Consider the following 57,671-nt stretch of genomic DNA (forward strand, 5'->3'; position numbering starts at 1 on the left):
CTGGCTGCTGTTCCGGGTGGAGTTCGGGGCGGGGCTGATCAAGATGCGCGGCGACGAGTGCTGGCGGAAGCTGACCTGCCTGGACCACCACCACGAGACCCAGCCGATGCCGGGCCCGCTGAGCTGGTTCTTCCACCACCTCCCCAGGCCCCTGCACCGCGTCGAGGTCGCCGCGAACCACGTCACGCAGCTGGTGGTGCCCTTCCTCCTGTTCGCCCCGCACCCCGTGTCGACGGCCGCCGCGGCGCTGATGATCGCCACCCAGCTGTGGCTGGTGCTCTCGGGCAACTTCTCCTGGCTCAACTGGGTCACCATCGTGCTGGCCCTGTCGGTGGTCCGCTTCCCGGCCGATGCCCCGTCCGTGGCCGCCGCGCCGCTCTGGTACGAGGTGGTGGTCCTGGCGGTGACGGCGCTGCTGGTGTTCCTGAGCCACCGGCCGGTGCGCAACATGATCTCCCGCCGCCAGGTGATGAACCGCTCCTTCGACTCGCTCCACCTGGTCAACACCTACGGCGCCTTCGGCTCCGTCAGCCGGGTCCGCTACGAGGTGGTGATCGAGGGCACCGCCGACGAGGTGGCCAGGAAGGACGGCGACTGGCGGGAGTACGAGTTCAGGGGCAAACCCGGCGACCCGCGCAGCTGGCCGCGCCAGTTCGCGCCGTACCACCTGCGCCTGGACTGGCTGATGTGGTTCGCCGCGCTGTCGCCCTCGTACGCCGGGTCGTGGTTCGCCACCCTGGTGGAACGGCTGCTGGAGAACGACCGGGCCACGCTGCGGCTGCTGCGCCGCTCCCCGTTCCCGCCCGGCGCGCCGCCCCGCTTCGTGCGCGCCCGGCTGTTCCGCTACCGGTACACGACCTGGCGCGAGCTGCGGGAGACGGGCGCGTGCTGGGAGCGGACGTATGTGCGGGAGTACCTGCCGCCGACCCGGCTCACCGCTCCCCGGTGAGCCGGGCCCGTCGCGGGCAACTGCGCTAGGCGCGCTTCAGCCGCAGGGTCACCAGCTCGAACGGACGCAGGCGTACGGCGATCCGGTCGCCGTCCGGCCGGGGCGCCTCCGTGTCCGCGAGGGGGCGCTCCAGCAGGTCGGTCACCTGCACGTCGGTGATCGCGAACCCGGCCGTCAGGGTGGCGCGGACCCGGCCGCCGTGGGCCTCGTGGAAGCGGACCACGACGTCGCCGCTGCCGTCGTCGGCGAGCTTGACGGCGGTGACGACGACCGCGTCCCGGTCGACCGTGACGAGCGGGGCGACCTGCCGGGTGCCGCCCGTGAGGTGCCGCTCGGGCAGGTTGATCCGCCAGCCCTCGCGCACGGCGTCGCCGATGCCCGCGCCGGGCACCAGCGCGTGCCGGAAGCGGTGCACGCCCTGGTCGGTCTCGGGGTCGGGGAAGCGCGGGGCGCGCAGCAGGGAGAGCCGGACCGTGGTGGTCGTACCCGCGTCGGCGTCGGTGCGGACGGTGCGGGTGACGTCGTGGCCGTACGTCGAGTCGTTGACGAGTGCCACGCCCCAGCCGGGCTCCTCCAGGTGCACGAAGCGGTGGTTGCAGGCCTCGAACTTGGCCGCCTCCCAGCTGGTGTTGGTGTGGGTGGGCCGGTGGAAGTGCCCGAACTGGGTCTCCGACGCGTACCGTTCGGCGTGCACGTCGAGCGGGAAGGCGAGCTTGAGGAACTTCTCCGTCTCGTGCCAGTCCACCTCGGTGTCCACCTCAAGCCGCCGCTCCCCCGGCGCCAGGGTCAGCACCTGCGTGACGCGGGAGGAGCCGAAGGAGCGGACGATCCGCACCGAGGCGCCGTCGTCGCCGGGGACGACCTCGTCGGCGTCGGTGAGGTCGGTGACGGTGTTGCGGTAGAACTCGTCGACGTCCCAGGCGTCCCACATGTTCGGGAAGTCCGGGTGGAGCTGGAGCAGGTTGCCCGCGCCGCCCGGCGCGATCGTCTCGCGGTCGGCGGCGAGGTCGTACGCCGACACCACCAGGCCCCGCTCGTCGATCTCGACCCGCAGCAGGCCGTTGTCCAGGACGTGGCCGCCGCCGGGGCGGGAGCCGAGGTCGGTGCGTCCCTCGGTCGCCGGGGACGTGGCGGCGCCCGCCGGGACCCCGGCCCGCGCGTGCGGGGCGGAGTTGAAGACCAGCGGGGTGTCGCCGTCGCCGGCCAGGGCGCGCTGGGCGGCGTCGATGATGCCGTTCAGCTCCTCGGCGACGCGGTCGTAGGTGGCGCGGGCCTCGCGGTGCACCCAGGCGATGGAGGAGCCGGGCAGGATGTCGTGGAACTGGTGCAGCAGGACCGTCTTCCAGATCCGGTCCAGGTCGTCGTAGGGGTAGGGGAACCCGGCGCGCACGGCGGCCGTGGCCGCCCACAGCTCGGCCTCGCGCAGCAGGTGTTCGCTGCGGCGGTTGCCCTGCTTGGTCCTGGCCTGGCTGGTGAGGGTGGCGCGGTGCAGTTCGAGGTACAGCTCGCCGACCCAGACCGGCGGGGCGGGGTTCTCGGCCTCGGCCTTCTCGAAGAAGGCGTGCGGGGTCTCCCACTCGACCGTCGCCGAGCCTTCGAGGTCGCGCAGCCGGGCCGCCTTGGCGACCATCTCGCGGGTGGTGCCGCCGCCGCCGTCGCCCCAGCCGGTGGGGGCGAGGGAGTGCCGGGCGACGCCCTTGTCCTTGAAGTTCTTCGCCGCGTGGGCGATCTCGCTGCCCTTCATCGAGCAGTTGTAGGTGTCGACGGGCGGGAAGTGGGTGAAGATCCGGGTGCCGTCGATGCCCTCCCAGCGGAAGGTGTGGTGCGGGAACTTGTTCGTCTGGGACCAGGAGATCTTCTGGGTCAGCAGGTACTTGGCGCCGGCCGCCTTGATGATCTGCGGGAGGCCCGCCGCGAAGCCGAAGGTGTCCGGCAGCCACGCCTCGTCGTTCTCGACGCCGAACTCGTCGAGGAAGAACCGCTTGCCGTGCACGAACTGCCGGGCCATCGCCTCCGAGCCGGGCATGTTGGTGTCCGACTCCACCCACATGCCGCCGGCCGGCACGAACCGGCCGTCCGCGACCGCCTTCTTGACCCGTGCCCACACCTCGGGCCGGTGGTCGCGCACCCACGCCCACTGCTGGGCCTGGGACATGGCGAAGACGAAGTCCGGCTCGTCCTCCAGGAGGGCGGTCATGTTGGAGGTGGTACGGGCCACCTTGCGCACGGTCTCGCGCAGCGGCCACAGCCACGCCGAGTCGATGTGCGCGTGTCCGACGGCGCTGACGCGGTGCGCGGAGGGGACGGCGGGAGCGGACAGCACCTCGGTGAGGCGGGAACGGGCCGCTTGCGCCGTTCCGCCCACGTCCTGGAGGTCGATGGCGTCCAGCGCCTTGTCGACGGCGCGCAGGATCTCCCAGCGGCGCGGCGAGTCCACCGGCAGCTCGGCCATCAGCTCGCCGAGGACCTCCAGGTCGAGGACCAGGTTCCACACGGTCTCGTCGAGGACGGCGAGGTCCATGCGGGCGAGCGTGTACTGCGGTTCGCTGCCCGCCGTGTCCTTGTCCCCGAGCTGCGTGGGCACGAAGGGGTGGTAGTCGAGGATCACGGGGTTGGAGGCCGCCTCGACGTGCAGGCGCACCTCCTCGCCGCCCTCGACGGGGGCGCCGATCCGCACCCACTGGTTGCGCGGGTTGAGGCCCTTCACCGGGGTGCCGTCGGGGCGGTAGACCAGGCCCTCGCACTGGAAACCGGGCATGTTCTCGTCGAAGCCGAGGTCGAGGATCGCCTCGACGGTCTTCCCGGCCCACTCCTTCGGCACGGTGCCGGTGACGCGGAACCAGCTGGTGCCCCAGGGCGCGCCCCAGCGGGCGCCGACCTCGATGGGCAGCGGTTCGGCCGCGAGCCCCTCCTCGACGGGGACGGGCTCGCCGGGCGCGTTCCAGACCGCCACGTCCAGCGGTACGGACTCGGGGTAGAGGGCGGGGCGGACACGCTCGTCGAGGACGCGCTTGAGGCGGGCTTCGACCAGGCTGCGGTCGTCATGCATGCGGGTGCTCCGGGGTCGGGGGCGGGTGATTGCCTGGGGTTGGGCGGGCGGTGGCGGGGGGCCGACGTCAGGTACAGCTCCCCAGCGGGACGCGCTTCGAATCGTGCGGCGCCCTCGTTCCGCCGCGCGGGGCGGCGGTCACGGGACGGGTACCTGGTCTGGGGTGACGACCTCGGTGATGCCGCGGGAGGCGAGGTGCCCGGGGTCCGCGGCGCGGGTGTCGAGGACGGTGGTGGGACGGGCGCCGTCGGCGACCAGCCGGAAGAAGGCGTCGAAGACGGCACCGCCGGGGGCGCAGGCCGAGCGGGCGGCGGGGTCCGCCGGGACGGCGAGGGCAGTGGTGCGAGGGGCGGGGGCGGGGCGGGCTCCGTCCCGGGCCGCGCGCGCGGCGCTCGCCAGGACCCGTGCCGTGTCCTTGGGGCGCCGGTCGTTGGTGAGGAGCCCGAGCCCGTACTCCAGCTCCGGGAAGTCGGCCAGCGCCCGGGACACGTCGTGGGAGCACCACCAGGTGATGCCCCACAGGTCCGGGCAGTCCAGGGCGTTCTCGACGGTCGCCTCGGTGAAGGCGGCGGCGTGCTCGGCGGGGACCAGGGGTGCGGGGGCGCCGACCTCCTGGAGCCAGACCGGGCGGTGCGGGTCGTCGGCCCAGGCCTTGCTCAGCTCGATGAGGTAGGCGGCGTGGTGCTCGCTGGGCACGGAGGTGCGGCCGTGGCGCTGGGCGGTGCCGTTGAAGACCCAGGAGTGCACCGCCGTGACGGCGCCCTGCCGGGCGGCCTGGGCGGGGGTGAACGGCTGGTCGTCCTGGTACCAGGTGGCGTCGTACTCGGCGTGCAGGTGCATGCGGCCCGGGGCGCCCTCCTCGCAGGCGGCCAGCATCCGCTCCAGCCAGGCGTCGATCTGGGCGCTGGTGGCGCGGTCCGGGTCGGGGTGGGGCCCGGCGGAGAACTGGTTGACCTCGTTGCCGAGGGTCATGCCGAGGAAGTTGGTCCGTCCGGCCAGCGCGGCGGCGAGGGTGCGCAGGTAGGCGGCCTGGCCGTCGATGGCCTCCGGGTCGGTGAACAGGTTGCGCCGGTGCCAGGTGCGGGTCCAGGCCGGCACGTAGTCGAAGCTGCTCAGATGGCCCTGGAGGCCGTCCACGTTGACGTCGAGGCCGCGTTCAGCGGCCGCGTCGACCAGTGCCACCAGGTGCTCCACCGCGCGCTCGCGGATCAGGGCGCGGTTGGGCTGGAAGTACGGCCACAGCGGGAAGACGCGGACGTGGTCCACGTCCAGCGCGGCGATGGAGTCCAGGTCGGCGCGTACGGAGTCGAGGTCGAAGTCGAGCCAGTGGTGGAACCACCCCACGCTCGGGGTGTAGTTGACGCCGAAGCGCACGGCAGAAGGCATGCGGTGTCCTTGAGAGGGGGAAGCGGGTGGTTCAGCCCTTGACGGCGCCCTCGCCCACGCCGCGGAAGAAGTACCGCTGGAGGCAGGCGAAGAGGGCGATGAGCGGCGCCACGGCGATGATCGTGCCGGCGGCGACCAGGCGTTCGTCGTTGGCGAAGGTGCCGTGCAGGTAGTTCAGGCCGATGGTCAGGGTGAACTTGGACGGGTCGCTGAGCACGATCAGGGGCCACAGGAAGTCGTCCCAGGCGCCCATGAAGGCGAAGATCGCGACGACGGCGAGGGTGCCCTTCACGGCGGGCAGCGCGATCCGGAAGAAGCGCTGCCAGACGTTGGCGCCGTCGACGAAGGCGGCCTCCTCGATCTCGTAGGGGAGGTTGAGGAAGGCGTTGCGCATCAGCAGCACGTTCAGGGCGCTGACGCACCCCGGCAGTACCACGCCGACCAGGGTGTTGTTGAGACCCAGCTCCCGCATGGTGGTGAACTGGGCGATGATGATGCCCTCCACCGGCACGAGCATGGCGAGGATGAACACCAGGGTGGCGACGCGGCGGCCGCGGTAGCGCAGGCGGGCCAGGGCGTAGCCGGCGAGGGCGGCGCCGACGCAGTTGGTGACGACGTTGGCCGCGGCGACCTTCAGCGAGTTCAGGGCGTAGTCCCACACGGGGATGGTCTCGGCGACCCGCTGGTAGTTGTGCAGGGTGGGGTCGGCGGGCAGGAACTTCGGCGGGGAGCTGAAGATGTCCTCGGTGGGGCCCTTGAGCGAGGTCGACAGCTGCCACAGGAACGGCCCGATGGTCAGGGCGAGGACGCCGAGCAGCAGCAGGTAGCTCAGGGCCAGTTCCCAGCCGCGTACGCGGCGGCCGTGCTCGTCGGTGATGCGCGGTTCGCGCTTGCGTTCCCGGGCGGCGGGCCTGGTCCGCTCGGCGGGCCGGGTCTTCTCGGCGGTGCTCACGCGTCCTCCTTCCGGTCGGCGCGCAGGACGAGCAGCATCAGGACGACGGTGACGACGAAGACGACGACGGAGATGGCGGACGCGTAGCCGACCCGGCCGGTGAGGCCGGTGCCGGTGCGCTGGACCAGCATCACCAGGGTGGTGTCCTCGCCGGCCGGCCCGCCGTTCGGGCCCGCCATCAGGTACACCTCGGAGAAGACCTTGAAGGCGGCGACCGAGGAGAGGGCGGCGACCAGGACCATGGTGGAGCGGACGGCGGGCACCGTGACGGTGAGGAAGCGGCGGACCGCGCCCGCGCCGTCCACGGCGGCGGCCTCGTGCAGTTCGCGGGGCACGTTGGCCAGCGCCGCCAGGTAAATGATCATGTAGTAGCCGAGGCCCTTCCAGACCGTGACGCCCATCGCGCTGAGCAGGATCAGCCACTGGTCGCTGAGAAAGCCGACCGGACTGGCGCCGAGCGTCTCCAGCAGGGAGTTGACCAGGCCGCGCTCGTCGAGGAGCCAGACCCAGATCAGCCCGACGACGACGATCGAGGCGACGACCGGGGTGTAGAAGGCCGAGCGGAAGAAGGTGATGCCGGGGATGTTCTTCTGCACCAGCAGCGCGAGCAGCAGCGGCAGCAGGACCAGCGCGGGAACGACCCCGAGGACGTACAGGGAGCTGTTGCGCAGGCCGATCCAGAACATGTCGTCGTGGAGCAGCTCGCGGAAGTTGTCGAGGCCCACGAACTCGCCCGGGACCAGCGTGCGGCGGTCGGTGAAGGAGTTGACCAGGGTGGAGACGAAGGGGTACAGGATGAACGCGCCGGTGATCAGCAGACCCGGTGCGGCGAACAGCCACGGACTGGTGGGCAGTTGGCGCCGCACGCGCCGGACGCCGCCCTTGCGGGCGTCCGGGGTGCCGGTGGTGAGGGTGGGACTCGCCATGATGTCTCAGCCCTGCTGCTGGAGGAGCCGGTCGCACGCCTTGACAGCGTTGTCGAGGGCTTCCTTGGGGCTCTGCTTGCCCTGGAGCGCCTTGGCGACCTCGTTGCGCAGCGCGGTCTTCATCTGCTCGCTGAACAGCACGGGCGTGTAGTTGACGGCCGTCTTCAGCGACTTGGCGGCGGCGACCCGGACGCGGGTCTCGTCGGTGCCGTCCTCCTTGGTGAAGTACGGGTCGTCCAGCGAACCGGCGGTGCTCGGGAAGATGGCGACCTGCTTGGCGAACGACATCTGGTGCGCCGCGTCGGTGACGTAGTGCGCGAAGGCGACCGCCGCGGGCTTGCGGTCGCTCTGCGAGTTCACCATCAGACCCATCACGTACATGTTGACGTGGCCGGTGCTGGTGATCTGGTCGGTGATGCCGATGTTCTTGTACAGGCTGGGTGCCTGCTTCTTGAAGTTGGCGAGGTCGAGCGCGCTGCCCGGGTTCATGGCGACGGCGCCGGTGAGGAACTTCTTCCCGGTGGACTCCGGGGTGGCCGTCAGCGCCTGCGCGTCGAGGGCCTTGGCGTCGAACAGCTCCTTGTAGTGGGTGAGGAGTTCGACGCCCTTGGCGTCGTTGAACGCGAAGGCGGTGCCCTCCTTGTTCATGAGCGACGCGCCGTAGCGGCCGAAGTCCTCGATGGTGGGCACGTTGGCGAGCGTGGCGACCTCGCCGTCGGTCTTGTCGGCGATCTTCAGGGCGGCGTCGAAGAGGTCGTCGTACGTCTTCGGCGGCTGCTCGGGGTCGAGTCCGGCCTTCTCGAAGAGGGACTTGTTGTAGAAGAGCGGGCCGGTGTTGAGGTACCAGGGGAAGGCGTACGTGCCGTCCATGCCCGGTATCCGGTGGCTGGCCCAGGCCCCCTCCAGGTACTCCTTCTCGTACTGGCCGGCGGCCTTGTCCAGGTCGAGCGCCAGGCCCGCCTTGGCGAGCGGGGCGACCAGGTCCGGGGAGACGTTGACGACGTCGGGCAGGGTGCCGCCGGCGGCGTCGGCGCTGATCTTGTCGGCGTAGCCCTCGCCGGGCTGGTCGACCCACTTGACGTGGGTGTCGGGGTACTTCTTCTCGAAGTCGGCGATCAGACCCTCGAAGTAGTCCTTGAAGTTGGCCCGCAGGTTCCAGGTCTGGAAGGTGATGTCGCCCTCGACCTTGCCCGAGGCGTCGGTCGAGGAACCGCCGTCGCCCCCGGAACCGCAGGCGCTGAGCGGCAGGACGAGGGCGGCGACGGCGGCGACGGCGAATGTTCTGCGCGAGGTGGGCACGGTGACACGTCTCCCTGAAGGACGTCGGCGGTGGGATGCCAGCGACCATGCACGGCGATTCCGCGGAAAGTCAATGGATTCACGCCAACTAAAGCAGATGACACAGCATTAGTGCAGGTCAGCGCGTCGTGAGCAGGCTCTTGCCAGAAACTACTAATGCGCTTTAGGATCTTCACACTCAAGCGCTTTAGTTGAGGCGGCTCGCACCGCTCGCACCACTCGCACCGAGGAAAGGAGCGCGCATGCCCGCCAAGCGGCCCGCCGCGCGCCGGCCGACGATGAAGGACATCGCGCGCCGGGCCGGGGTCTCCGAGAGCGCGGTGTCGTTCGCGCTGAACGACCGGCCGGGGGTCTCCGAGATCACCCGGGACCGGGTGCGCCGGGTGGCCGAGCAGCTCGGCTGGCGGCCCAGTACGGCGGCCCGCGCGCTGTCCGGCGAGGGCGCGGCGACGGTCGGCTTCGTGCTGGCCCGGCCCGCGCACACCCTCGGCGTGGACTCCTTCTTCCTGCAACTGGTCTCGGGCATCCAGGAAGTGCTGGCGGAGCGGCACCTGGGGCTGTTGTTCCAGGTGGCGCAGGACGTCGCGGACGAGTGCGCGGTGTACCGGCGCTGGTGGGCCGAACACCGGGTGGACGGCGTCCTCGTGGTGGACCCGCGCACCGACGATCCACGCCCGGACCTGCTCGACGAACTCGGCCTGCCCGCCGTGGTGATCGGCGGGGCCCCGGACGAGCGCCACCCGGGGCTGTCGACGGTGTGGGCGGACGACGCGGGTGCGATGGCCGCGCTGGTGGACGGGCTGTACGCGCTCGGGCACCGGCGGATCGTGCACATCGCCGGGCTGCCGGACCTCGCCCACACCGAACGCCGTATCCGCGCCCTGCGCGCGGAGGCCGGGCGGCGCGGTCTGGGCGAGGTCGAGTCGGTGACCACCGACTACTCGGACGCCGAGGGAGCGGCCGTCACCCGCCGCGTCCTGGAGGCACCCGCTCCCCCGACCGCCCTGATCTACGACAACGACGTGATGGCCGTCGCCGGGGTCGCCGCCGCGGCCGAACTCGGCTTCTCGGTACCGGCGGACGTGTCCGTGGTGGCCTGGGAGGACTCGGCACTGTGCCGCATGGTCAAGCCCTGGCTGTCCGCCCTGTCCCGGGACAGCGTCGAGTTCGGCCGCACGGCGGCCACGGAGCTGACCGCCCTCCTCGACGGCGGTCCGGCCCGGACGGTGCGGGTGCCGGTGCCGCGACTGATCGAGCGGGACAGCACCGGAACGGCCCGGCCGCCGGCCTGAAGGCAGAGGCGGCCCTGCTGGAGCCGGCGCAGCGGATCGAGGCGCTGCGGCCCTGGCGGCGGGCGGCGCCGTTCGGCCGAGGGGGCGGGGAGCCCTACAGGGCGCGGTGCATGATGTGCAGGCCGACCCGCCCGTGCCGCGGGTGGTCGAAGGCGTCCGGCACCGTGCCGAGGATGGTGAAGCCGAGGGAGGTCCACAGCCGGACGGCCGGGTTGGTCTCGACGACGGCGTTGAAGACCATGCCCCGGTACCCGTCGGCCCTGGCGGCGTCCAGGACGTACTCGGCGAGGGCCCGGCCGGCGCCGCGTCCGGCCCGGTCGGGGTCGACCATGAAGCCGGCGTTGGCGATGCGGGCGGCGGGGCCGCCGTAGTTGGGGGTGAGGTAGGCGGAGGCGACGACGGCACCGGTGTCGTCCTCGGCGACGTAGACGCGTTTGGCGGGGCTCGTCCACAGGGCCCGGGCGTCCTCCTCGGAGGTGTCCGGGTCCCAGGCGTAGGTCTCGCCGGCGGCGACGATGCGGTGCCAGAAGGGCCAGATGTGCGGCCAGTCGCCGGCCGTGGCTTCCCTGATCAGCATGGGCGTGAGTGTGGCACGCCCATGCGTGCGTCGGCCTCGGTGGGTGGCGGGCGGGTCAGTCCACGCTCGGCAGGATGTGCGGCTCGGCGAGGTCCTCCTCGTAGCCCGCGAGGCGGATGGGGGCGGAGCGCGCCCACACGTCGAGGCTGCCGATCTCGCCGGGCCGGCGGCCGGACCGCCCGGTGCGTTCCTCGGTGCGTTGCTCTGGGGTCGTCGTCGTTTCCGGTGTCACCGCGCACTCCTTATGTGTCGGGTCACCCTTGGGGGCTGCCGACGCCAGTCTCCTGTCCGGCACCCGGCGCCCGCTCGGGTGTGGGTCGAATGCAGTTCGGACGCGGTGGCGCCGGCAACTCGTGCGGAAGCAGGCCGCTGTGAACCGGCTTGTCCCATGACGGACCTGGGTGTGGGTAGTGCCCTGTACTGCCGCCCGTCCGGACCAGATTAACCAAATGAGCGGGGGTGCGCTCTATGGGGCTCAAAAGATGGGAGAACCATTGCCCTTCGCTCCGCGCCCAGTTGACCCGAGTCTGCCCTGATTTCCCCGCTTCCGCACGGTGTGCAACTCACCCGTTCGGCCTACATCGGGGTCCGCACCTTCGAATGCCGGCGGCGCCGGGGCGGGCAGTTAAGTTGCCGTTGGCTGCGGCGCAAGCTCGCCATGGTCTGCTGCTCGTCGGCAACGGCTGTCTCGTGGGAGGACCGAGGCATGGAACTGCGCAGTGTCGAGGAGCTGATGGACCTGCTGTACGCCTGCCGGGGCGAACGGCCCGCCGGAGGGGCCGGCGGCGGGGCCGGGGATCCGCACGGGCACGCGCTGCGCACAGCGGCGCTGCTGCGTCGGCGCCGCCCGGCGGACAAGGAGCTCCAGGTCGCGGGGCTGGTCTCGCCGGTGGGACGACTGCTGTGGCCCGGCAGCCCGACCGCCAGGACGGCCGCCGCGGTAGGGCCGCTGCTCGGCGCCCGTGTCGCCCGCCTGGTGCGCCGCCGGGCCCACCCGGAGGCCTGGGACCACGACGACGACCTGGTCAGCCTGCGTCAGGCCGAGGAGGAGGCGCGCACCGCCGTCTTCGACGCCGGGGTCCTGGAGGACTGGCGCACGGTGCTGGAGCTGACGGCGGCACGGAACTCGCGGCTGGGCGCGGTCGACTGAGGCACCGTCCGGTGCGGACCGGACGGCACCGGCCGCCCGGAGTGCCGGGGGTGCCGGGAGCACCCGGTCACCACTTGCCGGGCGCGTAGTCCTTGAGGAAGACGCCGTACATGTCCTCGCCCGCCTCGCCGCGCACGATGGGGTCGTAGACGCGGGCGGCGCCGTCGATCAGGTCGAGCGGGGCGTGGAAGCCCTCGTCGGCCAGGCGCAGCTTGTCGTAGTGAGGACGCTCGTCGGTGATCCAGCCGGTGTCGACGGAGGTCATCAGGATCCGGTCGGTGTCGAACATCTCCTGGGCGCTGGTCCGGGTCACCATGTTCATGGCGGCCTTGGCCGCGTTGGTGTTCGGGTGACCGGCACCCTTGTAACCGCGGGCGAACACGCCCTCCATCGCCGAGACGTTGACGACGTAGGCACGCCCCGCGGGCGCCTTGCGCGCGGCCTCGGCCATCGAGGCGCGCAGCGCGCTGATCAGGATGAACGGCGACGTGTAGTTGCACAGCTGGGTCTCCAGCAGTTCCACCGGGGAGATCTGCTCGATGGTCTGGACCCAGGTGTTGGAGTCGACGACGTCGGGCACCAGGCCGCCCGCGTCGATGGCGGTGCCGTCGCGGTGCCGGACCACGCTGGCGTTGCCGGCGACCAGGGCGAGGTCGGCCACCTGCTGCGCGTCGAGCCCCGAGGTGCCCAGCGGCAGCGCGGCCAGGCCGTCCACCGCACCGGAGTTGAAGGCCCCGATGACCTGGTGCGCGGGCAGTTCACCGGCGGGCAGCGGGGCGCTCTCGCCCTCGACCAGCGCGGCGTACGCGGAGGGCAGGCGGCGCACGGTCTGGGTGGCGTTGTTGATCAGGATGTCGAGCGGGCCCTGCTCCGTGATCCGCTCGGCGAGGGCCACGGCCTGGGCGGGGTCGCGCAGGTCGATGCCGACGACGTCCAGGCGGTGCAGCCAGTCCGCGGAGTCGTCCATCGCCTTGAAGCGGCGGATGGCGTCCTTGGGGAAGCGGGTGGTGATCGTGGTGTGCGCACCGTCGCGCAGCAGCCTGAGCGCGATGTACATGCCGATCTTGGCGCGGCCGCCGGTGAGCAGCGCGCGCTTGCCGGTGAGGTCGGCGCGGGCGTCGCGGCGGGCCCGGTTCTCGGCGGCGCAGTCCTGGCAGAGCTGGTGGTAGAAGTAGTCGACCTCGGTGTAGCGCTGCTTGCAGACGTAGCAGGAGCGGGGCCGCTGGAGTATGCCGGCGATCGTGCCCTGCTCGGTGCGCGAGGACGGCAGCAGGCCCTCGGTCTCGTCGTCGATGCGCTCGGCGGACCCGGTGGCGGTGGCCTCGGTGACCGCCTTGTCGTGGGCGGTCTTGGCGGCGCGGCGCTCCTGGCGGCGGCGCTGCTTGACCGTGCGGTAGATGTGCGAGGTGGCCCGGCGGACCCGGATCGCGTCCGGATGGTCGACGTCGAGGGTGTCCAGCTCCTCCAGCACGCTCAGGCAGACGGCGAGCCGCTCGGGGTCGATGCCGGGACCGTAGGCGGCGGCGGTCACCTCTCCCGCGGACACCTCTTGCGTGGCCGCCCGGCCCGCGGCCACCTCGTCCGTGGTCGCCGAGCCGTCCTGTGTCACCGTCATCGCCGCTGCCGTTCCCTGGTCACCGTTGCGGCGCTTTGGGGGCGACCGCTGTCGAACAGCGGATTTTATTCAGCGCGCGGCGTGGATCCAAACCCGCCGGGGTCAGGGACGGCACGCCGTGAGCAACGTCTCCACCTCCTCGGCCACCGCCGCGGCGAGCCGGTCGAGGTCCGGCACCGCCTTCGCGTCGGCGACCAGGCCGTAGTGGACCCGTCCGCGGTACGTCGAGACGGCCACCGCCAGGGAGTGGCCGCGGGCCAGCGGGGCCAGGGGACAGACCTCGGTGAGCGGGTGCCCGCCGAGCCGCAGCCCGAGGCTGGGCAGGGGCACGCTGGTGACCAGGAGGTCGAACCAGAGCCGGGCGGCCCCGGAGACCAGGGGCCCGCCGAGCCGGTGGCCGAGCGCCGGGACGTGGTCGGCGAGCAGGGCGACGGCTCCGGCGCCGCGTCCGGGCCCGGCGTCCTTGTTGCGGTCCATGGCGGCGCGGACCGTGCCGAGGCGGGAGAGCGGGTCGGGGTCGCCGACCGGAAGCCGTATCAGGTACCCGGAGAGCCGGTTGCCCTGCGGGTGGGCACTGCGCGGGCGGCGCTTGGAGACGGGGATGAGGGCGCGGGGTGCGACGCCCTCGCTGCCGTCGCCGCGCTCGTCCAGCCAGCGGCGCAGGGCGCCCGCGACGACCGCGATCAGTACGTCGTTGACGGTGCCGCCGGTGGTCTTGCGGACGTGGTGCACGTCGTCCAGGTCGAGGGACACCCCCGCGGTCCGGCGGGTCCCGGAGGACTCGGCGGTGAGCGCGGGCGAGGAACGCACGTCGAGGGTGGACAGCGCCGCGGCGGCACCGATGTCCAGGGCGCGCCCGGCGTCGGACAGGGCGCCGCGCAGCCGGTCGGGCAGGGCGCGCACGTCCGGCAGGAGTGCGCGCGGCGGCTGCTCGGGGCGGGGCCGGGGTGCCGGCAGGTCCATCGGGTCGAGGACGCCCGCGGCCAGGGTGAGGGCACGCAGACCGTCGGCCAGGGCGTGGTGGAACTTGAACAGCACGGCGAAGGACCCGCCGTCCGCGCCCGGCAGCACGTGTGCCTCCCACGGGGGGCGTCCGCGCTCCAGGGGGTGTTCCATCAGGCGCCCGGCCCGGGCGTGGAAGTCCGTGGTCGGGGCGTGCAGCCGCACGTGGTCGAGCGGGTCGAAGCGGGGGTCGGGCTCGCGGGTCGCGCCGCCGAACGCGAACGGCCGGCGCAGGGCCAGCGGCGGCTGCCAGGTGTCCCGGATCCTCATCCGCAGTCCGGGCACCGCGGGGGCGCGGGCCGCGAGCAGGTCCGCCGCGAGCGCGCCCGCGGTGGGCGAGTCGGCCTCGAAGACGCCGAGCGCGCCCAGGTGCATGGGGTGCTCGGCGGACTCGATGTTCCAGAACGCCAGGTCGAGGGGAGCGAGCGGATCGGGAGTCAAGGGCTTGCCTCGCAAGGACGACGCATGGGCGGCGGATGGGGGCGGATGGGCCGCGGATGGACAACGGGTGGACAAGCAGTCAATCGCTCTCCGACGATTACGGTCAAGTAAGATCAAGTTACGCACAGTTAACAAGAGATTGAAGTCCCGCCCCTGTCGGCAGGGGCGGGACTGCTGTGACGCATGGGGCGCCTGTGCTCGCGTCGGCTCAGGTCAGCGGCGGCGGCACCGCCTCTGCCCCGGTACCCCACCCGGACGGCTGCGGGCCGACCGTGAACGCGAGCGACCGCACGGAGCGCAGGGCGTCCGTCGTCAGCCACGTCCGGGCGTAGGCCGAGCCGTCGGTGCGGGCCGACTGGACGTACCGGTCGGTGTCCGAGGTGCCGGGTGCGGTGATCGTCAGGGCGCCGCGCGGGTAGTAGCGGCGGTCGAGGGTGAGGTCGACGCGGTCGAAGACCGGGGTGGACAGGCCCCAGGTGTCGTAGCCCGGCTGGATCGGGAAGATCCCGATCGAGGACAGCACGTTCCACGCGGACATGGTCCCGAGGTCGTCGTTGCCGGTCATCCCGGTCGGCGTGTCCGTGAACAGGGTGAGCGCCGCGTGCACCACGTCGGTCGTCTTCCAGGGCTGCCCGGTCGACAGGTAGGTGTACGGGGCGATGAGGTCGGGTTCGTTCTGCGGGTTGTACTTGTCGGCGTTGTAGTAGTCGTACGGCCCGTTGACCCACACCTCGCGGGCGGTCTTCGCCGGGTCCGCGAGGAGCTGGTCGTAGGCGAAGAAGGAGTCGAGCCGCTCGTTCGCCGCCTCGGTCCTGCCGATGAGGTCGATCATGCCGGGCAGGTCCTGCGGCACCAGCCACTGGTACTGCCAGGAGGTGCCCTCGTGGAAGCCCTCGCTCTGCGCCGGGTCGGCCGGTCCGGTGAAGGCGCCCTCGGCGTCGCGGGCGCGGAAGAAGCCGGTCGAGGGGTCGAAGACGTTGCGGTAGCTCTGGGCGCGCTCGGCGTACCGCTTGGCGTCCGCGTCGTGGCCGAGATCGCGGGCCATGCGGGAGAGCATGGCGTCGGACAGGGCGTACTCCAGCGTCGCGGAGGCGCCGTGGTCGTAGTCGGAGTCGCCGGGCTTGGCGTGCGGGCGGCCCTTGACGTACGGCGCGAAGCCGTCGGCCAGGTACTCGCGGTTGGCCTCCCGGCCGACGGCCGGCGAGTCGGCGGGCGGGACGCCGTCGGCGTTCTTCCGCAACGCCCGGTAGGCCTTCTCCTCCCAGCCGTGCAGCAGGCCCTGCTGGTAGGCGTTGGTCAGGAACGGGGTCACCGGGTCGCCGGTCATGATGTTGGTCTCGACGGTGCCGTAGCCCCACTTGGGCAGCCAGCCGCTCTCCTCGTCGATCTTGATGACGGAGATCGCCATGTCCCGGGCCTCACGGGGCGCGAGCAGGGCGAGGAGCTGGGACTGGGTGCGGTAGGTGTCCCACAGGGACCAGTTCTGGTAGTACGTGAAGCCCTTGGCGCGGTGGATCTCCTGGTCCCAGCCGGTGTAGCGGCCGTCCACGTCGCTGCCGACGTTGGGCGCGAGGAAGGACCGGTACAGGGACGAGTAGAAGGTGCGGCGCAGGGTGTCGTCGCCGCCCCGGACCCGGACGTCGTCCAGCCGCTTCTCCCAGGTGCGGTCGGCGCCGCGGCGCACGGAGTCGAAGGAGTGCCCGCCCTCGGCGCGCAGGTTGCGCGCGGCGCCGCGCGCGTCCACGTAGGACAGCGCGGTGGTGGCCTCGACGGTACGGTCCTTCGTGGTGTCGAAGCGGACGTAGGCGCCGTCGCCGCCGGTCTTCGAGCCCGCGGTCACGGTGCCGTCGTCCCAGGTGCCGTAGGAGGCGAAGGGGCGGTCGAAGCGGGTGATCGTGTAGACGGTGTACGGCTTCGTGTCCTGGCAGAAGCCGCTGCCGGTGATCGCGGTGCGTACGGTGCGGCTGTCCAGGACCTCGACCTTGGTGGAGATGTTCTTGTGCAGCGACTGGCCGGCGTTGAGCAGGACGTTGGCCTTGTCGGTGGCCGGGAAGGTGTAGCGCTGCACCCCGGTGCGCTCGGTGGCGGTCAGCTCCGCGTCGACGCCGGAGTCGAGGCCGACGCGGTAGTAGCCGGGGCTCGCCTCCTCGTCGTCGTGGCTGAAGGAGGCGGCGTACTTCGCGTAGTCCGTCTCGGTGACGTTCCCGGTGGTCGGCAGCACCGGCAGGTCGCCGCCGAGGCCGCAGCCGACGCCCGAGAGGTGGACCAGGGAGAAGCCGCGGATGTGGGTGTCGGAGTGGTCGTAGCCGGTGTTGTGGCCGGTGTCCGGCGAGAACTGCACCATGCCGAAGGGCACGGCGGCGCCGGGATAGGTGTTGCCCTCGTTCTCCGTTCCGATGAACGGGTTCACGAGGTCGGTCAGGTTCTGGTCGGTCGTCGGGGCGGCCTGCGCCGCCGGGGCGGTGAGCAGCGCGGACGCTGCCACCACCCCGGCCACGCACAGCCGCAGACGCCGGGTGCCTCTCATGTGCGGTGACCTCCGGAAGGTCTGCTGTGTCGTGCGGTCGTTCCCTGGGTGAGGGTGATCAGGCGGTGCAGCCCGCCGGGGTGGGCCGGGACGCGTCGTGGATGAGTGCCTCCTGGGCGGCCCTGACCCGCTCGACGTCCGGCTTGAGCACCTTGCGGTCGTACGTCGTCAGGCCGTTCAGCTCGCCTTCGACGTCCGAGATCTGGGTGTAGACGGCGCCGTTGCTGCCCCGGCAGACCAGGGCGCGCACCTCGTCGAGCTTGGTGAGGTAGTCGTCCGTGTACGTCTGCGGGTCGACGTCGACGTACGACTGCTGCACGGACCAGGCGTGTCCGGGCACCGCGAGGCCGAGGCCGCCGTACTCGCCGGTGACCAGGGCGCGTTCGCCGTCCGGGGACGGTGGCAGGGCGGGGCTCGGGTAGCCGTGCTCGTCCATGATGTCGCCGGCGCCGCCGTCGGCCCCGAGGTTCAGGCCCGACTGGTTGTTGACGAGCCGGGTCGGGTCCCAGGCCTTGGCCTGCGCGGCGACGCGGCCGATGTCGTACTGGCCCCAGCCCTCGTTGAAGGTGACCCACATGATGATCGACGGGTGGCTGACGTGCTCGTCGATCATCTCCTTCATCTCGCGCTCGTACTCGGCTCGGGCGGCGGTGGACGGGTTCTTCCCGGCGGTCATCGCGGGCATGTCCTGCCACACCAGCAGGCCCAGTTTGTCGGCCCAGTAGAACCAGCGGTCGGGCTCGACCTTGATGTGCTTGCGCACCGAGTTGAAGCCGAGCTGCTTGTGCAGCTTGAGGTCGTAGGCGAGGGCCTCGTCGGTGGGCGCGGTGTGCAGGCCGTCCGGCCAGAAGCCCTGGTCGAGGGTGGCCATCAGGAACGTCGGCTTCCCGTTGAGCATGGTGCGCGGGACGCCGTTCACCTTCTCGACGGCGATGGAGCGCATCCCGAAGTAGCTCTCGACCCGGTCGTGTCCCACGGTGACCTTCAGGTCGTACAGGAACGGGTCGTCGGGCGACCACAGACGCGGGTCGCGGATCTTCAGGGTCAGCGGCTCACCGGTGCGGCCGCTGACCGTGGCGACCTTGCGGTGCCCGGCGTACGCCGTGGCCTTCACGCGTACGCCGTCGCGCACGCCCTTGGGCTCGACGGTGAGGGTGCTCGCCGCGCCGTCGACGTTGGGGGTGAGCTTGAGGGAGTCCACGTGGTCCCGGGCGACCGGCTCCATCCAGACGGTCTGCCAGATGCCGGAGCTGGGCGTGTACCAGATGCCGCTCGGGTCGAGGCGCTGCTTGCCGAGCGGCGGGTTCTCGCCGTTCGCCGCGTCGGTCGGGTCGTAGACGCCGACGATCAGTTCCTGGGTGCGGCCGGGCTTCAGCGCGTCGGTGACGTCGGCGCTGAACTTGTCGTAGCCGCCCTTGTGGTCGGCGACCTTGACACCGTTGACGTACACCTCGGACTGCCAGTCGACGGCGCCGAAGTTCAGCTTCAGCCGCTGGGCGGAGCCGATGCGCCAGTCGCGCGGCACGGTGAAGGTGCGGCGGTACCACATGCGGTCCTCGTGCCGCTGGATGCCGGAGAGCTGCGACTCCACCGGGTACGGGACGAGGATGCGCTCCTTCAGGTTCTTGCCGACCGGCGGCTGCTCGCCCGCCTCGGCGGCGGCGAACTGCCAGCGGCCGTTGAGGTTCTGCCAGTCGTCGCGGGTCAGCTGCGGGCGCGGGTACTCCGGGAGGGCGTTGTCCGGCCCGACCTCGTCGGCCCAGTCGGTGCGCAGCTCGTAGGTGGACTCGTTGCCGCCGCTGCTCCAGAAGGCGTTGACAACGTTGCCTTCGGTGTCGGTGAGGCCGCCTTGGCCGTCGTAGCGGACATCGGCGGTGCCGGGGGCGTCGCCGTCCTTGTTGCCGACGACGGGCTGGTCGAGGGCGACGAGCAGGGCACTCGGGTCGGCGGGGTCCAGCTTGGTCTCGCCGAGCGGCCAGGTGGCGCCGCCGATCACCGCTTCGAGGTGGTCGGTGAGACCGGCCGGGGGCGCGGCGAGGGGGCTCGCGAAGTCGAGCTTGAGGGTGCGGCCGGTGGACTGGACGGTGGTCGCCGTCGCGCCGTTGTAGTCGAAGCCGTCGGGCAGGCGGAACGCCGACTGCGGAACGGCCTCCTTGCTGCCGCCCGGCTCGGTCCAGCGCAGGTGGAGGTTGGAGCCGCCGTAGTGCTCGAAGTACTCCAGCTTGATGTCGTAGGACTGGCCGGCCGTCAGCTCGATGGGCTGGGCGGTCTGTTCGCGGTCCCAGTCGTCGACCCAGTGGTCGATGGCGAGCTGCCCGCCGATCCAGAGGCGGAAGCCGTTGTCGCCGGTGATCGAGAAGGTGTGGGCGCCGGTCTCCTCCGGAACGAGCTTGCCGGTCCAGCGGACGCTCACGTCGTCCGACTGCCCGGTGGCGAAGGCGAGTCGGGGCTCAAGGGTGTTGAAGTCGACCTGCTGGTCGAAGCCGGTGGCCTTCAGCTCGTGGAAGTCGAAGGCGCCGGGGGCGGACTGCGTGTAGTACTCGCCCTTCAGGCCGTGGATCTCCGCGGCGTCGTCGGCGTCGGCCGCGTTGGCGGCCGGTACGGCGGCGAGTCCCGCGACGCCGAGCGCGGCGGCCAGCAACAGGGCGAGTTTGTCTCTGAGTCGTTTGGTGCGCACTGACCCTCTCCTCGAGAACGGGTGGTGGCTGATGGCTCAGGACATCGATGTCATACATCGATGTAACGGCAGCGGTGCAGAGGCATGACAACACGGATTCCGCTTGACGTCCAGGGACATGACAACGGCCCCGTGCTCAACGCGCGTATCGGGCCTCCGGGGCCGTCGTCCGTCCGGTCCCGTGTGCGTCAGGGCACCCGCTGTCCCTTGCCCAGCGCGATCACGCCGCCCTTGGAGACGGTGTACAACTCCCCGTCCCGCTGCGGGTTGACGCCGATCGTCGCGCCCGGCGGCACCTGCACGTTCTTGTCGAGGACCGCCCCGCGCACCACCGCGCCCCGGCCGATGTGCACGTTGTCGTGCAGCACCGAGCCCTGCACGACCGCGCCCGGGTCGACCACCACCCCCGGGGAGAGCACGGACCGGGTGACCTGCCCGCGGATCAGGCAGCCCGCGCTGATGATCGACTCGCCGGCGATGCCACCGCCGTTGAAGCGGGCCGGCGAGAGCTGGGTGGAGTGGGTGTAGACCGGCCAGTCCCGGTTGTAGAGGTTGAACGCGGGCCGCTCGGCGATCAGGTCCATGTGGGCGTCGTAGTAGGCGTCCAGCGTGCCCACGTCCCGCCAGTACCCCTGGTCGCGGGTGGTCTCCCCCGGGACGTGGTTGGCGCTGAAGTCGTACAGCGCGGCCTCGCCCCGGTCGGTGAGCCGGGGCAGGATCGAACCGCCCATGTCGTGCACGGAGTTCTCGTCCTCGGCGTCCCGGTGCAGGGCCTCGACGAGGGCCTTGGTGGTGAAGACGTAGTTGCCCATCGAGGCGAAGACGCAACCGGGGTCGTCGGCCAGGCCGGGAGGGTCGGCGGGCTTCTCCAGGAAACCGGTGACGGTCTGCCCGTCCGAGCCCGGCGTGATCACGCCGAAGGACGGCGACTCGGCGCGCGGTACCCGTATCCCGGCGACCGTGACACCCGCCCCGGACTCGATGTGCTGGGCGAGCATCTGGCGCGGGTCCATCCGGTACACGTGGTCGGCGCCGAACACCGCGACGTACTCGGGCTGTTCGTCGTGCACCAGGTTCAGGGACTGCAGGATCGCGTCTGCGCTGCCGAGGAACCAGCGCGGGCCGAGGCGCTGCTGGGCGGGGACCGGGGTGACGTAGTTGCCGAGCAGGCTGGACATCCGCCAGGTGGTGGTGATGTGCCGGTCCAGGGAGTGCGACTTGTACTGCGTGAGGACGCAGATCCGCAGGATGTCGCCGTTGACCAGGTTGGACAGCACGAAGTCGACCAGACGGTAGGTGCCGCCGAAGGTGACCGCGGGTTTGGCGCGGTCCGCGGTCAGGGGCATCAGGCGTTTGCCCTCTCCGCCCGCCAGCACGATGCCGAGCACCGAAGGACCTCCACGACGCATGGCCGCTCCCCTCACCCTCGTTCACCCTCGGCCGCCCCGGGCGGGGCGGCTCAAGCCCGCTTGAGGATCTCCTCGTAGAGCCGGACCGTGCGGCGCGCGACCGCGTCCCAGCCGAACTCCTCCACCGCGCGCTCCCGGCCCGCCTCGCCCATCCGCCGGGCGGCCGCCGGATCGCCGAGGACGGAGTCCAGGGCGCGCGCGAGTCCCGTCTCGAAGGCGTCGTCCGCACCGTCCTCCCTCGGGACGAGTACCCCCGTCACGCCGTCGGCCACCACCTCGGGGATGCCGCCCACCCGGGAGGCCACCACCGGGGTGCCGCAGGCCATCGCCTCCAGGTTGACGATGCCGAGGGGCTCGTAGACGGAGGGGCAGACGAAGACGGCGGCGTGCGTCAGGAGCTGGATCACTTCCGTGCGCGGCAGCATGCGCGGGATCCAGTGCACGCCCTCGCGGGCGCGGCTCAGCCCGGCGAAGAGGTCGCGGAACTCCTGGTCGATCCCGGGGGTGTCCGGGGCACCCGCGCACAGCACGACCTGCGCGGCGGGGTCGATGTCCCGGACCGCGCGCAGCAGATGGGGCACGCCTTTCTGACGGGTGATGCGGCCGACGAACAGGACGTACGGGCGGGAGCGGTCCAGGCCGACCCTGTCCAGCACGTCGGTGCCGTGGTCGGGCCGGTAGAGCCGGGTGTCGATGCCGTTGTGCACGACGTGGACCCGGGAGGCGTCGAGGTCCGGGTAGCAGCCGAGGACGTCCTCGCGCATGGCGCCGGAGACGGCGATCACCGCGTCGGCCGCCTCGAACGCGGTGCGCTCGGCCCAGCCGGACAGGGCGTAGCCCCCGCCGAGCTGCTCGGCCTTCCAGGGGCGCAGGGGCTCCAGGGAGTGGGCGGTCACCACGTGCGGGACGCCGTGCAGGAGCCCCGCGAGGTGGCCGCCGAGGTTGGCGTACCAGGTGTGGGAGTGCACCAGTTGGCGCCCTTCGAGGGCGGCGGTCATGGCGAGGTCCACGGAGAAGGTGCGCAGCGCGTCGTTGGCGCCGTCGAGCGCGGACCAGGGGCGGTGGCGCAGCACGCCGCCGGTGCGGCCCTCGCCCCAGCTGTGCACGTCCAGGTCGACGAGGCGGGCGAGCTCCCGGGCGAGGAACTCGACATGGACTCCGGCGCCGCCGTAGACGTCCGGCGGGAACTCTCGGGTCAGCAGTCCCACGCGCACCCGGAACCTCCCGTCTCGGCGGCTGGTTCCCTCATGGTCACCCAGAGCGGGCGCCTGGGGAAGAGCGCGGAGGACGCGGAGGGGGCGGTGGCCCTCAGGGCTCCGGGGGGCGCGGGAGGCTGCCCGGCTCGGGCGGGCACGGGGAACGGGCGGGCTCGGGCGGGCTCGGCGAACGCACGGGCTCGGGCAGGCTCGGGGAACGCACGGGCTCGGGCAGGCTCGGGGAACGGGCGGGCTCCGGCAGGCTCGGGGAACGCACGGGCTCCGGCAGGCTCGGGGAACGCACGGGCTCCGGCAGGCTCGGGGAACGCACGGGCTCCGGCAGGCTCGGGGAACTGGCGGAACCCGGCGGACTCGGGGAACTGGCGGAACCCGGCGGACTCGGGGAACTGGCGGAACCCGGCGGGCGCGGGGAACTGGGGCGGAACCCGGCGGGCTTGGGAAGCAGCAGTCGCCGCAGACGCCCCCGCCCGGCACCCGGTAGTACAGGCAGCAGCTGCGGCGTCGGAAGGACGTGCCGGTGAGCGTACCGGTGCCGGCGAGCAGGGGGTGGGCCAGCAGGCCGGCGGTGAGCGAGCGGGCGCGGGCGGCGGTGTCCGTACGGCCGTGTCTGCGGGCCCAGCGGTCCAGTTCCCGGCCGGCGCCGGCCAGGGCGGAGGCCGCGTTGCCGCGCAGCAGTCCCCTCGCGACGCCGTAGCGGGTGTGCACAGCCTCGGTGAGGGGGGCCAGGTGGGTGGTGAGGACGACGTCCGCGACGGTGGCGCCATCCCCCGGCCGGGCGCGCACCTCGGTGAGCCACAGGTCGTCGGGTGCGGTGGCCTCGGGGTCCCAGTGCAGCAGACGGGGGTCGAGATCCGGGACGTGTCCGTACAGGACGGCGCAGGCCAGGGTCACCGACCACAGCCGGGCCGCGAGCCCCTGCTGGGCCACGGAGGCGGCGACCCTGGCCTCGGGGGCACCGAGCGCGGTGGCGACCCTGCGGACCCGACGGCCCAGCGGGTCGGAACACTTGAGCGGAACCTGAACGTCCGCCGCCCCCTCTCCGTACTCGGGTGCGTAGACGTGTGCGAGGGGAGCGAGCGCGGCGGGCTGCCGTGACGGCGCGGTCCGCGAGACGCGCAGGACCGAGAAGCCGCCGAGCGGGCGGAGGGCGGCGAGGGCGGGGTCGAGGTCCACGGAGAGCAGTAGTATCAGGGCCCTTAGGGGACTGGGCCAGGGGTCGGGGCCGGAAGTCGCCCACCCTGGGGAGGACGGCGGCGCCGTCGTACTCCATCGGTAGTAGGACCCAAAGAATGCTCAGGGACGACGACGGGAAGACCCTGAGACGGCATCGTGTTGTCCATGGATGACGACCGTTCGCCGCGCCGGGCCCAGCGCCCCCGCCTCACGCAGAGGAGCAGCCGATGAGCGCCCTCGCGTTGTCCGTGCTGCTGTCGCTCGTCTCCGCCGTGGCCTACGCGGGCGGCGCGATCGTGCAGGAGCAGGTCGCGGCGTCGTCCCCGGGTGCCCAGTACGCTCCCTTGCGCCGGCCCGCCTGGTGGGCGGCGGTCTCGCTCAACGGCCTGGGCGGTCTGCTGCACGTGGTCGCCCTGGCGCTCGGTCCGCTGAGTCTGGTGCAGCCGCTGGGAGCGCTCACCATCGTCTTCGCGCTGCCCATGGCGGCGCTCTTCGTGGGCCGCAGGGCGGGTGCGACGGCCTGGCGGGGCGCGCTGATGGCCACGGTGGGTCTCGCCGGTCTGCTGTCCCTGGTCGGTGCCTCCGACGCGCAGTCGCTGGACACGGCGCAGCGGGTCGGGGCGGCGCTGGTCACCGGTGGTGCGATCGTCGCGCTGATGATCGCCGGCCGGGCCGCGCACCGGCACCCGGCGGTCCGCAGCATCGTGCTGGCGACCGCGTCCGGCATAGCGTTCGGAATGTCCTCGGTCTTCACCAAGACGGTCGCGGTCGACTGGAACGGCGGGGTGTCGGCCGGTGATCTGCCGTCGCTGGCCGTGATCGGCGTACTCGCCACGGCCGGCATGGTGCTCTCGCAGGCCTCCTACCGGGGCGCCGGTCTCGCCGCCCCACTGGCCACGCTGACGGTGGTGAACCCGGTGGTGGCCGCCGTCGTCGGCATCACGATGTTCGGCGAGACGTTCCGCTACGGCACGACCGGCACCGTGCTCGCCCTGAGCTGCGGTGTGGTGGCCGCCGGTGGACTGATCATGCTGACGACGGAGCGCATCGCGCGGGAGGGCGCCGGTACCGCCGAGTCCACGGCCCCGGCCGGGGAGCCGGTGGCCCTTGGGGAGGCCGGGGCGGCAGCGGCCGGGTCCGCGGCACCCGAGCCGGTGCGGGCGGCCGAGCTGGTGCAGGCCGCTGGGCCGGTGCAGGCCGCCGGGCCGGTGCAGGCCACCGGGCCGGTCGAGGGCGTCCCGGTCCGGGAGCCGGTGGCTCCGGCGACCGCGGTGGCGCCGACGAGTGCGGTGGCGCCCGGCTCGCCGGTGGCACCGGCACCGCAGGTGGCCCGGCTGTCCGACAAGGTCTTCGTGCCGTCACCGGTGGCACCGCCGGTCCGGGACGCCGCCCCCGCCGAGGAGGCGTACGAAGCCCGGACACCGGAGGAGAGCGACGACCCGACGTTCTTCTACGGCCCCTTCTACGGCGGCCCGTTCGTCCCGTCCGTGCTCGGCCCCCAACGGGTCCGGATCAGATCCTGACGCCGCCGGCCCGCAGGTACGCCACCGGGTCGACGTCCGAACCGAAGCCGGGCCCCGTCCGCACCTCGAAGTGCAGATGCGGGCCCGTGACATTGCCCGTGGAGCCGGAGCGGCCGAGCCGCTGACCGACGCCCACCGACTGCCCGCTCTTCACGGAGATCGCCGAGAGGTGCGCGTACTGGGAGTAGCGGCCGTCCCCGTGCCGGACCACCACCTGGTAGCCGTACGAACCGCCCCAGCCCGCGCTGACGACCCGGCCGGCCGCGACCGACTTGATCGAGGTGCCGGTGGGGACGGGGAAGTCGACGCCGGTGTGGTAGCCCTTGGACCAGGAGGAGCCCGCCTGGTGGTAGGGCGTACCGGTGGCGGCGTCGACGGGGGCCACGACGGCTCGGTGGGCGGTGGCCTTGCCGGCCGCCTTGGCCTTGCCGCTGTCGGCGGACGACTCCTTCGGCGCCTTCTTCTGGTCCTGTTGCTTCTGCTCCTGCCGCTTCTGTTCCTTCGGCTCTTGCTTCCGCTCGTGCTTCGGCTCTTGCTTCTGCTCTTTCCGCTGCTGCTTCTGCTGCTTCTGCCGCTGCTCGTCCTGTTGCGGCTGCTGCTTGTCCTGCCGTCTTCCCGCCTCGGCTCCGGGCGCCTTGGTGGCCCCCTGGCCGCGCAGCGACAGGCGCTGGCCGGGCAGGATCAGGTCGGGGTCGGAGCCGATCGCGCCGCGGTTGGCCTCGTACAGTCGCTGCCAGCCGCCGCGGACCTCATGGGTGTCGGCGATGCCGGAGAGGGTGTCGCCGGTGACCACCGTGTACATCCTGGCCTTGCCCGCGCGGGACTGCGGGGTGGTCTGCGGCTGGACGTCCTTCACCGAGTCCGACGCCTTCTGCGCCGGCGCCGCGGACCCGGCCGGCCGGATGTCGGGCGGGTCGCCGCCCCGGGTCAGTCCGGCCCGCTCCGAGCACACCGGCCAGGCGCCGGGCCCCTGCGTGTCCAGCACCTTCTCGGCGACGGCGATCTGCTGTCCCCTGGTGGCCAGGTCGGCCCGCGGGGCGTACCGCGTGCCGCCGAAGGCCTCCCAGGTGGACTGGGTGAACTGCAGCCCGCCGTAGTAGCCGTTGCCGGTGTTGATGTCCCAGTCGTCGGTGGACTCGCAGGCGGCGACCTTGTCCCAGGTCTCCACGTCGGCCGCGTGGGCCGTGCCGGTGCCGACGAGGGGGAGGGCCAGTCCCGCGCCCCCCGCGGTGACGGTCAGTGAGGCGCGGTTGATCCTGTTCGGCTGATACCGGCGGTGCCGGCCGCGTACGGCCATGGAGGTCCCCCTCGACATTGCGTCAGGAGGGGCAAAAGTAAGCGCCGCGAACAGGCCATGACAAGACGGGTACCGGCCGGTTGGTCACCCCGAGTGGCCGGGAAGGGGCGGCCGTTGGCCGGATGCGAGGTCGCCCCACTGAGGCACCCGGCCCCTTCCGCCCGTACTGAGGTTCCGGAGGAGAACGGAAAGCAGAAAGTGCGACGTGCGTCCCGGCACGTCAGCATGGCCGAGCGGCGAAACCGGCGATACTGGCGGGCACCGGCACCACCTACACAGGGCACCACCTACACAGGGCACCACGGACACCAAGGTCACTAGGAGCCAACCCAATGAGCACTACAGCGCAGATCGGCGTCACGGGTCTCGCGGTCATGGGCCGCAACCTCGCCCGCAACTTCGCCCGCAACGGCTACACGGTCGCGGTGCACAACCGGACCGCGTCGCGCACGCACGCGCTGGTGGAGGAGTTCGGGAGCGAGGGCGACTTCGTGGCGACCGAGACCGCCAAGGAGTTCGTGGCCGCGCTGGAGCGCCCGCGACGTCTGGTGATCATGGTGAAGGCCGGTGACCCGACCGACGCGGTGATCCGGGAGTTCGCCCCGCTCCTCGAGCCCGGGGACATGATCATCGACGGCGGCAACGCGCACTTCGCCGACACCCGGCGCCGGGAGCGCGAACTGCGCGAGCAGGGCATCCATTTCGTGGGCACCGGCATCTCGGGCGGCGAGGAGGGCGCGCTGCACGGGCCCAGCATCATGCCGGGCGGCTCGAAGGAGTCGTACGAATCTCTGGGCCCGATGCTGGAGAAGATCTCGGCGAAGGCCGCGGACGAGGCGCCCTGTGTGACGCACGTCGGTCCCGACGGCGCCGGACACTTCGTCAAGATGGTGCACAACGGCATCGAGTACGCCGACATGCAGTTGATCGGCGAGGCGTACCAACTGCTGCGCGACGTCGCCGGGTACTCCCCCGCGCAGATCGCGGAGATCTTCCGGACCTGGAACACCGGCCGCCTGGACTCGTACCTGATCGAGATCACGGCGGAGGTGCTGTCGCACGTGGACGGAGCGACGGGCAAGCCGTTCGTGGACGTGGTGGTCGACCAGGCGGAGCAGAAGGGCACCGGTCGCTGGACGGTGCAGATCGCGCTGGACCTGGGCGTGCCGGTGTCGGGCATCGCGGAGGCCGTCTTCGCGCGTTCCCTGTCCGGTCACGCGGCGCTGCGTGACGCCTCGCGCGGCCTGGCCGGCCCGAAGGCGTCCCCGCTCGGCGAGTCGGAGGCGGCCGCCTTCGCCGACCGCGTCGAGCAGGCGCTGTACGCCTCGAAGATCGTGTCGTACACGCAGGGCTTCCACGAGATCGCCGCGGGCAGCGAGGAGTACGACTGGGACATCGATCTCGGCGCGGTCTCCGCGATCTGGCGCGGTGGCTGCATCATCCGGGCGGCCTTCCTGGACCGCATCCGGGCCGCCTACGACGCCCGGCCGGACCTGCCTAGCCTGCTGTCGGACGAGACGTTCGCCCAGGAGATCGCCGCCGCGCAGGACGACTGGCGCGAGGTCCTGGTCGCCGCGACCCGGCAGGGCGTGCCGACGCCGGGCTTCGCCGCCGCCCTCGCCTACTACGACGCGCTGCGCGCCGAGCGGCTGCCCGCCGCGCTGACCCAGGGACAGCGGGACTTCTTCGGGGCGCACACGTACCGCAGGACGGACCGGGACGGCGCCTTCCACACCCTGTGGGGCGGTGACCGGTCGGAGGTCACCGCGTAACCCCTTTCCCGGTGCCCTCCCGGGCCGCGGCGCCCCTCGCTCAGGTGAGGGGCGGCCCCGACTCGGGGTTGGGCACGGGCTCGGGCCCCGGCGGGATCGGGGACGGCGCGGGCCCGGGAGGACCGGGCGGGTCGGGCGGTGGCTGCGGGCCGGGGCCGGGAGGCGGCGGGGTCGGCTGCGGGCCGGGGCCCGGAGGCTGGGGCGTGGGCTGCGGGCCGGGCCCCGGGGGCGGCGGCGGAGGGGTCGGCTCCGGACCGGGGGCCGGTGGTGAGGCCGGGTCCGGGTGCGGTTGCGGGGGCTCCGGGTCCGGACCGGGAGAGGGTCCTGGAGTGGGCCCGGGCGGGACGGGATCCGGATACGGGTTCGTCATGGCGCTGTCCTCCGGCCAGTCGGTCGACGTCGGCTCTGTGGACTTGTCCCCCGCCTACCCGACGGCCGCCTCCCCACTCACTCCCCGGTGGGAACCCCGGCGTCCGGGTGGCCCAGCGTGCTCGGCCGGTCCCTGCGTGCCGCCGCCGCCCCGGCGGCCAGTCCGGGCTCGGGACTGGCCAGCACGGGAACACGGGCCCTCGTCGTCTCCTTCGCGGGTGCCATGGACGCCTGGGCCAGGACGATCACGTCGGCGCCGGTCGCGGAGTCGGCCGCCTCGGTGACCCGGCGCAGGTAGCCCTCGCCGTCACCGGCCTCGAACCGCGGCCAGGCGCCCTCCACCAGCCGGGTCCGCACCTCCACAGGCCGGTCCGCGCGGCGCGCCTCCTCCGCGATGAGTGCCGCCGTCGGCGCGAGCGTGCTCTCCAGGGCGGCGAGGACGAGGACACGCGGACCGGCGGCCACCGCGGCGGCGGCCATGGGCCGGTCGACGCGCAGTACCGGCACGCCGGCCCCGGCGGCGGCCGCCTCGGCGACACCCCCGATGGTCGAGCAGGTGCACAGTACGGCGCGTGCCCCTTCGGCCACCGCCCGCCTCAGCACGGCGGCGACGGCGTCGGCCACCGCTTCGGGTCCTTCGCGCCGCGCCCGCTCCAGCAGCCCGGCGTCGACGTGATGGCGCAGTTCAAGGTCCGGATGGCCCGCGTCACGCAGCGCGTCGAAGACCGGAACGTGAACGGCCGAGGTGTGCAGGAGCGCCAGCACGCCGCCCCCTCCGCTTCTCTTCACCTCGTCCGGGATCAGAACAGCCCGGGATGCGCCACGAGCCACTCCTTGGCCGCACGCAGCAGCTCCGGGTCGGCGGCGGGCGCCTCGTCCGGATGCCGCTCGGCCCACTTCACGACGTACGGGCACAGCGGGGCGACGGTGACGCCCTCCCGTCGTGCGATCCCGTACAGCTCACGCGCCAGGGAACCGGCGATGCCCCGGCCCTCGTGGGCCGGTTCGACGATCGTGTGGACGGGGACGAGGGCCCTCGCGGGAGCCTCCAGGACGAAGTACTCGATGCGCCCGACGACCTCTCCGGCCGCGACCGCCTCCAGCCGTCCCGCGGCCCGGTCGTCACGGATCTCGATGTCACTCACGGCCACACGCTCCTCGTCCCCGCGGGGTCAGCAGGTCAGTACACCGGTACGTCAGGCCGACACGGCCTGAGGGCTGCGCTCCTGGTCCGAGCCCGGTACCGGCTCCGACGCGTCGGCGCCCAGGCCGACGATACGGTTGTCCCCGTCCACGTGCACGACCCGGGGCCGCAGCGACCGCGCCTCGGCGTCGGTGACCTGGGCGTAGCTGATGAGGATCACCAGGTCACCGGGGTGCACGAGGTGCGCCGCGGCCCCGTTGATCCCGATCACCCCCGACCCGCGCTCCCCCTCGATGACGTACGTCTCGAGCCGGGCCCCGTTGGTGATGTCCACGATGTGCACCAGCTCACCGGGCAGCAGATCGGCGGCGTCCAGCAACTCGGCGTCGATGGTCACCGAGCCGACGTAGTGCAGGTCGGCCTGGGTGACGGTGGCACGGTGGATCTTGGACTTGAACATGGTGCGCAGCATGTCGGACTCCTGGAAGACGGCTCCCCGCCAGCTTTCTGCTGGTCAGGGGCATCGTTCACTGTACACCGGCGCTCCTCGGACCCGAAGATCCCGGGGAACATCGACCCACTCGGGCAGGAAGGCTCGTCACCTGCGCTCAGGCGAAGAAGAAGGCTGTTTCGCCATCGCCGGCCAAGCGCCTGTCCCGGAGTGTGCGAAGACTCGTGCTGACCGGACGCTGACTCACCTGACGACGCGGCTGACCAAGCCGCGCTCGCCCCGCCACCACGAGCATGCCCGCACCGGCCCGTCACCCGCCGAAGCGGGACGCGTCCGCGGGGAATGTCCTGGCCTCGCGCACCGAGTCCCGCACCCGGCGGTTGAGCACCCGGTCGAGGTTGGTCTCCTCCGCGGCGGGCGCGCCGGCGCACAGATGTACACGGTGCCGTCGGACCGGAGGATGACGTCGCCCTGCCGTCGGCCCCGGATCCGCCGCATCTTGGTCACCGCTTCGAAGGCGCTCATCTGAGGGCTCTCCCCGCCGCTCGCCTCGGCGTCGTAGGTCTCGAAGAGACTCTCCTCGGCCACGTCGAGTCCGGCCGCTTCAATGGCCTGGAACAGGGCCTTGTGGTGGGCGCAGTGCTGGACGGCGAGTTCCTCGACCCGCGGGTCGTGGGGGTCGACGGTGTCGTCGAGGGCGGCGTCGGCCGCGTCGAGGCGGTCTGCCTCGGCCCGTAGGTCGGGGCGGGTCGCCAGGGTGATGAACACGCCGGCCTGAATCGCGGCGCCCAGCGGCCCGAAGATCCGTTCCGTGACCAGCAGGGCGTCCAGGTCGGAGGGGCGCAGAGCGCCAGAAGGCAGGTGGCCGAGGCGGTCCGTGACCAACGGGGAGAGCAGGCCCAGCGGGCTGCCCACGGCCCGCAGTCGCCGCACTGCCGCGCGCTGACCCTTGATGTCGGCCTCCTGGGCGGCGAGGGTCTCCTCCAGCCGGCCTAGGACGTCCTCGACGTCCCGGGCTTCGTCGAAGGCGGCCCGCATGTCGTCCAGCCTGATGCCGGCCTCGGACATCTTGCGGATCCACAGCAGGCGGATCATGTCGTCGTAGCCGTAGCGGCGGCGTCCGTCTCCGCCTCGCTCGGGCTCCGGCAGCAGACCGATCTGGTGGTAGTGGCGAACGGCACGCGGGGGGGGCCGGCGAACGCGGCGGCATCGCCGATCTTGCCGGCGCCCGCAGCGCGGTCGGTCTCACGTTGCGCGTCCGGACGGCCCGCGGCTCGGCCGAAGCCGCGGGCCCCGTCTCGCGGGTACGGATGCCGCTCAGGGCGTCGGCTCCAAGGTGCGGCCGGGAAACTCCTCTCGGGTCAGAGAGAGCAACGGGCGGGCCTTCACCGCGGTCTCCTCGAACTCGTCGGCCGCGTCGGAAAGGGCGATGACGGCGCCGCCGACTCCGTAGCGGACCCGGTCGGGGGAGGCCACGAGCGTACGGATGACGATGCTCAGGTCGGCCGCGCCGGAGAGGGAGAAGTAGCCGAGGGCGCCGGAGTACAGGCCGCGCGGGCCCTGTTCGAGGTCGTCGATGAGCTCCATGGTGCGCAGTTTCGGGGCGCCGGTCATGGAGCCGCCGGGGAAGGCGGCGCGCACGCAGTCGACCGCGCTCGCGTCCTCGCGCAGCCGGGCCCTGACGGTGCTGACCAGTTGGTGGACGGTGGTGTAGCTCTCGATCTGGAAGATCTCGTCGGCGGTGACCGTACCGGCGCGGGCGGTGCGGGCGAGATCGTTGCGGACGAGGTCCACGATCATGAGGTTCTCCGCACGGTCCTTCTCACTGCCGCGCAGGTCGGCGATGAGCGACCGGTCCTCGGCCTCGCTGGTGCCGCGCGGCCGGGTGCCCTTGATCGGCCGGGATTCGGCCACACCGTCCGCCGAGATCCTCAGGAAGCGCTCGGGAGACGTGCTCAGCACCGACAGGTCGGCGCCGAAGGAGAGCAGCGCGGCGAAGGGGGCGGGGCTGGTGCGGCGCAGTCGGCGGTAGGCCTGCCAGGGGTCGAGTGGGCCGGACGCCGTGATCATGTTGGTGAGGCAGACCTCGTACGTCTCGCCGGCGGCGATCTCCTCGTGGCAGCGGTCGATCAGGGCGAGGTACGCCTCCCGGTCGTGGCGCAGGGTGACATCGGTGAGGGGCGGGGAGAAGTCCGGGACGGGCGGCGGCAACGGAGGCTCGGTGGCGAGTCGTCGGAGGCGGGTGGCCGTGGTGTCGAGCCATCGGGTGGCGGCCGTCTCGTCGTCGTTCTCCGCGAGGGCCAGCAGGTGTGTGGTGCCCATGAGGTGGTCGATGACGATCGCCCGGTCGGCGAAGATCATGGCCGCGTCGGGATCCTCGGAGCGGTGGGCCCTGCGGCCGCCGCACTCCGCCTTGAGTTCGTAGCCGAGGGCACCTACCCAGCCAAGGGCGAAGTCGCCCGGGAGCGGAGGGAGTCGCGTGTTCAGGCTGCGCAGGTCGGCGTCGAGCCAGTCAAGGAAGGCGGCTCTCTCGGTGTGGCACCCGGTGGCGGAGGTGACGGTGACGGTGCCGTTCCAGACGTCGGCGGTCGCGACGCGCGCCAGGGGGCCGGAGGCGTCACCCATCATCGTGAACCGGCCCGTGGCGCCGTCCCGGCGGCTGCTGTCGAGCCAGAAGGCGTACGGGCTGGTCCGGAAGAGACGGTCGTAGACGGTTTCCGCGTCCCATCGGGTCGTCAACTGCTCGTTCAGTAACTTCAGTTGCCGCTTGGCGGTGACCGCTCGGTCCGGCTTCCGGGGCGCCGCGGCAGTGGCGGGGACGGCGGTCGGGCGTACGGGAAGGTTGCGGCGGGCGCGGTGTTCGCGGGCCAGGCGGGCGAAGTTGGCGAGGAGGTCGTGGCCGTGGTCGGTGCATATGGACTCCGGGTGGAACTGCACACCCCACAGCGGGCGGTGCCGGTGGCGCAGGCCCATCAGAATGCCGTCGGGGGTGTGGGCCGTGGCTTCCAGCTCGTCGGGCAGGTCGGTCACCGCCAGCGAGTGGTATCGCACCGCGGTGAAGGGGGCGGTGAGTCCGGCGAACAGGTCGGTGCCGTCGTGCAGGACGGGCGAGAGCCGGCCGTGGTGCGGGGCAGGGGCCCGGCCGACACGGGCGCCGTGCCAGAGCGCGATGGCCTGGTGGCCGAGGCAGACACCGAGCACCGGCAGTCCGCCCCGCTCGACGGCGTCCCGGCAGATGCCGACATCGCCGCCGCGGGCGGGGGTGCCGGGGCCGGGCGAGAGGATCACGCTGTCGTAGGCGTCGAGCAGGCTCGGGTGCCAGGTCGGGTCGTCGTTGCGGATCACCGTCGGTTCGGCGCCGGTGACCTGGGCGACGTAGTGGGCGAGGTTGAAGGTGAACGAGTCGTAGTTGTCGACGATGAGCGTGCGCACGTCTGCTGCTCCACAGGGTTCGGCACGGTGGTCAGGGGCGGCCGTACAAAGGGCTCGGTGTCAGATGAGTTCCAGGAGCGTGTACTCGACCCTGTCCGGGCCCTCCTGAACGGTCGTCGCCTCGACGGCCGTCAGCTCCCGGCCGTCCTCGGCGAGGCACCGGCGCAGGTACGACAGGTCGCCGCGGCTGGAGAAGTGCAGGAGCACCCGGCCGTTCTCGGTCAGCCGGAGGGGCGCTTCGCGCAGGTAGCGAAGGTGCGCCGCGTACCCGGGGTCCACGTAGGCCTGTTCGTGGACGTCCCGGTAACGGTATGCGGGCGGCGCCATGACGAAGTTGGAGTGCCAGTACACGGTGTCGAAGCGCTCGGCTGCGGGCAGCGCGGCGAACAGGTCGCTGTGGACGGCCCGCACCCGGCCCGAGACGCCGTGCCGTACGGCGTTCAGAGCGGTGTTGCGGACCGCGTTGCGGTTGATGTCGGTGGCGACGACGCGGTCGCAGCCGGTCAGCGCCGCGGAGACACCGATGACGCCGGTGCCGCAGCCGACTTCGAGGAACGCCCCCTGCGCCAGCGGCCGTCCGCCGGGGGTGAGGCCGAGGAGTTCCATGGCCACGCCGGTCGACGGGGAGAACGGAGGGGCGAAGACGTCGTCCAGCAGATCCCATTCACGGCCGTGCAGGGTGAACACGTCCGGCCGGTCGGTGCGTCGCCGCGCGGTCCTGCTGCGCGCCAGTGAACGCTCGTAACTGCGGACGCCCTCCAATGGGCACCTCCCCTGGTTCGAGGGGCCCCCGTGCCGCCCGGCCCCCGCCGCGTCATGTCGCCTGCCATCCTGCTGACGGTAATGACTTAGCAAAAGGTGGTCTCGTGACACTGTCCCCGGGCCCTTACAGTGCTCACGTCACCACCCACTGTGTCCGCTCCTCCCCCACAGAGAAGAAGGCAGATGTCACAGGCCTCGCCCCAGCGACTTCCCACCGTGCTCGACGTCCTGACGACATTGGCGGAACAAGGAACGGCACACCGTCTGGACGGATTGCTCACCGACGCGCGGGCGCGGGGCGCTTCGCCGCTGCAGTTGCACGAGCTGGAGCAGGCCACGGCGCTGGCGTCGTCGCTGATCGACCGGGGCACCGAGTCGCAGGACCGCGAGGCGACGCTGGTCTCGCTCGTCGACGCGTCACGGGACCTGGCCGAGGCGATGGCGGACAGCGTGCAGGGCACGCTGCGCACCGCGACACAGCGCGCGCGCCGCCTGCTCCGCGCCGATCTGGCCTATCTCGCACTGCACGAAACGGTCGAGGGGCCGCTGACCGTGGTGGCCTCCGAGGGGGACGCGACGGCGCTCAACATCGGCCTGCGGATCACCAGCTCGTCCGGGCTCGGCCGGGCGGCGCTCGACAAGGGGGCACCGTTCTCGACCTCCGACTATCTGGCGGACCGGTCCATCGAGCACACCGACGAGATCGACCAGGTGGTGCGCGCGGAGGGGATCCGTGCCGTGGTCGCCGTCCCGTTCCGGGGGCCGGGCGGAGTGTCGGGCGCCCTGTACGGCGCCCACCGTCAGGTGCGCCGCTTCACCCCGTTGGAGATCGATTCGCTGTCCACGCTGGCCTCGCTCGCGGCGGCGACCATCGGTACGGCGCAGCGTGTCGAGTCGCTCGGCGCGCGGCGGGACGAGCTCGAAAGGGACTGTGCCCAGGCCTGGGGCATCGTCGGCACGCACCGGCGGATGGAAGCGGCCTACGACCATCTGCTGACCCTGGTGCACGACGGCAGCCCGCTGGACACCATCGTCGAGGTGGCCGCCACCGCGCTCGAAGGTGCGTTCGCGGTGCGCGAACTGGGCGGTGAGCAGCTCGCCGCCCACGGCGAGCTGCCCCAGTACCCGGAGGAGACGCTCACCCAGCGGGGCTTCGACGCGCTGGCGGCCGGCGAGCCGGTGCCGCTGGACGACGGCGCGTGGATCGCACCGGTCACCGGCGGCGGCGACCCCCTGGGGACGGTGCTGTTCCTGCCGGACACCCCCCACACCGGGCAGCGCGGGCCGCGCCCGCTACGGGTGGCGGTGCGGGCGATCGCGCTGTCGCTGTTGCGGGAGCGCAGCACGGCGCTTGCCGAGGGCCGCACCCGCGACGACCTGTTCGAGGCGCTGCTCGCGCCGGAGTCCTCGGCGCTGCTGTGGTGGCAGCTGGAGGAGCAGGCGTCCCGGCTCGGCATCACCCCGGAAACCCCTTACGTCGTGGTCATCGCACGCCCCGAGGGGGGCTCACTGCAACGGGCGGCCGTATGGGCGACGTCGTACGCGCACCGCAAGCGCGGTCTGAAGAGCGTGCGAGAGGAGAGTCTCGCGCTGCTCCTTCCCGGCGACGACCCGGCGGCCGCCGCACAGGCCGCGCACAAGGAGCTGTCGCCGCTGCTGGGCGTGCCGGTGACTACGGGCGCCGCGGGCCCGCAGACCGGACTGCCGGACGTGGCAAGGCTCTTCGCCGACGCCCAGCGCTGCCTGACGGCGCTGACCGAGCTCGGCGGCGTCGGGAGCGTGGCCACCCCGCAGGAACTCGGCTTCCTGGGCGTCCTGTTGGCGGACGTGCTCAGCGTCCCCTCCTACGTGGAAGGGATCCTCGGCCCGGTGCTGGCCCACGACGAGCAGCGCTTCACGGAGTTCGCCCGCACCCTGGAGGTGTACTTCGCCTCCGGGTCGAGCCCCAGGCGGGCCGCCCGGGTCCTGCACATACACCCGAACACCGTCGCGCGCAGGCTCGACCGGATCACCGAACTGCTCGGCGACGGCTGGCAGTCGCCGGAACGCACGCTGGAGATCCAGCTGGCGCTGCGCCTGCACCGGACCCGGGGCACTCTGCTGGGCCGGGCCTCGCGACCGTCCGGGCGTCAGGGCCTGTGACCGCGGCCCGGTCTCAGGCGGACAGCGAGAACTCGTAGCCGAGCTCGGTGGCCGGTGCGGGCTCGGGCGTCGACCAGGCGTGCGCGACGGAGGCCAGCGTCATGTGCCGGTGCCAGCCCGGGAAGGAGCGGCCCTCGAAGTCGCGCAGTCCGACGCGGTCGCCGAGGCTCTCCCCGTCGTGCGCGACCCGCGCGGCGAGTTTCGTCATCCCGAGCAGCGCGCCCGCGCTCGCTCCGGGCACCCTGGCCAGCCACAGTGCGCACGGCGGGCGGCGGATGTCGTCCCACTCCCCGAGGAGCACGAGTGGCCGGTGGCCGCAGGCCGACCGCCCGGCCCGTACCGGGATCGCGGCCACCAGGGAGGTACGCCGTGCCGGCCGGCCGGCCGGGTCGGGCCAGTGTGCCGGGCGGCCCAGGCCGCGCACCGCCTGCAGCAGCCTGCCGGCGGGCAGCGGTCCCGCGCCGGCGCCCGGCAGCGCGGGGTCGGCGGCGGTCAACGGGGTCCGGTCGGTGATCCGGGCCAGAAACGGCACGTCGGCGCGGGCGAGCGTCGCGGTGAGGGCTCCGGGCCGCGCGGCGACGTGGTCGAGGACCACCGGCCGCCGGGTGCCCGTCCGCGCGGGCAGGCCGAGGGCGAGGGCGACCGCGCACTCGTCGAGGTCCTCGAAGACGGCCGCGGGCGGGATGTCCGCGCGGGCCCGGCGCCGTGCGTCGTCCAGCCAGCTCGCCGGCAGGTGGAGGCGCCAGTCGACGGGAGTGGTGCGGCCCTCGGCGGCGTACCAGAGGCCGAAGGCGAGCTGGCCGTGGACGGACTGTCCGAGGCCGGGGACGTAGAGGCGGTCCACGCCCACGGAGTGGGTGCCGGCCTTGGGGATCGGCAGGGCCCGCACGGCCCACACGTGCTGCGGGGCGCGGTCGGCGAGCGTGCCGGCGAGGGCCTCGCGCACCGGGCGCCAGCCCCACGTGGAGCTGGTGATGAAGTGGTGCAGGCTCTGTTCGGTGGCGCCGTCCCCGGCGCCCTGCAAGGAGGCGGACATGTTCCGCACCGACTTGCGGCCTTCGGTGGCGAGCAGTCCGCGCAGGTACAGCTCCGCCTTGGTGCGCTGGTCACGGCGGCGCAGGGACGCGAAGAGCCTGGTGGACGGTCCGGGGCCGACGGATTCGATCACGACGCTCCTTCTCACGGTGAGATCGGGGCGCGGCCGGAGGGCCGCCTTCCTCCACCGTCGGTGCCCGGGCCGTCGAGCGGGAGGGACGCTGACCACCTAGTTCGGGTGCCTGCACGCGGTCCCGGCCACCGTGGGCGGCGGTGACCTGCGACGACGTGCTCCGTGCCGCGCGACCTGACACAGTCCGCACGGGCCCCGCGGCGTCCTGCCGATGGACTCATACGGTGAGGGGATGGATTCCGTTCCACCCCGGCCGCCGTCCAAAGAGCTCACCATGGGCGAATTGTCGGCCCGCAGTGGCGTGCCGCCGTCGGCGCTGCGTTTCTACGAGTCCGAGGGTCTGATCCACAGCCGTCGTACGAGCGGCAACCAGCGCCGGTACCGCAGGGACACCCTGCGCCGGGTCGCCGTCATCCGGACCGCGCAGGCGGTCGGGCTGTCGCTCACCGCGATCGGGGAGGCGTTCGCGGCGCTGCCCGAGCGGCGTACGCCCACCCGCGCGGACTGGGCACGGCTCGTCGCGTCGTGGCAGCCCGAACTCGACTCCCGGATCCGCCAGCTGCAGGCGCTCAGGCAGCGGTTGACGGAGTGCATCGGGTGCGGATGCCTCTCTCTCGAGCACTGCGCGCTGTCCAACCCGCACGACGTGCTCAGCCGCCAGGGCCCGGGGGCCCGGCGGCTGCCGTGAGGAACCTCAGCCCGCTGCCGCGCGCACCTCGTCGGTGAGGCGGGCCAGGTCCACGGAGTACTCCGCACCTGCTCGCGCGGACGCGGGGGTGCGGACGGCCGTCACGAACGCGGTGACGGCGGCCGCGCACTGGTCGGCGGCGGGCAGGTCGACGCGGTGCGCCGTCGCGTCCCGCTCCAGCGTCACCTGCGGACGGTGGTCGGCGGGCGGGGTGAACGGCCGGTCCACCCGGACCGTGCCGTGCGCCCCTCGCAGCGTGTAGCGCGCCGCGTAGGCGTGGTCCATGCCGAAGGAGAGGTGGGCGCGCACGCCGTCGGCCGGGCGGTGCAGCACCACCGCGCCTTCGACGTCCACACCGGCCGGGCCGTGCCGCAGGGTGGCCGTGGCCACCTCCAGACCTGTTCCCAGAAAGTACTGGGCCGCCCTGAGGGGGTAGACGCCCACGTCGAGGAGGGCGCCGCCGCCCAGGTCCGGACGGTGGCGGATGTCCTGCGCGGGCCGTGGGGGGATGGCGAACTCGGCGGACATCCCGCGCAGCGGGCCGATGTCGTCCCCGACCAGTTCCCGCACCCGGGCGTGCTGGGGATGGTGGACGAACAGGAAGTTCTCCACCAGCGCCAGCCCCCTTTCCTCGGCCCGGCGCACCGCGGCGCGGGTGAGCCGGCCGCTGGTGGTCAGGGGCTTCTCGGCGAGCACGTGCCGTCCGGTGTCCAGGGCGCGCCCCACCCAGGGGGCGTGCAGCGCGTTCGGCAGCGGGACGTACACGGCGTCCAGTTCCACGGTGGCGAGCAGTCGCTCGTAGCCGTCCACCGGGATGCCGCCGAAGCGTGCGGCCGTCGCGCGCGCCGTCTCCGGGCGGCGGCTGGCGACGGCCGCCACCTCGATGTCCGGGTGCTGCGCCAGGGCCGGCAGCATCCGGCGGAGGGCGAACTCGGCGCAGCCCAGTACGCCCAGGCGGAGCGGCGCCTGCCCGCTCGTCCCCGTCATGCGACGAAGCCCAGGCAGGTGAGCAGGTTGCGGGCTTCCACATTGAGCAGACCGCCGTACTGGTTGATCTCGGCGAGCCGGCCGCAGGCCGTCCAGTGGAAGCCGTCGACCTCCGTGACGGCCGGGTCGTCGGTGACGTCGACCGCGAGGTAGCGGTTGCGGGCGTGGTGGAAGCGGCCGCCCTCCTCGGAGTGGACCACGTCGAACAGCACCCGGTCGCGGGGCGCGTCCTGGACGGTGTCGAGGTAGCGGGGGCGGCGTCCGCCCGGCTGGTGCGCGTGGTTGCCGGGGTTGCACTGCACGGTGGGCGCGATCTCCACGCGGTCCGGTGTGCCGGCCTCGGCCCTGGCTTGGACGAGGACGTGGGCGACACCGTCGACGTGGCGGACGAGGAAGGCGACGACACCCTCGCCCCGCGGTGCCAGCATCGGCTGGGACCAGCCGGTCACCTCCCGGTTGCCCGCCCGCACGTCGACGCCGACGATCCGGAAGTACCGGTCGTGTTCGTGGCGCAGCTCGCCGTCGGTCAGCCGCCAGCCCTCGGTCTTGGCGAGGGGCAGGGACCGGCGTTCGGTGCGGTCCGCGGTCTTGTGGTGGGTCAGCCAGTTGAGCAGCTCCGCCAGGGGCCGCGGGGCCGGTCCGCGGAAACGTCCGGCGCCGGGCAGCAGCGCGGGCGGCAGGTGTGACAGGACGGTGCGGGTGTCCATGTTGACCAGGTCGTGGACGGTGAGGAGCTGACCGATCTGGTCGATGCTGAGCCAGCAGAAGTCCTCGAGCACCGGGATGTCCTCGTCGATCTGCACGATGATGTTCCGGTTGCGTTTGGCGAGGAACCAGGAGCCCTGTTCGCTCTGCAGCGCGTCGGCGAGCGGCCGGCCGTGGCCACGTGTGATGAACAGCTCCAGGTAGGGCACGGCGCGCCCCCGGTGCACGCGGGTGTAGTTGCTGCGGGTGGCCTGCACGGTGGGGGACAGCTGGAGGGTGTTGATGTTGCCCGGTTCCATCTTGGCCTGGAGCAGGCAGTGGGGAACGCCGTGGAACTCCTTGACGAGGATGCCGAGGACCCCGTGTTCCGGCTGGTCGATGACCGGTTGCTGCCAGTGGCCCACCTCACGCTGGGAGCCGGTGACCTCCAGCCCGTGCACGGTGAAGAAGCCACCGCTGTCGTGACGCAGATCGCCGGTGACCGGGTCGACGGACCACCCGTCGAGCCGGTCCAGCGGGGCGGGGGTCACCCGGTACTCGCCCTTCTCGTGCCGTTCCGCGAGCCACCGGTGGAATTCCGCCAGGTCCGTGAACACCGCAGCACACTCCTTGGATGCCGGTCGTGAACCGGCCGCGGTGAGGCCACCGCGGCCGTCCCCAGCAGGCTCGCCCACCGTCCTAGAGACCTGCTGGGGAGGATCTGAGCCGCTCCGGCGGACCTGACGAAGTGCCGGGGCCGCACTGGACCTCAACCCAACTTGACCTTTTACGTTCATCGCTGTCCACGTCACGTAGGGGAAGGAAACCCGATGAGCACAGCCGACACGAAGTCATCTCCCCCGGGGTCGAGTCCCGTCATGACGCTCGTCGTCGTGCTGCTGGGTGTACTCGTCGTCCCCATGTCCATCTCCGGGGCCGCGGTGGCGCTCCCCGACATCGGCAAGGACCTGGACACCTCCGGCGCCCCCCTCATGTGGGTGGTGAACGTCTACAACCTGTTGTTCGCGGCGGTCACGCTGGTCGCGGGCTCCCTGTCCGACCTGTTCGGGCGGCGCCGGGTCTTCGTCATCGGTGGCGGCCTGTTCGCCCTGGGGTCCCTGGTCAGCGCGCTGGCGCCGCACATCCTGCTGCTCGACCTGTCCCGCGCGGTCGCGGGTGTCGGCGCGGCCGGCGTACTGGCCAGCTCGGGCGCCATTCTCGCCACCACGTTCGACGGGGCGGCCCGCACCCGGGCGTTCGCCGCGATGGGCACCGTCGTCGGCATCGGCATCGCGTTCGGCCCCACGCTCTCGGGCTGGCTGGTGGGCAGCCTCGGCTGGCGCGCCAGCTTCCTCTTCTACGTGGTGGTCCTGGTCTTCGTGCTGCTCGGCTCGGTCCGGATCGCGGAGTCGCGGGCCGGTGAGCGGCCGCGGGTCGACGTCCCCGGTGTGGTCACGTTCGTCCTGGGGCTCGCCCTCGTGATGGTCGGGCTGGTGCAGGGGCCGGAGAGCGGCTGGGGCAACCCGCTGATCGTGGTCGCACTGCTGCTGGGCGTCGCCCTGCTCGTCGCCTTCGCCCTGGTGGAGCGGCGCAGCGACCACCCGGTCCTCGACCTGACGCTGATCAGGAACCGCCGGTACACGGCCTGGTGCGTGAGCACCCTGATCACCTCGATCGGCTTCGTCGGCACGCTGACGTTCCTGCCGACGTACTTCCAGGGCGCCAGCGACGCCTCGGCGACCAGCGCCGGCGTGACCATGCTGCTGATGACCGTGCCCGTGCTGATCGCCCCGCAGGTCGGCGGCTGGCTCCTCACCCGGGGGTTCCCGCCGCGCGTCCTGATGACGCTCGCGCTGCTGCTGATCGCGGCGGGCAGCGCGTGGCTGACCGTCCTGAAGCCCGGGATCGGCGCGGGCACCCTGTTCGGACCGCTGGTCGTGATCGGCATCGGCATGGGCATCTCCTTCGGGATCACCGACGGCCAGGCCATGAGCCAGGTCGAGCCCGAGCGGGCCGGCATGGCCGCGGGGTTCCTCAACACCATCCGCGGCGGTGCCGAGGCGCTGGTCCTCGCCATCTTCGGCTCGCTTCTGGTCAGCCTGATCCAGAGCCGGGTCGGTTCGGCCCACCTGGCCAAGGAGATCTCGTCCGGAAACCTTCCGGACGGGCCCGAACACGCCGTGCTGGCCGACCACTTCACCAGTGCGTGGCACATCGCCCTGTGGTGGGTGGCCGGGGTCTGCGCCCTGGGCGCGGTCCTGGTGTTCGCCATGCTCGCGGGTTCCTCCGCGCCGCGTGCCGAGGGCTCCGCCCCACAGCCCGAGCAGAGCCCCGAGGCCGAGAACCAGCACGTCTGAGACCGGCGGGCGGGCCCGGTGCAATCCCCCGACACCGGGCCCGCCCGTCTCCCCTCCCCGTCTCCCCTCCCCGTCTCCCCTCCCCCGTCACCAGCCAGCTCGGAGGCCACGCATGTACGTGATAGCCAACCGGATCACCGTCACCGGATCGACCGAACACTACGAGGACATCTACCGTCGCGGCGGCGAGTTCATGGAGCGCCAGCCCGGTCTGATCCGGCACGAGTTGGTGCGTTCGCTTCACTCACCCGACGTCTACTTCAGCCTCGCCTCCTGGGCCGACCGCGAGTCGTTCGAGCGGTGCGCGGCACAGCCCGTCTTCCAGGAGATCTTCGGCGCCACCAAGGGCATGGTCGATATCGACCACCACCGCTGCGCGGTGATCAGCATCGGCGAGGCGCCGTCCACCGCACGGTGACGCCCGACGCACGCCCTTCTCAGCAGTCACACCTCAGGCCCTCCCGGGCCGGCCGACACCTCATGGAGACCCAGAACCCCATGGTCAAGACAGGCATCTCGTACTCGTCCCTCGCCGCGAAGGACGGCTCACTCCCCGCGCCGCAGGACGTGGCCCGGCGCGCCGAGGAGGCCGGGCTGGACTCGCTGTGGGCCAGCGACCACCTCGCCACAGGCGCGCCGTTCCTGGAGAGCACCGTGTCCCTCGCGGCAGCGGCGGGGGCGACCGAACGGCTCGAAGTCGGCTTCGGCGTGCTGCAGTTGGCGCTGCGCCGGCTGTCGTGGACGGCCAAGCAGCTCGGCACCCTGCACGCGGTCGCGCCCGGGCGGCTGCACCTCGGTGTCGGGCTCGGCGGCGTCCCGGCGCAGGAGTGGCAGGCCGCGGGCGTGCCGGTGGCGGAGCGGGCCCGGCGCACCGACGAGGCGCTGCGGGCCCTGCCCTCACTGCTCGCGGGGCGCCGGACCGATCTGCCGGACCTGCCCGGGGCGAAGGTGACGCTGGCCCCGGCGGTGCCCACCCCGCCGGTGTGGATCGGCGGCGGTTCGCCCGCCGCGCTGCGCCGCGCCGCGGCACTCGGTGACGGCTGGCTGCCGGCCGCCGTCACCCCGAAGGCGGTCGCCGAGGGCCTGGACGTGCTGCGGGAGTTGCGCGCGGCGGCGGGGCGGCCGGCGCCCCGCGTCACGGTCACCGTGTTCGCGGCGCTCGACGGCCATCTCGGCGGACTCGGGCAGCAGGACCTTGTCGACGTCCTGCACGGGCAGTTCGGGTTTCCCCGCGAACTGGCCGACGCGGTCGCGGTGTCGGGTCCGCCGCAGCGGGTCGCCGAGCGCATCGACGCGTACGGACAGGCCGGGGCCGAGCACGTGGTGGTCTGCCCCATAGGCGGCGTCTGGGAGCAACAGGTGGAGCTGCTCGCCGCCGCGCGGGAGCGGACGGGCGGAGCACGGTCGGGCACCTGACACAATATTCCGGGCTTCATTGCGCCCCGAACGATCCTGCCAGAGGGTAGGGAACTCGCAAGGCAGGATCCGGACTGCCTGGATCGTTCAGGGGAAGCAATGGAATTTCGTGTCTTGGGGCCGATATCCGCCGTGGACGATGGGGTCGAATACCTTCCGACGGCACCGAAGCAACGGCATCTTCTGGCCCTTCTTCTGCTCCATGCGAATCTCCCGGTCTCCACCGAGTTGTGCAGTCAGGAGTTATGGGGGAACAGTCCCCCACCCAGTGCGCTGCCAACACTTCAGACGTACATCTTGCAGATACGCCGGTCCCTCGCGCACGCGCCGTCGGTCGGCTCCTTGAAGCGTGCCCGGCAGCGGCTGGCCACTGGTTCGCGCAGCTACCGCGTCGTCACCGAGCCGGACGCCCTCGATCTCGCCCGCTTCACCCGCCTGCTGCAGGAGGGCCGGGTGGCCCAGCGCAACGGCGACGACCGGGCGGTGTCCGGGATCTTCCGCGGCGCGCTGTCCCTGTGGCGGGGCGAGGCCCTGGCCGACATCACGCCGGGGCCTCATCTGCGCGAGCGGGTGGACAGCCTCACCGAGACCCGGCTCGGCATGATGGAGCAGTGCTTCGAGGCCGAGCTCCGGCTCGGCCTGCACCATCAGCTCCTGAGCGAACTGGGCGCGCTGTCCGCCCGGCATCCGCTCAACGAGAACCTCACCGCCCAGTACATGCTGGCCCTGTACCGCTCCAGCCGGCAGGTGGAGGCGCTGGAGGCGTTCCACCGGTTGCGCCGGGTCCTGGACGAGGAGCTCGGCATCGAACCGTGCCTGCGCGTGCGCCTGTTGCACGAGGGGATCCTGACCGGCGACCCGCGCCTGGACACCGACCTGGTCGACGGTCTGCAGCCGGGCCGTGAGCGCGTCACCGCCCTGCGCGCGGCCCGCCAGTCCTGGTGAGGGGCCGGTCACACGGTGGGGCGGTACCGGCCGGGCCGGTACCGCCCCATCGTCGTGCCCGTCGCGCCCCGCTCAGCAGGCCGCCCCGGCCAGCGCCTCGACCACCTGTGCCGGAGCGGGCATCGCGGCTATCTCCCGGGCCAGCGCCTGCGACCGCTCCCGGTACGCCGAGTCACCGAGGATCTTCTCGCAGGCGGCCACCACGGCGTCCTGCGAGTCCTCCCCGTCGGGGACCATCAGCGCGGCGCCGAAGTCGACCAGGCGCCGCGAAGGCGGCACGAGCTTGGGCATGTTGGGGATCAGCAGCTGGGGCACCCCGGCGTTCATGGCGGACAGGGCGGTGCCGCCGCCCGCGTGGTGCACCACCAGGTCGCAGGTCGGCGCGACCACGTCGAGCGGCATCCAGCCCGCCCGTACGTGAGGCAGCCCCTCGGCCAGCTCACCGGCCACCTCGTCGGGCACGGCGACGAGCAGCTCCGTGCCCAGCGCGCCGACCTTGCGGGCCAGTTCGCGCACGTAGTCGAAGTACTGGGTGCGACTGACCCGGCTGCCCGCGGTCACCAGGACCCTGCGCCGGGAACCCGGCGTGTACATCCACGGCTCGAGAGTGCGCTGCCCGTTGCCCGGGACGTAGCGCATGGGCTGCGCGCCGGGGGCGTCGCCGGGACGCAGGCTCGGCGGGCAGATGTCGATGTACAGGTCGTGGGCGGGGAGCCGGTCCAGGCCGAGGCCGGCGAGTTCGGGACCGAGGACGCTCTCGGCGGCGCCGTCCACCTCGGCCGGCTCCCCGGTGTCCCAGGCCTGGCGGACCCAGGGGATGCCGAGTTGCCGGGCGGCCAGTGGTGCGGCGAAGCAGAGCATCCCGCCGACCACGAGGTCGGCCCGCCAGGCGCGGCCGAGCTCGACGAGGGCCGGGAGGCTGTCGGCGGCCATGCGCCCGAATCCGCGGCCGATGAACGCGACGTGCTCCAGCGGGTCCTCCGGCCATTCGAGGGCCCTGCCCTGCCGGTCCGTCGTCATGAAGTCGCGGATGGAGCGGCCGGTGACCGGGACACCGGGCAGTCCCGCCCCGGCGACGACCGGCATCATCTCCTCGGTCGATGCCATGAAGGCCTGGTGTCCCGCGTTCCGCACGGCCGTGGCGAGCGGTGCCAGGCCGAAAATGGTTGCCGGGCTTCCCCCGGCCAGAAAGAGAATGCGCATGACGTCACCGTAGGAATGCGTCCTAGGGAATACTCAGGGAATTCCTGGAGAGCCGAGGCCGGCTTCTTCTGGCGGGCCGCTAAGTGTTCTCCAGGTGCCCGCAAGGCTCTTGCGGCATTGTTGGCTTCACCGCTGCCCCACCTATTGAGTGAGAGGTCGCAATGAAAGCACTCGTTCTGTCGGGCGGAATGGGAACCCGACTCCGTCCCCTTACCCACTCGATGGCCAAGCAGTTGGTCCCGGTGGCCAACAAGCCCGTTCTCGTCCACTGCCTGGAGAACATCCGCGACATCGGAGTGACCGAGGTCGGCATCGTCGTCGGGGACCACGCCGAGGAGATAGCCACCGAGATCGGAGACGGCTCGGACCTCGGTCTGCGGATCACCTACCTCCGCCAGGAGGCCCCCCTCGGGCTCGGTCACTGCGTGGTGATCGCCCGCGAGTTCCTCGGCGACGAGGACTTCGTCATGTACCTCGGGGACAACGTGCTCGCCGAGGGCATCGCCGAGGCGGCCGACGCCTTCGCCACCCGCCGCCCGGCCGCGCAGGTCGTCGTCACGAAGGTCCTCGACCCGCGCCAGTACGGCGTCGCCGAGGTCGGCGAGGACCAGGTGGTTCGGGCCCTGGTGGAGAAGCCCCGGCGTCCGCGCAGCGATCTCGCCGTCATCGGCGTGTACTTCTTCACCGCGCGCATCCATGACGCGGTGCGTGCCGTTCCTCCCAGTGCCCGGGGCGAGTTGGAGATCACGGACGCCATCCAGCATCTCGTCGACCAGGGCCGCACCGTCACCGCCGTCGAGCACTCCGGGTACTGGCAGGACACCGGCAGGACGGACGGTCTCCTGGAGTGCAACCGCGTGCTGCTCGACCGCGTGGAGACCGCGGTGCGCGGCCAGGTGGACCAGGACAGCGTCCTGGACGGGCCCGTCGTGGTGGAGCACGGCGCCACGGTGGTGCGCTCGCGCCTCACCGGGCCGCTGGTGGTCGGCTCCGGCGCGGTCGTGCAGGACAGCCGGATCGGCCCGCACACCTCGCTCGGCGCCAACTGCACGGTGAACGGCTCCGACGTCGAGGACTCCATCCTGCTGCGGGGCGCGGTCCTCGACGGGGTCGGGCCGGTGCGTGCCTCGCTGCTCGGCCGCGGTTCACAGGTCACCTCGCCGCCCGGTACCCGGGCCCACCAGCTCGTCGTCGGCGACGACTGCCGGGCGGTGGTGGCGTGACCCACCGTGTCCTGGTCACCGGCGGTGCCGGATTCATCGGCTCGCACTTCGTCCGCAGCATCCTGGACGGACGGTACGCGGGCTACGAGGACGCCGAGATCACCGTCCTCGACCTTCTCACCTACGCGGGCAACCTCGCCAATCTGCCGCTCGACCATCCGCGGCTGACCCTGGTGAAGGGGGACATCTGCGACGAGGAGCTGGTGGCGGGGCTGCTGCCCGGCCACCGGGACGTCGTGCACTTCGCCGCGGAGTCGCACGTCGACCGCTCGCTGCTCGGCCCGCGCGCCTTCGTGCGGACCAACGTGCTCGGTACCCAGACGCTGCTCGACGCCGCGCTGCGGGCCGGCGTGGAGAGGTTCGTGCACATCTCGACCGACGAGGTCTACGGGTCGATCGAGACGGGCAGCTGGGACGAGGCGGAGCCGCTGCTGCCCAACTCTCCCTACGCCGCGTCCAAGGCCTCCGCCGACCTGCTGGCCCGCTCCTACTGGCGCACGCACGGCCTGGACGTGCGCATCACCCGCTGTTCCAACAACTACGGTCCGCGCCAGCACCCGGAGAAGCTGATCCCGCTCTTCACCACGAACTTGGTCAGCGGCCTGGACGTGCCCCTGTACGGCACGGGCCGGCAGAGCCGGGAGTGGCTGCACGTCGACGACCACTGCCGGGCCGTGCACCTGGTGCTCGCCAGGGGCCGGGCCGGCGAGATCTACAACGTGGGCGGCGGCGACGAGCTGACGAACCGCGAGATCACCGACCGGCTCCTGGCGTTGTGCGGCGCCGACGCCTCCCGAATCCGTCCGGTGGCGGACCGCAAGGGCCACGACCTGCGCTACGCCACGGACGACACGAAGATCCGCACGGAGCTCGGATACCGGCCGCTGACGCCCTTCGCGACCGGGCTGCGGGAGACCGTCGCCTGGTACCGGGCCCACTCCGAGTGGTGGGGTCCGCTGAAGGGCTGAGCGCGCACAGAGGACGAGCGGGCCGCTCCGGATTCCCGGGGCGGTCCGCTCGTCCGTGACGCGTCGCGGACGTGTCATCCGCGGCCGGGGGCCGCGAAGTTCCGCTCGCCGTGCAGCCACTGCACGGCGTCGTACATCTCGTCGGCCGACAGCGACCCCAGCATCGCGTCGCGTTCCCGCGCGGCCCGCCCCTCGGGGTGATAGAGGCGCTCCCCCATCTCGCGGGCCACCCACTGGGCCCGCGCCGTGCGTTCCCGGCGTGCGGCGGCGTACTTCTCCAGGAGCTGGGGCACGTCCTCGCCGGCCGCTCCGCCGAGGAGTTCGCCGAGCACCACGGCGTCCTCCAGCGCCTGACAGGCGCCCTGGGCGGCGTACTGGAGCATCGGATGGGCGGCGTCGCCGAGCAGCGCGACGCGGGTGTCCGTCCAGGTGGTGACCGGGTCCCGGTCGCAGAGCACCCAGGTGCGCCAGTCCCGGCCGAGTTCCAGCAGGCCGCGCGCGCACGGGCCGAGGGCCGGGAACTCGCCCAGGACCCGCTCGTCGGACACCGGCACGCCGGCCACCGCCTCCCGTGCCCCGTCGTCGCGAGTGATCGCCATGTTGAGGAACTCGCCTGCGGCGATGGGGTAATGGACGAAGTGCCACTTCGGTCCCGCCCACAGGGTCACGACGTTCCGGCGCAGCTGTGGCGGCGCCGCTTCCATGGGCACGACGGAGCGGTAGATGGTGTGCCCCGACACCCGCGGTTCGCCGTCGTCGAGCAACTGGGCGCGCACGGCGGAACGGATGCCGTCCGCGCCGATCAGGGCACGGCCGGTGACGCGTTCCCCGTCGTCCAGCACGGCCGTGACGCTCCCGGCCTCCTGTTCGTAGCGGACCAGGCGGCTGTTCACGCGCAGGTCGACACCGGCGTCGCGGCAGGCGTCGAGCAGCGGACGGTGCAGGTCGACGCGGTGCACGACGGCATACGGGTTCCGGAACCGCCGGACGTAGGCGCCGGTCAGCGGCATCGAGGCGACCTCGGTGTCCGAGGTACCGTTCATGAAGCGCAGGGCGTCGACGCGCACCGCGCGGGCCCGTACGGCGTCGCCGACGCCGAGCCGGTCCAGGGCGTGGAAGGCGTTGGGCCCGAGCTGGATGCCGGCGCCCAGCTCGCCGTACACGTCGTGGCGTTCGAGCACGGTGACCTTGCGTCCTGGGCGGGCGGCGGCGAGGGCGGCGGCGAGTCCTCCGATGCCGCCGCCGACGACGATGAGGTCCTTCACGCGACCCGGCCCCTCTCCTCGTGGGCGAGCCCGACCCCGGTGAGGGACGGGGTGGTGTGACGTCCCTCGGTGACCGCCTCCACGTCGAAGACGTGCACCTCGGCCGGCGGACAGCCGATGATCTCTGCGGCGCGGGCGGGTAGTTCCTGCTCCGCGGCCCGCGCGGACTCCCACAGGAACAGCGCGCCCCAGCGCTCCGTCGGCGCGTCCGACAGCCACACCTTCAGACGCAGTCCCTCCACCTTCGAGAAGCGGGCGACGGCCTCGTCCCGCAGGAACGGGCGCAGGGACGCCGCGTCGTGTTGCGAGGACGCGAGGTCCCACCAGGCGACGACGACCTTCACGAGCGGAATACCTCCTTGATCAGCGCGCCCACGATGCGTGGGCCGTCGCGCGTGAGCAGTGATTCGGGGTGGAACTGCAGCGAGGCGAAGCCGGGGCCGCGCAGCGCGTGCACGGCGCCGTCGGCCGGGTCGCGGCAGACCTCCACGGCTCCGACGCCTTCGACGTGGATCTTGTCGTCGTCGCTGTGGGCGGCGAAGGTGTTGTAGAAGCCGACCAGGGCACTCTCGCCGAACAGGTCGACGCGGCGCTGCTCACCCTGGCTCGGGCGCGCCTTCCGGCGCACGTCGAGGCCGAGGAGGGTGCACAGCACCTGGTGGCTGAGACAGACACCGAGGAACGGCAGCCTGCGGTCGAGGAGTTCGTGAACGGCCGCGCGCAGGTGCGCGATCTTTGGGTGGGCGGTGTCCGTCGGGTCACCCGGGCCGGGCCCCATGACGACGAGGTCGTGCCCGTCGAGCGTGTACGGCTCGTCGTAGCGGCGCACGGTCACGGCCATGCCGAGGGCCTTCAGCTGGAGGGCCAGCATCGCCGTGAAGGTGTCCTCCGCGTCGACCACCAAGGCGGTGCGCCCGGCGAGGTCCGCGGGGGCACCGTCGTCGCCGGATGCCAGCCAGAAGTCGGACACGGTCGTGTTCCTGCGGGCGAGTTCGGCGCGTACGTCGGGATGGTCGGAGAGGGTGCCGCCCGGCGCGGTCAGCGCGTCGAGCAGTCCCGCGGCCTTTGCTCGGGTCTCGGCGACCTCGGCGGCGGGATCGGAGTGCCGCACGAGGGTGGCGCCGACGCCGATCTCGATGCGGCCGTCGGCGCGGAGCCGCGCGGCACGGATGAGGATCGCGGAGTCGAGCGCGGTGCCGCCCGTGGCGTCCCGGCCGATGAGCGCCGCCACCCCCGCGTAGTAGCCGCGGCCGTCGGGCTCGTGGCGGGCGATGACGCGGGCGGCGTTCTCCAGCGGGCTGCCGGTGACGGTCGGAGCGAAGAGTGTCTCGCGCAGGATCTCGGGGGCGGGCCGGGTGCACCTGCCCTCGATGAAGTACTCGGTGTGGGCCAGGCGCGCCATCTCCTTCAGGTGCGGTCCGGTGACCCGGCCGCCCGCCTCGCAGATCCGGCTCATCATCTTGAGTTCCTCGTCTACGACCATGTACAGCTCGTCGGTCTCCTTGGTGTCCCGCAGGAACTCCATGACCTCGTCGAGGTCCGGCCCGGTCGGCGGGTAGCGGTAGGTGCCGCTGATGGGGTTCATCACCGCGTGGCCCGCCTCGACGCTGATGTGCCGTTCCGGTGAGGCGCCGACCAGGGTGTGCTCCCCGGTCTGCACGAGGAAGGTCCAGTAGGCGCCGGTCTCCTTGCCCAGCAGGCGGCGGAAGAAGCGGAGCGCGGTGAGCGCGTCGGGGTGTTCGACCCGGGCGACGAAGGACCGTTTGACGACGAAGTTCGCGCCCTGCCCGGTGCCGATCTCCTCGTCGACGATCCGCCGGACCGTGTCCGCGTAGGTGGCGTCGTCGGGTTCGAAACGGCCGTCGACGAGGGTCGCGGCGGTGTGCGGGACCCGGCGGAGGACGTCGGCGAGCGCGACGCGGGCCTGCTCGCGCACGACCAGGCCGGTGAGCGGGGTGCCGTCGTCGGGTGCCGCGTAGCCGCGTTCGGCGAGCTGGCGGTACGGGACGAGGGCGAGGACGTCGTGGTGGGCGGCGCCGGTGCCCGGTGCGGCGGGCGGCGTGAGTTCCGTCAGGTCGGCCAGCTCGGTCAGGCGCACCACGTGGCCGGCCAGCACCTCCACCACACCGGGTCCGGTGGCTTCGGGGCGGTGCAGCAGGGCGTACGCGGGCTCGCGCCCGGCCAGGACCCGCGCCAGCAGGTCGTCGGTCATCGCGGTGCCTCCGCCCGCTCCTGCTGCCGTTCCGGCTCCCGCCCCGCGGAGCGCAGTTCGGCGGCGAGCTGTCCGGCGGTGCGCACGACGGCACAGCGCCGGGCCGCGTACCGCAGGGCCATATGATGCTCCGCCGCCCCGAAGTCGGCGACGGCGTCTGCGGCGAGGAAGGGCTGGACGTCGTGGGAGAACGCCTCGCAGGCCGTCATCAGCACGCCCACGTGCGCGTAGACACCGCAGATCAGCAGTTGGTCGCGGCGGTTCAGCCTCATCCATTCCAGCAGGCCGGAGTTGACGAAGGCGCTGTAGCGCCACTTGGTGAAGGTGCGGTCGCCCGGCGCGGGCGCCAGCGCGTCGACCACCTGCCGGTCGGTGGCGGACGGGGTCATGCCCGGGCCCCAGAAGTCCGCGAGGAGGCCCCGCTGTTCCGGGGTCATGCCGCCGGGCTGGGCGGTGTACGCGACGGGCATCCCGGCCTGTGCGGCCGTGCGGCGCAGGAGTGCGGCGTGGGCGACGAGCGGAGTGCCGACCGAGCCGGGGAAGGGGCGCAGGAAGTAGCGCTGCATGTCGTGGACGAGGAGCACCGCGCGGCGCGGATCCGGGGTCCAGGTCGCGGTGTTGGCGGGCAGGTCCGCGGGGCCGGGCAGCCGGTAGGACTCGATGGCGGGTATGCCGGGGGCGGTGGGCGCGTTCACGCGGGCACCCCCAGGGTGGCGCCGCCGTCGACGGTGAGCGACTGCAGGGTGATGTGCCGGGCGCGGTCGGACAGCAGGTAGACCACGGCGTCGGCGATGTCGGTGGGGTGGGCGATCCGGCCGAGCGGGATCCCCACCCGGTACTCGTCCGGGGTGCCGTCGAGGGTGCCCGCGCGTCCCGAGGCGTCGTGCCACAGGGAGGCGAGCATCGGGGTTTCGGTGGAGCCGGGAGCCACGACGTTGCAGCGGATGCCATGCCGGGCCACTTCGAGGCCCAGGCACTTGGTGAACATGGTCGCGGCGGCCTTGGAGGCGGCGTAGGCCGCCATTCCGGTGCGCGCGGTGCCGGCCGCGTTGGACGCGACCGTGACGATCGCGCCGGTCCTGCGGGCGTCCAGCATGCGGCGCACGACGGCCCGGGAGACGAGGAAGACGCCGGTCGTGTTGACCGCGAAGGTCGCCGCCCAGTCCTCGTGGGTCAGCGTGTGGGCGCGGCCGGGTGTGAGCACTCCGGCCGCGTTCACCAGGCTCGCCACCGCGCCAGTACTGTTCTCGACGCTGTCGAGCAGGGCCTCCACGTCCGCTTCCCGGGTGACGTCGGCCGTGAAGGCGTGCACGTCGAGGCCGTCGGCGCGTGCCTTGGCCGCGAGCACGTCGGCTCTGGCGCCGGGTCGGTCGACGGCGGCGACCGTGACACCGCTCTCGCCGAGCACGCGGACGATCGCGCTGCCGATGCCGCCGGCCGCTCCGGTGACCAGGGCCGTGGCCCGGGGCAGATCCGTGTTGGGGTTCAACTCGCCTCCCATGTCGGGGTCGTGGGGGTCAGCCGCGCCAGGCGGCGGCCACCGTCATGGCCTGTGCCGGGTTGAGCCGCGGGTCGCAGAAGCTGGTGTACTTGCCGGCATCCCGCTGCTCGGGCGCCTCGCGGGAGAGGCACTCGGCGACGTCGTCGGGGGTGGTCTCCAGGTGCAGTCCCGCGGGTGCGCCGCCGGCCTCGCCGACCGCCTCGTAGAAGGACTCGACCTCGTGCACGACCGTCTCCACGAAACGGGTCTTCAGTCCGTCGGGGCTGGCGACGGTGTTGCCGTGCATCGGGTCGCACAGCCACAGGACGGGGTGCCCGGCCCGGCGCACCGCGCGGACGAGGCGGGGCAGTCTGCTGCTCACCGCCGCGGCGCCCATGCGGGCGATGAGGGTGAGCCGGCCGGGCTCGTGGTGCGGGTCGAGCCGGTCGCAGAGGTCGAGGAGTTCCTCCGGAGTGATGCCGGGACCGACCTTGCAGGCCACGGGGTTGACGATCGCGGCGTGCAGCGCGACGTGCGCGCCGTCCGGCAGGCGGGTGCGCTCGCCGATCCAGGGCCAGTGGGTGGAGGCGAGGTAGGGCGCGCCACTGTCGTCCGGGCGCAGTTGCGGGAGTTCGTAGTCGAGGACGAGGGCCTCGTGGCTGGTCCACACCGTGGCGTCCACGCCGTCTCCGGGGGTGGGCCGGTGCCAGCCGAGGTGGCGCAGCACGCGGTCCGCCGCGTCGTAGCAGGTCAGCAGTCGGCCGGGGTCGGCGCGGCGGAGGTCGGGGTCGGGTTCGGGGCTGTTGACGAGGTGGCCCCGGTAGACGGGCAGGGTGCGTCCCAGGACCGTCTCGGTCGGCCGGGAGCGGGGCTTGGCGAACTGGCCCGCGATCCGGCCGACGCGCAGGACGGGCCGGTGGGACAGCGACTTGAGGGTGCCGGCCAGCACGTCGAGGAGGGCCGCCTTGCGGGCGACGTCGCCGCTGCCGGACTCCTCGGGGTCCTCCGCGCAGTCGCCGGCCTGCACCACCTGCACGGCTCCCGAGGCGGCCCGCGCCAGCAGGACCCGCAGCCGGTGGACGTCCGAGGCTCGCACCAGGGCGGGGCGGGCCGCGAGTTCCTCCCGTACGCCGGACAGCGCTTCGTCGTCCTTCCAGTCGGGCTGCTGGGCCGCGGGCAGTCGACTCAGAAGATCGAGATAGTGGTCCACTGAAACCTCCTCCTGGACGGGTCCGTGAATTCTCCGGCGCCTCAAATGACCCCGGAAAGAAATATCCACTGACTCCGTCAAGTCCCGTCAGGAAGCGGCAAGTTTCGGCATCCCCACATGTCATGGGCAAGGGAATGTCCTGCGGAAATCCGCCCGCCGGACCGGAACGGCCCCTGTGGCTCTCCTATAGGAGGGCTCCAGAATCGCATCAAGAATTCCCGAGGAAATCCTTTTTGAGGCGGGGTGCCGGACGGGCCCGCGCGGCCGCTAGACAGAGCAGCGCGATGAGCGCACTGATCGTCATCCCCAGAAACAGGGGCAGTGCGGTGTGTTCCCCGCCGAGGCCCATGAGCGGGGCGGCGAGGGCACCGAGCAGGCTCTGCGCGGTGCCGAGCACCGCGGATCCTGTGCCGGTCGCCCCGGGCACCGCGCCGACGGCCAGCGTCGTGCCGTTGGCGAAGACGAGGCCGAGTCCGAGGAAGGCGAGGCCGAGCAGGGTGAACGCGGCGGTCCGCCCGAGCCGGCCGGTGGCGGTGAGGGCGAGCGCGACGACCGCGGCGGCGGTCAGCGCGACGAGTCCGGCCACCAGCAGCGCCCAGGGCGTGAACCGGCCCGCCAGTCGGGCACCGAGCGCGCTGGACAGGGTCGCGGTCAGGGCGCCCGCGGCGAAGGCCGCCGAGGCCTGTCCGACACTCAGGCCGAGGACGTTCTGCAGCAGGAACGGCGACCCCGCGATGTAGCAGAACAGCGCGGCACTGCCGAAGGCGAAGGCGCCCGTGCAGCCCAGATAGCGGCGGTTGCCCAGCACCGAGCGGACCGAGCGGACGACGGAGCCGAGACCGACCGGGGTTCGCCGCCCGAGCGGCAGGGTCTCGGGTACGGCCAGGTACGCGGCGGCGAGGGAGACCAGGGAAGCCGCCGCGAGCACCCAGAACACCGACCGCCACCCGGCCGCCGCGGCCACGGCTCCGCCCGCCAGCGGGGCGACGACGGGTGCCACGCCGCCCAGGGCCATGAGGATGCCGAACAGCCGTGCCGCGCGCACGCCCTGGGCGATGTCGGCGACCACGGCGCGCCCGACGACCAGCCCGGCGGCCCCGGCCGCACCGCTCAGCAGCCGCCACACGATCAGCCACTCCAGGGAGGGGGCGACGGCGCACAGCGCCGTGGTGAGGGTGCAGATCCCGGTGCCGACGAGGATCGGAAGACGTCGTCCGTACCGGTCGGACAGTGGCCCGAAGACGAGTTGGCCCAGGGCGAGTCCGGCCATGAAGGCGGTGAGGGTCAGCTGCACGCCGGAGGCGTCCGTGCCCAGGTCACGGGCCATCCGCGGGAACGCCGGCAGGTACATGTCGGTGGCCAGCGGCATCACGAAGGACAGGAGCGCCAGGACGGCGACGAGCAGTGCGGCCGGGGGCCGGGACCGCCCGGCGGTACGACTGTGGGGCGGGGACACGGGCGTCGGGGACGACGGGGGTGTCGACGAGGTCGGTGGCATACGGGGCTCCGTTGACGGGGAGCCCCGTACGCCACCGGCACTGGGCTCCGGTCGGGTGGGAGGTCCGGGTGAGGGCTGGTGGCGGGAGCCGTTGCCCGGACGCGGTGGCGTGCGTCCGGCGCGAGGCCCGGCGCCCGTGAACGTCTCCGGGTGTCTGCCCGCCGGAGGCAGGTGTGCCTCAGGGCACGGCGGTCGTCGGACGTCCCTCCGCCAGGTCGAGGAGTTCGTCCGCCCACGCGAGATCGTGGGCGTCGGGGCGGGGCAGGCCGCCCGCGTTCGGATGTCCGGTCCGGCTCGTTCGCACGCCGGGGTCGCGGGCGGACCGGCCGTGCGGCGCCGAGGCACCGGCTGTCGACGCGGCAGGCGTGGCCCAACCCCGCGTCCGGCGGACCTCGGGTTCGACGAGGTGCCGGAGCGTGAGTGCGGAGTCGAACGGTTCGAGCGGGAACGCCCGGTGGTCGATCAGCGGGGTCCGGCCCGGAGCGCGGGCGGCGCGCCCGGTGTGCAGGGCCGGTGCGGGCTCGGTCACGCGTGTGTCGGCCGTGTGCGTCACAGCTCGACGCGCACGCCGTACCGGGTGACCCAGGCATCGAACTCGATGAGCCGCTCCAGGACCGCGCGGGCGCTCCACGGCCCGCCCATCGCGTAGGCGCCGACGGGCCGGTCGAGCAGCCGCCGCACGGCGTCGGGCGTCACCAGGCGCAGCACCGGGGAGTCCCCGGTGAGCAGGTTCTCGACCATGGCGCGCACCGCGATCTCGTAGGTCTCGTCCTGCGTGGAGGGGTAGGGGTTCTTCTTGCGGTCCAAAACGGAGTCGGGGAGAATCCCGCGCATCGCCGAGCGCAGCAGGCTCTTCTCCCGGCCGTCGTGGTTCTTCATCGCCCAGGGGGTGTTGAAGACGTACTCGACGAGCCGGTGGTCGGTGAACGGGACGCGCACCTCCAGGCTGACGGCCATGCTCATCCGGTCCTTGCGGTCGAGCAGGAAGTTCTCCCAGCGGGTGATGTTGAGGTAGCCCACCTCCCGCATCCTGGCCTCGAGCCCGCTCTCCCCCGCCAGCCGCGGCACTTCGGCGAGGGCCTCCGCGTAGCGGTGTTTGACGTACGCGTCGAGGCCGAGCCGGTCCCACAGGCCCACTTCGCGCAGCGCGCCGATGCCGCCGGCCTTCTCGAAGGGGTGGTGCCAGGGGAAGGTGTCGCCCTCGACGGCCTCCGGGTCGTGGAACCACGTGTAGCCGCCGAAGAGTTCGTCGGCGGCCTCCCCGGACAGGGCGACGGTCATCCGCTCCTTCAGGGCCCGGCACAGCAGGTACAGCGAGTACTCCATGTCGCCGGTGGACACCGGCAGGTCCTGGGCCCGCAGCACCGCGGCCCGCACCTGCGGGTCGAGCACGTCCTCGCTGTCGAGTTCCACGACGACGTGCTCGGCTCCGACGTGCCGGGCCACCTCGATCGCGAACGGCGTGTCGGGGTCCTCCCACTGCACGTTCGACTCGAAGCGCTCGTCGTGTCCGGTGAAGTCGACGGAGAAGGCGCGCAGGGGCGTGGGGTCGCCCTGCGCGGCAAGCGCCCGGGCGGCGAGCGCGGTCACGGCGCTGGAGTCGAGGCCGCCGGAGAGCAGGGTGCCCACGGTGACGTCGGCGACGAGTTGCCGCTCGACGATGTCCTCCAGGAGTTCGCGCACGTGCCGGATCGTGGTGGGCAGGTCGTCGGTGTGCGGGCGCGCGGTCAGCCGCCAGTACTCGCGCTCGGTGAGACCGCCGGCGTCGAACCGCACGACCGTCGCCGGGCGTACTTCGCGCATGCCCCGGAAGACGGCGTGCCCCGGCGTCCTG

45 protein-coding genes and 2 pseudogenes (2 of these 47 running past the window's edge) are annotated in these 57,671 nt (G+C 72.5%); 13 read left to right on the forward strand and 34 right to left on the reverse strand.

The features are described 5' to 3' along the window. On the forward strand, positions 1 to 949 hold the 3' portion of the coding sequence (locus ACFV9J_RS05915) for a lipase maturation factor family protein (RefSeq protein ID WP_385350420.1). Its footprint begins 464 nt before the window's first position; the window shows 949 of its 1,413 coding nt (coding positions 465–1,413); the start codon falls outside the window, past its left edge; its stop codon occupies positions 947 to 949. A gap of 25 nt (positions 950 to 974) precedes the next feature. On the opposite strand, the gene ACFV9J_RS05920 is transcribed toward ACFV9J_RS05915, so the two are convergent. The 5 genes from ACFV9J_RS05920 to ACFV9J_RS05940 all read right to left on the reverse strand — a co-directional run bounded on the left by ACFV9J_RS05920 (position 975) and on the right by ACFV9J_RS05940 (position 8,561). Then, the gene (locus ACFV9J_RS05920) at positions 975 to 3,998 is read right to left on the reverse strand and encodes an alpha-mannosidase (RefSeq protein ID WP_385350423.1); all 3,024 of its coding nucleotides are present in this window, start codon (positions 3,996 to 3,998) and stop codon (positions 975 to 977) included. A 138-nt stretch (positions 3,999 to 4,136) separates the two neighbouring features. Further along, positions 4,137 to 5,384 carry a glycosyl hydrolase gene (locus ACFV9J_RS05925; protein ID WP_385350426.1) on the reverse strand — a complete coding sequence of 416 codons (1,248 nt, stop codon included), beginning with the start codon at positions 5,382 to 5,384 and terminating at the stop codon, positions 4,137 to 4,139. 31 nt (positions 5,385 to 5,415) lie between these two features. Beyond that, the gene (locus ACFV9J_RS05930; RefSeq protein WP_385350429.1) at positions 5,416 to 6,336 is read right to left on the reverse strand and encodes a carbohydrate ABC transporter permease; all 921 of its coding nucleotides are present in this window, start codon (positions 6,334 to 6,336) and stop codon (positions 5,416 to 5,418) included. Next, positions 6,333 to 7,262, reverse strand: a complete 930-nt coding sequence (locus tag ACFV9J_RS05935) for a carbohydrate ABC transporter permease (RefSeq protein WP_385350432.1) — start codon at positions 7,260 to 7,262, stop codon at positions 6,333 to 6,335. Before ACFV9J_RS05935 ends, ACFV9J_RS05930 begins: the two co-directional genes overlap by 4 nt. A gap of 6 nt (positions 7,263 to 7,268) precedes the next feature. Then, a complete protein-coding gene (locus ACFV9J_RS05940; RefSeq protein ID WP_385350435.1) occupies positions 7,269 to 8,561 on the reverse strand; it encodes an ABC transporter substrate-binding protein in 1,293 nt (430 codons plus the stop codon). 242 nt (positions 8,562 to 8,803) lie between these two features. Here ACFV9J_RS05940 and ACFV9J_RS05945 point away from each other — a divergent pair, with 242 nt between their 5' ends. Then, positions 8,804 to 9,853, forward strand: a complete 1,050-nt coding sequence (locus tag ACFV9J_RS05945) for a LacI family DNA-binding transcriptional regulator (protein WP_385350438.1) — start codon at positions 8,804 to 8,806, stop codon at positions 9,851 to 9,853. Positions 9,854 to 9,947: 94 nt separating this feature from the next. Here ACFV9J_RS05945 and ACFV9J_RS05950 read toward each other — a convergent pair whose 3' ends face one another. Together ACFV9J_RS05950 and ACFV9J_RS05955 are read right to left on the reverse strand one after the other, a co-directional pair. Next, positions 9,948 to 10,430 carry a GNAT family N-acetyltransferase gene (locus tag ACFV9J_RS05950; RefSeq protein WP_385350441.1) on the reverse strand — a complete coding sequence of 161 codons (483 nt, stop codon included), beginning with the start codon at positions 10,428 to 10,430 and terminating at the stop codon, positions 9,948 to 9,950. 55 nt (positions 10,431 to 10,485) lie between these two features. Further along, positions 10,486 to 10,662, reverse strand: a complete 177-nt coding sequence (locus tag ACFV9J_RS05955; protein WP_385350444.1) for a hypothetical protein — start codon at positions 10,660 to 10,662, stop codon at positions 10,486 to 10,488. Between the two features lie 474 nt (positions 10,663 to 11,136). On the opposite strand from ACFV9J_RS05955, the gene ACFV9J_RS05960 reads away from it, so the two are divergent. Next, positions 11,137 to 11,580, forward strand: a complete 444-nt coding sequence (locus ACFV9J_RS05960; protein WP_385350446.1) for a hypothetical protein — start codon at positions 11,137 to 11,139, stop codon at positions 11,578 to 11,580. Between the two features lie 67 nt (positions 11,581 to 11,647). On the opposite strand, the gene ACFV9J_RS05965 is transcribed toward ACFV9J_RS05960, so the two are convergent. From ACFV9J_RS05965 to ACFV9J_RS05995, 7 genes and pseudogenes are all read right to left on the reverse strand, one after another. Next, positions 11,648 to 13,195, reverse strand: a complete 1,548-nt coding sequence (locus ACFV9J_RS05965; RefSeq protein WP_385350449.1) for an SDR family NAD(P)-dependent oxidoreductase — start codon at positions 13,193 to 13,195, stop codon at positions 11,648 to 11,650. A gap of 102 nt (positions 13,196 to 13,297) precedes the next feature. Next, a complete protein-coding gene (locus tag ACFV9J_RS05970) occupies positions 13,298 to 14,638 on the reverse strand; it encodes a wax ester/triacylglycerol synthase family O-acyltransferase (RefSeq protein ID WP_385350452.1) in 1,341 nt (446 codons plus the stop codon). Between the two features lie 208 nt (positions 14,639 to 14,846). After that, complete coding sequence (locus ACFV9J_RS05975) at positions 14,847 to 17,165, reverse strand: GH92 family glycosyl hydrolase (RefSeq protein WP_385350454.1); 2,319 nt, start codon at positions 17,163 to 17,165, stop codon at positions 14,847 to 14,849. A 58-nt stretch (positions 17,166 to 17,223) separates the two neighbouring features. Then, complete coding sequence (locus ACFV9J_RS05980; protein WP_385350457.1) at positions 17,224 to 19,842, reverse strand: PA14 domain-containing protein; 2,619 nt, start codon at positions 19,840 to 19,842, stop codon at positions 17,224 to 17,226. A 188-nt stretch (positions 19,843 to 20,030) separates the two neighbouring features. Further along, positions 20,031 to 21,251 carry a glucose-1-phosphate adenylyltransferase gene (glgC, locus tag ACFV9J_RS05985; protein ID WP_385350460.1) on the reverse strand — a complete coding sequence of 407 codons (1,221 nt, stop codon included), beginning with the start codon at positions 21,249 to 21,251 and terminating at the stop codon, positions 20,031 to 20,033. Between the two features lie 50 nt (positions 21,252 to 21,301). Then, positions 21,302 to 22,465, reverse strand: a complete 1,164-nt coding sequence (glgA, locus tag ACFV9J_RS05990; protein ID WP_385351313.1) for a glycogen synthase — start codon at positions 22,463 to 22,465, stop codon at positions 21,302 to 21,304. A 420-nt stretch (positions 22,466 to 22,885) separates the two neighbouring features. Further along, a pseudogene (locus tag ACFV9J_RS05995) lies at positions 22,886 to 23,641 on the reverse strand ((2Fe-2S)-binding protein); the annotation flags it as partial. A 227-nt stretch (positions 23,642 to 23,868) separates the two neighbouring features. Between ACFV9J_RS05995 and ACFV9J_RS06000 the strand changes: the two are divergent. Then, a complete protein-coding gene (locus ACFV9J_RS06000) occupies positions 23,869 to 25,164 on the forward strand; it encodes a DMT family transporter (RefSeq protein WP_385350462.1) in 1,296 nt (431 codons plus the stop codon). Here the strand turns inward: ACFV9J_RS06000 and rpfD are convergent. Continuing rightward, entirely contained in the window at positions 25,154 to 26,461 is a 1,308-nt protein-coding gene (rpfD, locus tag ACFV9J_RS06005; protein ID WP_385350465.1) for a resuscitation-promoting factor protein RpfD, read from the reverse strand. The two genes, ACFV9J_RS06000 and rpfD, sit on opposite strands and share 11 nt — an antisense overlap. Before the next feature lie 332 nt (positions 26,462 to 26,793). On the opposite strand from rpfD, the gene gndA reads away from it, so the two are divergent. Next, entirely contained in the window at positions 26,794 to 28,233 is a 1,440-nt protein-coding gene (gndA, locus tag ACFV9J_RS06010; RefSeq protein ID WP_164277553.1) for an NADP-dependent phosphogluconate dehydrogenase, read from the forward strand. Between the two features lie 447 nt (positions 28,234 to 28,680). On the opposite strand, the gene ACFV9J_RS06015 is transcribed toward gndA, so the two are convergent. From ACFV9J_RS06015 to ACFV9J_RS06040, 6 genes and pseudogenes are all read right to left on the reverse strand, one after another. Continuing rightward, a complete protein-coding gene (locus ACFV9J_RS06015; protein WP_385350467.1) occupies positions 28,681 to 29,367 on the reverse strand; it encodes an aspartate/glutamate racemase family protein in 687 nt (228 codons plus the stop codon). A 35-nt stretch (positions 29,368 to 29,402) separates the two neighbouring features. Next, positions 29,403 to 29,747 carry a GNAT family N-acetyltransferase gene (locus ACFV9J_RS06020; RefSeq protein WP_385350470.1) on the reverse strand — a complete coding sequence of 115 codons (345 nt, stop codon included), beginning with the start codon at positions 29,745 to 29,747 and terminating at the stop codon, positions 29,403 to 29,405. A 51-nt stretch (positions 29,748 to 29,798) separates the two neighbouring features. Beyond that, positions 29,799 to 30,218, reverse strand: a complete 420-nt coding sequence (gene panD, locus ACFV9J_RS06025) for an aspartate 1-decarboxylase (protein ID WP_385350473.1) — start codon at positions 30,216 to 30,218, stop codon at positions 29,799 to 29,801. A gap of 474 nt (positions 30,219 to 30,692) precedes the next feature. Continuing rightward, positions 30,693 to 31,414: pseudogene (locus ACFV9J_RS06030) on the reverse strand (MerR family transcriptional regulator); the annotation flags it as partial. 100 nt (positions 31,415 to 31,514) lie between these two features. Further along, positions 31,515 to 33,629, reverse strand: a complete 2,115-nt coding sequence (gene pabB, locus ACFV9J_RS06035) for an aminodeoxychorismate synthase component I (protein ID WP_385350476.1) — start codon at positions 33,627 to 33,629, stop codon at positions 31,515 to 31,517. Positions 33,630 to 33,689: 60 nt separating this feature from the next. Beyond that, positions 33,690 to 34,391: a methyltransferase domain-containing protein gene (locus tag ACFV9J_RS06040; protein ID WP_385350478.1), complete on the reverse strand. Its 702-nt coding sequence runs from the start codon at positions 34,389 to 34,391 to the stop codon at positions 33,690 to 33,692. A 183-nt stretch (positions 34,392 to 34,574) separates the two neighbouring features. On the opposite strand from ACFV9J_RS06040, the gene ACFV9J_RS06045 reads away from it, so the two are divergent. Continuing rightward, positions 34,575 to 36,533 carry a helix-turn-helix domain-containing protein gene (locus ACFV9J_RS06045; protein WP_385350481.1) on the forward strand — a complete coding sequence of 653 codons (1,959 nt, stop codon included), beginning with the start codon at positions 34,575 to 34,577 and terminating at the stop codon, positions 36,531 to 36,533. A gap of 13 nt (positions 36,534 to 36,546) precedes the next feature. On the opposite strand, the gene ACFV9J_RS06050 is transcribed toward ACFV9J_RS06045, so the two are convergent. Further along, on the reverse strand, positions 36,547 to 37,701 hold the full coding sequence (locus ACFV9J_RS06050) for an IS701 family transposase (protein WP_385350483.1): 1,155 nt from the start codon (positions 37,699 to 37,701) through the stop codon (positions 36,547 to 36,549). A 274-nt stretch (positions 37,702 to 37,975) separates the two neighbouring features. On the opposite strand from ACFV9J_RS06050, the gene soxR reads away from it, so the two are divergent. Beyond that, entirely contained in the window at positions 37,976 to 38,389 is a 414-nt protein-coding gene (gene soxR / locus ACFV9J_RS06055) for a redox-sensitive transcriptional activator SoxR (protein WP_385350486.1), read from the forward strand. Positions 38,390 to 38,395: 6 nt separating this feature from the next. Here soxR and ACFV9J_RS06060 read toward each other — a convergent pair whose 3' ends face one another. Continuing rightward, entirely contained in the window at positions 38,396 to 39,376 is a 981-nt protein-coding gene (locus tag ACFV9J_RS06060; RefSeq protein WP_385350488.1) for a Gfo/Idh/MocA family protein, read from the reverse strand. Next, on the reverse strand, positions 39,373 to 40,677 hold the full coding sequence (locus ACFV9J_RS06065) for an NDP-hexose 2,3-dehydratase family protein (protein ID WP_385350490.1): 1,305 nt from the start codon (positions 40,675 to 40,677) through the stop codon (positions 39,373 to 39,375). The genes ACFV9J_RS06060 and ACFV9J_RS06065 overlap by 4 nt, the downstream gene beginning before the upstream one ends. Before the next feature lie 213 nt (positions 40,678 to 40,890). Here ACFV9J_RS06065 and ACFV9J_RS06070 point away from each other — a divergent pair, with 213 nt between their 5' ends. The 4 genes from ACFV9J_RS06070 to ACFV9J_RS06085 all read left to right on the forward strand — a co-directional run bounded on the left by ACFV9J_RS06070 (position 40,891) and on the right by ACFV9J_RS06085 (position 44,778). Next, positions 40,891 to 42,417, forward strand: a complete 1,527-nt coding sequence (locus tag ACFV9J_RS06070) for an MFS transporter (RefSeq protein ID WP_385350492.1) — start codon at positions 40,891 to 40,893, stop codon at positions 42,415 to 42,417. A gap of 112 nt (positions 42,418 to 42,529) precedes the next feature. Next, the gene (locus ACFV9J_RS06075) at positions 42,530 to 42,835 is read left to right on the forward strand and encodes an antibiotic biosynthesis monooxygenase family protein (RefSeq protein WP_385350495.1); all 306 of its coding nucleotides are present in this window, start codon (positions 42,530 to 42,532) and stop codon (positions 42,833 to 42,835) included. An 80-nt stretch (positions 42,836 to 42,915) separates the two neighbouring features. Next, positions 42,916 to 43,833 (forward strand): LLM class flavin-dependent oxidoreductase, encoded by a 918-nt coding sequence (locus ACFV9J_RS06080; RefSeq protein ID WP_385350498.1) that lies wholly within the window; start codon positions 42,916 to 42,918, stop codon positions 43,831 to 43,833. Between the two features lie 297 nt (positions 43,834 to 44,130). Continuing rightward, on the forward strand, positions 44,131 to 44,778 hold the full coding sequence (locus ACFV9J_RS06085) for a BTAD domain-containing putative transcriptional regulator (protein WP_385350500.1): 648 nt from the start codon (positions 44,131 to 44,133) through the stop codon (positions 44,776 to 44,778). A gap of 72 nt (positions 44,779 to 44,850) precedes the next feature. Here the strand turns inward: ACFV9J_RS06085 and ACFV9J_RS06090 are convergent, their stop codons facing one another. Next, positions 44,851 to 45,981, reverse strand: coding sequence for a nucleotide disphospho-sugar-binding domain-containing protein (locus ACFV9J_RS06090; protein ID WP_385350502.1), 1,131 nt, complete (start codon positions 45,979 to 45,981; stop codon positions 44,851 to 44,853). A 161-nt stretch (positions 45,982 to 46,142) separates the two neighbouring features. Here ACFV9J_RS06090 and ACFV9J_RS06095 point away from each other — a divergent pair, with 161 nt between their 5' ends. Together ACFV9J_RS06095 and rfbB are read left to right on the forward strand one after the other, a co-directional pair. Then, a complete protein-coding gene (locus ACFV9J_RS06095; RefSeq protein WP_385350505.1) occupies positions 46,143 to 47,204 on the forward strand; it encodes a glucose-1-phosphate thymidylyltransferase in 1,062 nt (353 codons plus the stop codon). Next, entirely contained in the window at positions 47,201 to 48,172 is a 972-nt protein-coding gene (gene rfbB, locus ACFV9J_RS06100) for a dTDP-glucose 4,6-dehydratase (RefSeq protein ID WP_385350508.1), read from the forward strand. Before ACFV9J_RS06095 ends, rfbB begins: the two co-directional genes overlap by 4 nt. A gap of 74 nt (positions 48,173 to 48,246) precedes the next feature. Here rfbB and ACFV9J_RS06105 read toward each other — a convergent pair whose 3' ends face one another. The 9 genes from ACFV9J_RS06105 to asnB all read right to left on the reverse strand — a co-directional run. Then, complete coding sequence (locus tag ACFV9J_RS06105) at positions 48,247 to 49,437, reverse strand: 3-hydroxybenzoate 6-monooxygenase (RefSeq protein ID WP_385350511.1); 1,191 nt, start codon at positions 49,435 to 49,437, stop codon at positions 48,247 to 48,249. Continuing rightward, complete coding sequence (locus ACFV9J_RS06110; protein WP_385350514.1) at positions 49,434 to 49,781, reverse strand: hypothetical protein; 348 nt, start codon at positions 49,779 to 49,781, stop codon at positions 49,434 to 49,436. Before ACFV9J_RS06110 ends, ACFV9J_RS06105 begins: the two co-directional genes overlap by 4 nt. Further along, complete coding sequence (locus ACFV9J_RS06115; RefSeq protein ID WP_385350516.1) at positions 49,778 to 51,649, reverse strand: chorismate-binding protein; 1,872 nt, start codon at positions 51,647 to 51,649, stop codon at positions 49,778 to 49,780. The genes ACFV9J_RS06110 and ACFV9J_RS06115 overlap by 4 nt, the downstream gene beginning before the upstream one ends. Beyond that, positions 51,646 to 52,344 carry an isochorismatase family protein gene (locus tag ACFV9J_RS06120; protein WP_385350519.1) on the reverse strand — a complete coding sequence of 233 codons (699 nt, stop codon included), beginning with the start codon at positions 52,342 to 52,344 and terminating at the stop codon, positions 51,646 to 51,648. Before ACFV9J_RS06120 ends, ACFV9J_RS06115 begins: the two co-directional genes overlap by 4 nt. Next, complete coding sequence (locus tag ACFV9J_RS06125; RefSeq protein WP_385350522.1) at positions 52,341 to 53,150, reverse strand: 2,3-dihydro-2,3-dihydroxybenzoate dehydrogenase; 810 nt, start codon at positions 53,148 to 53,150, stop codon at positions 52,341 to 52,343. The genes ACFV9J_RS06120 and ACFV9J_RS06125 overlap by 4 nt, the downstream gene beginning before the upstream one ends. A gap of 16 nt (positions 53,151 to 53,166) precedes the next feature. Then, complete coding sequence (locus ACFV9J_RS06130) at positions 53,167 to 54,339, reverse strand: 3-deoxy-7-phosphoheptulonate synthase (protein ID WP_385350525.1); 1,173 nt, start codon at positions 54,337 to 54,339, stop codon at positions 53,167 to 53,169. 208 nt (positions 54,340 to 54,547) lie between these two features. Next, positions 54,548 to 55,837, reverse strand: a complete 1,290-nt coding sequence (locus ACFV9J_RS06135) for a multidrug effflux MFS transporter (protein WP_385350528.1) — start codon at positions 55,835 to 55,837, stop codon at positions 54,548 to 54,550. Positions 55,838 to 56,015: 178 nt separating this feature from the next. Beyond that, a complete protein-coding gene (locus ACFV9J_RS06140) occupies positions 56,016 to 56,366 on the reverse strand; it encodes a hypothetical protein (RefSeq protein WP_385350531.1) in 351 nt (116 codons plus the stop codon). 20 nt (positions 56,367 to 56,386) lie between these two features. Beyond that, a protein-coding gene (gene asnB / locus ACFV9J_RS06145; RefSeq protein WP_385350534.1) for an asparagine synthase (glutamine-hydrolyzing) crosses the window boundary here: on the reverse strand, positions 56,387 to 57,671 show its 3' portion. 569 nt of this gene lie beyond the right edge of the window; 1,285 of the gene's 1,854 nt are visible here — the last part of the coding sequence; its start codon lies beyond the right edge, outside the window; it ends in the stop codon at positions 56,387 to 56,389.

The sequence above is a fragment of the Streptomyces sp. NPDC059906 genome (assembly GCF_042730645.1).
GTDB classification, from domain to species: domain Bacteria; phylum Actinomycetota; class Actinomycetes; order Streptomycetales; family Streptomycetaceae; genus Streptomyces; species Streptomyces rubrogriseus.

Coding starts and splice junctions, on each gene's coding strand:
- ACFV9J_RS05920 (WP_385350423.1), bottom strand. CDS start 3,998: ATGCATGACGACCGCAGCCTGGTCGAAGCCCGCCTCAAGCGCGTCCTC.
- ACFV9J_RS05925 (WP_385350426.1), bottom strand. CDS start 5,384: ATGCCTTCTGCCGTGCGCTTCGGCGTCAACTACACCCCGAGCGTGGGG.
- ACFV9J_RS05935 (WP_385350432.1), bottom strand. CDS start 7,262: ATGGCGAGTCCCACCCTCACCACCGGCACCCCGGACGCCCGCAAGGGC.
- ACFV9J_RS05945 (WP_385350438.1), top strand. CDS start 8,804: ATGCCCGCCAAGCGGCCCGCCGCGCGCCGGCCGACGATGAAGGACATC.
- ACFV9J_RS05950 (WP_385350441.1), bottom strand. CDS start 10,430: ATGCTGATCAGGGAAGCCACGGCCGGCGACTGGCCGCACATCTGGCCC.
- ACFV9J_RS05960 (WP_385350446.1), top strand. CDS start 11,137: ATGGAACTGCGCAGTGTCGAGGAGCTGATGGACCTGCTGTACGCCTGC.
- ACFV9J_RS05965 (WP_385350449.1), bottom strand. CDS start 13,195: ATGACGGTGACACAGGACGGCTCGGCGACCACGGACGAGGTGGCCGCG.
- ACFV9J_RS05975 (WP_385350454.1), bottom strand. CDS start 17,165: ATGAGAGGCACCCGGCGTCTGCGGCTGTGCGTGGCCGGGGTGGTGGCA.
- glgC (WP_385350460.1), bottom strand. CDS start 21,251: ATGCGTCGTGGAGGTCCTTCGGTGCTCGGCATCGTGCTGGCGGGCGGA.
- ACFV9J_RS06000 (WP_385350462.1), top strand. CDS start 23,869: ATGAGCGCCCTCGCGTTGTCCGTGCTGCTGTCGCTCGTCTCCGCCGTG.
- rpfD (WP_385350465.1), bottom strand. CDS start 26,461: ATGGCCGTACGCGGCCGGCACCGCCGGTATCAGCCGAACAGGATCAAC.
- gndA (WP_164277553.1), top strand. CDS start 26,794: ATGAGCACTACAGCGCAGATCGGCGTCACGGGTCTCGCGGTCATGGGC.
- panD (WP_385350473.1), bottom strand. CDS start 30,218: ATGCTGCGCACCATGTTCAAGTCCAAGATCCACCGTGCCACCGTCACC.
- ACFV9J_RS06045 (WP_385350481.1), top strand. CDS start 34,575: ATGTCACAGGCCTCGCCCCAGCGACTTCCCACCGTGCTCGACGTCCTG.
- soxR (WP_385350486.1), top strand. CDS start 37,976: ATGGGCGAATTGTCGGCCCGCAGTGGCGTGCCGCCGTCGGCGCTGCGT.
- ACFV9J_RS06060 (WP_385350488.1), bottom strand. CDS start 39,376: ATGACGGGGACGAGCGGGCAGGCGCCGCTCCGCCTGGGCGTACTGGGC.
- ACFV9J_RS06070 (WP_385350492.1), top strand. CDS start 40,891: ATGAGCACAGCCGACACGAAGTCATCTCCCCCGGGGTCGAGTCCCGTC.
- ACFV9J_RS06075 (WP_385350495.1), top strand. CDS start 42,530: ATGTACGTGATAGCCAACCGGATCACCGTCACCGGATCGACCGAACAC.
- ACFV9J_RS06080 (WP_385350498.1), top strand. CDS start 42,916: ATGGTCAAGACAGGCATCTCGTACTCGTCCCTCGCCGCGAAGGACGGC.
- ACFV9J_RS06090 (WP_385350502.1), bottom strand. CDS start 45,981: ATGCGCATTCTCTTTCTGGCCGGGGGAAGCCCGGCAACCATTTTCGGC.
- ACFV9J_RS06095 (WP_385350505.1), top strand. CDS start 46,143: ATGAAAGCACTCGTTCTGTCGGGCGGAATGGGAACCCGACTCCGTCCC.
- ACFV9J_RS06115 (WP_385350516.1), bottom strand. CDS start 51,649: ATGACCGACGACCTGCTGGCGCGGGTCCTGGCCGGGCGCGAGCCCGCG.
- ACFV9J_RS06125 (WP_385350522.1), bottom strand. CDS start 53,150: ATGGGAGGCGAGTTGAACCCCAACACGGATCTGCCCCGGGCCACGGCC.
- ACFV9J_RS06135 (WP_385350528.1), bottom strand. CDS start 55,837: ATGCCACCGACCTCGTCGACACCCCCGTCGTCCCCGACGCCCGTGTCC.